A 57671-nucleotide genomic window follows, 5' to 3' on the forward strand; every position below is an offset into this window, starting at 1 on the left:
ACATTATCAACTTCTAAAACTATTTCTTTACCATTACGGCGGATATGCAGGCCGTCTGAATCGATTTTGACATACTCCACATTGTTCCACATATTGACGCCCTTATGCTTGAGTACGCTGCGGTGTATCCAGCCCGTAGTTTTGCCTAGATTGCGGCCTACCAAACCGTCTTTACGCTGTAGCAGCCAGATTTCACGTGGCGAGGGTGTGATCTTGGGTGTTGGTGATAATAGTGCGCCGCGCGCTTGCAGGCTGGTGTCGATTTGCCATTCTTTATGAAACAGCGGTGGTGAAAGAGCACTGTCGCCGCCTTCTTCGCTGAGATATTCGGCGGTGTCGAAACCGATACCGCCCGCACCGATAATAGCTACCCGACGACCAACCCCTTTTTTATCGCGCAACACGTCTAAGTAGCTTAATACCTCGGGACGGTCTGTGCCGGGAATATTGATAGTACGCGGAGTAATGCCGGTAGCCAGTACGATTTCATCAAAATCCTGTAAATCCGCGGCGGTAACGGTTTGTCCGAGTATGCGGACAACGCCCAAATCACCGAGAATCTGGTTGAAGTAGCGCAAGGTTTCGCGGAATTCGGGTTTGCCCGGAATCTGTTTGGCAATATTTAATTGGCCGCCGATTTGCTGTTGCGAGTCGAAAAGTGTAACGCGGTGGCCGCGGCCGGCAGCGGTTTTGGCAAACGCTATACCCGCGGGGCCCGCACCGACGACGGCAATATTTTTCAAAACCTTCGGCGTGGTTACTTCAAGTTGGAGTTCGTGGCAGGCAAAAGGGTTGACTAGGCAAGTGGTGAGTTTGCCGGCAAAAATATGGTCAAGGCAGGCTTGGTTGCAGGCGATGCAGGTATTAATACGGTGATCGTCTCCGGCCAGTGCTTTGGACGTCCAGGCCGCATCGGCTAAAAACGGACGCGCCAAACATACTGCATCGGCAAGCCCTTGTTCAAGCACCGCTTCTGCAATAGCGGGCATATTCAGGCGGTTGGTTGCGATAACCGGAATACTGCTGATTTGTTTCAGCTTGCCTGTGAATTCGGCAAAGGCGGCACGCGGTACAGAGGTGGCGATGGTGGGAATACGCGCCTCATGCCAGCCTATGCCGGTATTGAACATATCCGCTCCTGCTGCTTCGATTTCGGCAGCCAGAGCTTGGTTTTCCTCCCATGTACTGCCGTTTTCTACTAAATCGAGTAGGGAAATACGGAAAATAATCAGAAAGTCGTCGCCGCAGGCTGCACGGATACCGGAGACGATTTCACGGGCGAAACGGCGCCGGTTACTTGCGTTGCCGCCATAGTCGTCTTCACGGGTGTTGGTGCAGGGAGCCAGAAACTGGTTGATCAGATAGCCTTCGCTGCCCATGACCTCAACACCGTCATAACCTGCTTCCTGGGCCAATCGGGCGCAACGGATATAGTCGGCTACAGTTTGGCGCACCTCTTCGGTTGAAAGTGCACGGGGTTTTGCGGGATTAATCGGGGCTTGGATTGCGCTGGGGGCAACCGGTTGACGGCTCATCGCATAGCGGCCGGTATGCAGAATCTGCATGCAGATTTTTGTATCGTGAAGGTGAACGGCTTCGGTAACTGTACGATGCCATGCGACTTCTTCGGCAGTGGTCAGCTTGGCCCCGCCTTCGGTTACCGCACCTTCGGCATTCGGGCCGATCCCGCCGGTGATGATCAGTGCTACACCGTTACGGGCGCGTTCTACATAGAAAGCGGCAAGGTGTTCGGCACCTTCGGCATGTTCTTCAAAGCCCGTATGCATCGAGCCCATAATGATGCGGTTGCGCAAGGTGTGGTGTTTGAGAACCAAAGGTTCGGCCAGCTTTCTCATGTTCCTCTCCCGAATTATTGTTTTAACAGCTTTATTTGGGTTTATAGTAAATAAACTTTTGAGTTTTCCGGCGGTTTGTTGGTAACGGTATATTTATCCGCCGTAAAACGCTGAATGTAACACGCTTTTTTATTTGTTTGCCAAACTAAAGTAAAGCAAATGCTCCATGTGAAATAAAGCCGGCGTTAAAAATTCAGACGGCCTCTGCAAGTAAATAGAGGCCGTCTGAAAAATATAACCGAAGAGCCGATTATTCGATGTTTTGGACTTGTTCGCGCATTTGTTCGATTAATACTTTCAATTCTACGGAAGCTTGCGTACATTCTGCCGCTATGGCTTTACTGCCCAAAGTGTTGGCTTCGCGGTTAAGCTCCTGCATCAGGAAATCCAAACGCTTGCCGGCGGCATTTTTACTTTCGCGTACGATACGGCGGACTTCGGTAATATGGGTGCGTAGGCGGCTGAATTCTTCGTCTACGTCGGCTTTTTGCATGAATAGTGCAAATTCCTGTTGCAAACGGTTGTCATCGATATTGTCCACGGCTTCTTTCAGGCGGGTGCGCACTTTCTCCAGGTGGGCTTCTACCAGATTAGGAAACACTTCTTGCAATGAAGCTATAATTTTTTCCATTGCATCCAAGCGTTCAAGCAGGTGTTGTTGCAGCTTCTCGCCTTCGCGCGCACGGGCGGCCCCAAAATCTTGCAGGGCTTTACTGAGTAATTTTTGTACGGTTTGTGCAAAAGCCTCTTCATCTTCGCCTTGTGTGGTCAGTACGCCCGGAAATTTTAGTATATCGGCAACGGAGAGTTTGCCTAAATCGCTGTGCTGTTTGCGCCATTTTTTATTAAGGTAGGCCAGCTGGTGTACCAGTTCTTGATTGATGGAAAGCTTGCCGCCCGAACCTGCTTCCAGTGTTTGCACTTGGATACGGCACTCAACTTTACCTCGTGCGGCTTTGGCGGCTACGGCTTCACGCATAATGCTTTCCAAATGGCGGAGATCGTCCGGCATTTTGAACTGTACGTCTAAATAGCGGTGATTGACCGCCCGCAACTCCAGATTGATACGTTTGTTGCCGCATTCGCCTGAGGCGTTGGCAAAACCGGTCATGCTGTGAATGCTCATAATTAAAAGAACTCCGATTAATAAAGAATGAAAAACCGTCAGACCGCGTAATATTGCCGGTATCGTAAAGACGGTACCGGGCAGGCGGTTATTATGCCGTCAATATACCATAATGCGGCATGTTATAATTCCCGCTATTTTATTCAGCAGGAAAAATCATGAGCAACTATATCCGTACCTCCCGTCAACCCGATGAATTGCGTGAGATTAAAATCACGCCCCATTTTTTGCCGCATGCAGACGGTTCGTGCTTAATTGAAGCAGGCAATACCAAAGTGATTTGTACTGCATCGATTGAAGAGAGTGTGCCGCCGTTTTTACGCGGGCAGGGCAAAGGTTGGGTAACGGCGGAATACGGTATGCTGCCGGCCTCTACCGCCAGTCGTATGCGCCGAGAGGCGGCTGCCGGTAAACAAAGCGGGCGTACTCAAGAAATCCAGCGCCTGATCGGACGTTCGTTGCGTGCGGTGGTCGATTTGGAAAAACTCGGCGAGCGTCAGATTTTAATTGATTGTGATGTCATACAGGCCGACGGCGGTACGCGTACCGCAAGTATTACCGGTGCATTTGTCGCTTTGCAGTTTGCCATAAATAAGCTCACCGAAGCAGGATTGCTAACCGCCAATCCTATCCGTGAGGCAGTGGCCGCAGTATCGGCGGGTGTAGTGGGTGGCGTTCCCTTGCTGGATTTGGATTACCCGGAAGATTCAGGTTGCGATAGCGATGTAAACATTGTGATGACTGCTTCGGGGAAAATTATCGAAATACAGGGTACGGCCGAAGGCGCGCCTTTTTCAGTGGAAGAATTAGGCAGTCTGATAAGCTTGGCACAAAAGGGTATTTTCAGCTTGATCGCTCATCAACAAGTTGCATTTTCAAGTCGTTGATCCAAATGGGGTTTAGGCGAGCATTTCCGGTATGTAAAGGCCGTCTGAAAACATTTTGATGAAGATTCCCGAACTGCGGGCAATACCGCTTATTAGGCATATTGCCCGTAACACTCGTTATAACTTGGCGCAAACATAAAGAAGGTATTTTGTCTTTAAGTGAAAAAAATAGTAAAATGCCAAGCTTTACAAGCGTTTCACGGACAGCAACAACTTTCTTGTTGTATCCACTTCATCATCCCAGCTAAGTTAAAGAAAGCACGAATCAAATGGCGTTAATCGTACAAAAATACGGCGGTACTTCCGTAGGCTCCGCCGAACGCATTAAAAACGTCGCCAAACGTGTTGCCAAAACCCGCGCCGAAGGTCACGACGTGGTGGTAGTGGTTTCCGCCATGAGCGGCGAAACCAACCGTTTGGTGGCATTGGCGCATGAGATGCAAGAGTTCCCTGATCCGCGTGAACTCGATGTAGTATTGGCTACCGGCGAACAGGTGACGATCGGCCTGTTGGCGATGGCTTTGAAAAACATCGGTGTTGATGCGAAAAGTTATACCGGTTGGCAAGTAGCTGTGAAAACCGATGCCGCCCACACCAAAGCGCGTATTGAAGAAATAGATGACGAAGCTATGCGGGCCGATCTGAAGGCCGGCCGTGTCGTAATTGTCGCGGGTTTTCAGGGTATCAATCCCAATGGCGATATTTCTACACTGGGACGGGGCGGTTCGGATACTTCGGCCGTGGCACTGGCTGCGGCATTGAAGGCTGACGAATGCCAAATTTATACAGACGTAGACGGCGTATATACAACCGATCCGCGTGTCGTACCCGAAGCACGCCGCCTAGATACCGTTACATTTGAAGAAATGCTTGAGCTGGCCAGCTTGGGCTCTAAAGTTTTGCAAATCCGCTCGGTGGAATTCGCCGGCAAATATAAGGTGCGCCTACGCGTATTAAGCAGCCTGCAAGAGGGCGGCGAGGGCACTCTGATTACCTTTGAAGAGGACAATAATATGGAACGAGCAGCCGTTTCCGGTATCGCATTCGATAAAAACCAAGCCCGTGTCAACGTGCGCGGAGTACCCGACAAGCCGGGCGTGGCTTACCAGATTCTAGGTGCCGTTGCAGATGCCAATATCGAAGTGGATATGATTATCCAAAACGTGGGCGAAAACGGTACTACCGACTTTTCATTCACTGTGCCGCGTGCCGATTACAAGCCGACTTTGGCTTTGATGGAGCAGTTGAAAGATAGCTTGGGTGCAACCGATATTGATGGCGACGATGCCGTATGCAAAGTATCGATTGTAGGTTTGGGTATGCGTTCGCATGTAGGCGTGGCTTCAAAAATGTTCCGCACTTTGGCTGAAGAAAATATCAATATCGAGATGATTTCTACTTCTGAGATCAAAGTTTCCGTATTGATTAACGAAAAATATATGGAATTGGCTACACGCGTTTTGCATAAAGCGTTCGATTTGGCATAATCTTTATACATGATTTTATTGCTATAACCGAGGCCGTCTGAAAGGATAATCTTTCAGACGGCCTTTTGGCATGTTGAAAAGTGCTACAATAGCCCCTTTGTAACTGTTTCCGGCCAGGGGATTATGACTACGCAAACCACTATCGAACACGTTCAAGCCGTTGCTTTTGATTTAGACGGTACCCTCTGTGATTCTATTCCGGATTTGGCGGCAGCTGCTAATGCCATGCGCGTACATTTGGGACAGGCACCACTACCGCAAGAGGTAGTGGCCGGTTATGTGGGGGATGGGATAGCCAAGCTGGTGCATCGTGTTTTGACCGATAATGCGGATGGCGAGGCAGATGCATCGCGTTGGGAAGAAGGTTTTACGTTTTTTGTCCGCTACTACCGTGAGCATCTGAGCGATTTTACCCGCCCCTATCCTGAAACAGAAGCGGGTTTGGGGCTCTTGAAATCTTTGGGTATTCCTCTGATAGTGGTCACCAATAAAAATGAGGTATTCGCGGTAGAGCTTTTACAGCAGCTCGGATTGGCAGATTATTTCAGCTTGATTCTCGGCGGTGACAGCTTGCCGGAGAAGAAGCCCAGTCCGCTGCCGTTGCTACATGCCGCTGAAGTGTTGAATATCGATCCTGCGAATATGATGATGGTGGGCGACTCTAAAAACGATATTTTGGCAGCCAAAGCGGCAGGTTGCCTTTCTGTGGCTGTAACATTCGGTTACGGTGATATGCAGGAGTTGGTACAAAGTCCTGAAACCAAACCGGACTGGCTAATCGGCAGTCTGCCTGAAATTTATGAAAACCTGCGTCCCCAAAAAACGCAAAATACTGATTAAACGCCCTCAGCCCTGTTGTAGTCAAATATGAAATCCGAAAAATCACTGCGTAACCGTGCGATGGATATTCTTTCTCGCCGTGAAGTCAGCCGCCTTGAGTTGAAGCGAAAATTAATGCCGTATGCGCAAAGTGAGGAAGAATTGGAGGCTGTATTAAACGAATTTGCTGAGCGTCGCTGGCAGTCTGACGAACGTTATGCCGAAGCTTATGTGCATAGTAAGCGCAATCGTTATGGTAGTTTGCGGATAAAGCAGGCACTGTCGGCCAAAGGTGTGGATGAGGCAACCGTGCGGGAATTAATGCCGGATAAGGCGGGGGAGTTGGCTACGGCGGTCGATCTGTTACATAAAAAATTCAAGCGGTCCGGATTAGATTTGAAAGAGAAGCAAAAACAGGTGCGCTTTTTAGCTTATCGCGGATTTAGTATGGATACGATTCAGACTGCCATGAAAAATGCTTGGGATGAAAACAGTGAAATATTTGATTGGGAATAAGGGTTGAAGCCAAAATATTAGTATTTAAAATCTACTGATATATGAAGTAGTTGTAGACATGTAAGGTGAAATTTTATCAATTTAAGATGTCACTATATGTCTAAAAGAGGATGAAAGGCCGTCTGAAAATATTTTCAGACGGCCTTTACTGTTCGTATGCAGGCACAGGGCTCATCATAGCTGGAGATAGAGCAGGTTTTTGAGCATATTTTATTTTTTCAAATATACGTGAATTTGGCAGATGCCAATAATATGTCAATACAATATACGTATATTATGCTTTGACCGCTTCCAAATATCTTTCACGATTGCCGGTAGTGACGAATCAAAATAATAGCTGCCATCAGGTAAGTTAAGGGTTCCGTTTATACAACGTATAGTCACGGAACGCTTGGATAGCATATCTGTTTCAGTGATTTCCAATGCGTGGGCATTACCCCAGTCGGCAACGGGTAATAAGCGGCCGGATGCAGTAATAATTTCGTTTTGCCGCTCAATACCGTTTTGGTGCTGGCAACCGCCATTGCATTGGCCGGCTACTATTTTCGGGCAGGGCTGCCCGGCAGGGTAGGTGGTAGGAAGCAAACCTAGAGAGTCGGGGCATAATTGTTGTTGTTGTGCCCATTCCGACAGTATTTGCTTGGCCTTTTTTTTGTGTAGGAACAATCCATTGGGAGGGTTGTTGTAACTGCCGTTTTCTAAGTTTCGAATATGTGCCCTTAAACGCTGTTTCTCATCGTAGGCAAACTCTACACTAAAAAATGTTTGGGTGGTTTGTGAGGCAGGGAGTTGGTAATGTTTCTGAAGCTCTACTCTTTTTTGTAAAGCATGAAGGCTGCCGAGTGCTTCATGAAAAATGATCTTTTCGGCATTTCTGATCTCGGAAGGGTAACTGTTACGCCTTAGTAAAGCAGAAACTTCAGAAAATGCTTTTTTATGTACGGATAAGGAAATGGCGCGGTTTTCGGCATCTAGCCAGACAATCACTCCATGACTGTCCGATAGTTTGTAAATCTCATTTGCCAGCTGTTCGGAGAATAGGTGAGGTAACGGGTGAGGATTGGTAAGAGTGTGGACGTGTTTGAGCCATTCATCACAGCCTTTTTCTTTGAGGCTGATTTCTAGAAAATCTGCCAAAGCAGTTACGTCAGTCATAGCGCGGTGCCTGCTTTCGGTTTGGATACCGAATCGCTCAATAATACTATCTAAATTATGTTTGAAATACTGAGGGTAAAGTTTTCGGGATAGTTGCACACTGCATAATGCAGGAGAGGCAAAATGGATGCCTGCACGCTGGAACTCATGACGGAGAAAGGTATAGTCGAAGCGGCTGTTGTGTGCAATCAACAGAGTCCCCCTCAGTAACGGCAGTAAATCATGGACTAAGTCGGCAAAATGAGGAGCGTCGGCAACCATTTCATTGCTGATGCCGGTAAGTGAAGTAATAAAGGGAGGAATATTTTTTTGAGGATTTACCAACCACTCGTAACGACTGATTTTTCCTTTGTTGAAACGGAGGATGGCGATTTCGGTGATGCGGTCTTGATACATATCACCACCTGTAGACTCTAGGTCAATAATGGCAACAGGCAGCCCAATCTTTTTGGAAAAATCCCCTAATAGCGGCCATTTGCAGGCGGATAGCATATAAATAAATCCTAAGATTATTCAAATAATAAGTCGCTATTTTACATGGAAATCAAAAAAAATTCGATAAAGTGGTTGACAGATTTTCAAGTGATGCATATAATTCAAATCTTTCTCGCACCCGTAGCTCAGTTGGATAGAGTATCTGGCTACGAACCAGAGGGTCGGGCGTTCGAATCGCTCCGGGTGCGCCAAAAATACGCGCCTATCGTCTAGCGGTTAGGACATCGCCCTTTCACGGCGGTAACCGGGGTTCGATTCCCCGTAGGCGTGCCAAATTTTAAAACACCACCTGAGCTAGGTGGTGTTTTTTATTATGTGTGTATTTTATAGCATATACATAAGTTTTCCTGAATTTACATCAGTATATTTTTTTTAAATATTTTATAAATCATACTGTTGAGATTTTATTGGTGTTGGTTTTTCTTGTGATGTGACATAAGTACGCAGTTTGGTACAGACAAGGAACTTTTTCTTTGTTATGGTAACTCATAGTACAAATCACTTATTCAATACTGGGTGTTTTGAGAAGAAATAGTGTTTGTGTTTTGCTACTTTTGGCGGATGCCTCGAAAAAATTGAGGCGGTACGTTGTTATTTAGAAGCGACTCAGGCAGCCTACTAAACTAAATGATATTTTTACTAAATCTGTAAGAAACGGAGTGATAAAGATGAAACAATTAAAATTTGTTGTACCTGCTGCGATTGTGGCCTTATTGTCTGCTTGTAGTAGCATGGGTGGTTCATCGGCGGAAAAAGCCTCTGCCGCCCAACCTACTGCTACAGTTCAGGCTCCGGCTACGCAAACCCAGTCTGCTCCTGTGGCTACTAAAGTAGATTCGGTGAAAGAGGTAGCCTATGCGTGTGGCGCTAAAGGTGCCGATAAGCTGCGCGTAACCTATGGTATGAGTGGTAATGAGGTAGTGGTGGCTCAAGCCTTGTTCCAAGGCAAAGCTTCTCCGGTATTGCCACGTGTTGCTGATGAAACTGATAGTAATAGCAATGTATTTAGCAGTAATGGTATTACTTGGACTGCAGATCAGGCTACTGCTGCTAATGTAGATCAAGTAGATGGTAATATGCTGACTCAGCAAGCGGTACAAACTGTAAATGGCAAACAAGTTCAAGTATCACAAATTGTAGCCCGTTATTGCAAACTGGATAAGGTTGCTACTGCTAAATTAGCTGCGGCGAAAAAATAATAATTTATTGTATATTTTTTTCCACTACAGCCTAATTAAGCGGCATATCTTATTTTTTATGTTGTAAAGTCCTCCGAATGAAATCTATAGGGTTATTCGGGGGATTTTAGTTTTTAGAAAAAGCAGTAAAGAAATGAGGATTATCGTATTAAAGGTGTTTGGATTTATTTGGTTTTAATATTTAATTAATTCTTTTTGAGCTGTGATAGTAGTTGTTTGAAATAGTTTTTAAATTCAAACAGGCCGTCTGACAATGTTTTCAGACGGCCTGTTCTTTAAATTAAATTGAAAGTTTAAATGCGCATCGGCATCACGATATATTTAAAATTGGGGTTATTTGGAATGGTGAATAAGGTTGAGCGGTTTGCATCTCCAAAAGCCAACTGCATATCTTCGGTGTGTACATTACGTAATACGTCCATCAAGTAACCGATATTAAAGCCTACTTCGAGTTCGCCACCTTGGTAGGCGATTTCTAATTCTTCGCGGGCTTCTTCTTGTTCGTTATTGCTACATACTACACTGAGTAGGCCGGGTTTGATATGTAGGCGTGCACCGCGGAATTTTTCATTTGCCAAGATGGCGGCCCGTTCTAATGCGCCCAGTAGATGAGTACGTCCTACAAGGAATATTTTATCGTTATCCAAAGGGATAACTCGATTAAAATCCGGGAATTTGCCATCAACTACTTTGCTGACGATTACGGTATCGTTACAGCGGAAGCGAACCTGGTTGTTTAGGAGTTCTATCGTTACCGGCTCACTAGGTTGGTTGATCAGTTTAAACAGCTCTAATACCGTTTTGCGGGGCAAAATAACTTCTGTTTTGGGTAGGTTGGTATCAACTGTAGTGCTGGTGTAAGCAAGACGATGACCATCTGTGGCCACCAAACGGAGCTGATCACCCTCTACTTGCATTAGTAAGCCGTTTAGGTAATAGCGGATATCTTGTACTGCCATACTGTATTGCACTTGTGACAGCATGTTTTTCAAAGCTTCTTGAGGCAGTGAAAAGGCAGCGGTAACTTCCTCGCCTACGCTCATCAGCGGAAAATCTTCTGCAGGCAGGGTTTGCAGGTTGAAGCGTGACTTGCCGGCTTTTAAGGTCAGGCGGTTTTGCGCCCAATCTAATGCAACCATGGAACCCTCGGGGAGAGCGCGTAAGATGTCTTGTAACTTTTTAGCATTGGTTGTAACACGGAAATCTTCCGCTTCGCTGTGCGGGCCTGCGGTATTTACTTGGATTTCTAAATCTGTTGCCAAAATGTTAGTTTGGCCGTGTACATTTTCCAGCAATACGTTGCTTAGAATGGGTAATGTGTGGCGGCGTTCGACAATGCCTGTAACGGCTTGCAGGGGTTTTAACAAAGCATCGCGTTCTGCTTGTAAAATCAACATAAAAAATTCCCTTCGGGCTAATCAGTTTTGAATAATCAGCAGTAGTTTTTCATAATCTTGGGCAAGTTCCGGATCTTCTGCCCGAAGCTTGGCAACAGCTTTTACACCGTGCATTACCGTGGTGTGGTCACGACCACCGAACGCATCACCTATGGAAGGCAGGCTTAAGTTGGTTAACTCTTTGGTAAGACTCATGGCTATCTGACGTGGCCGAGCAATATTGCGTGTGCGTTTTTTGCCGAGTATATCACTGTTTTTTATGCGGTAATATTTGGCAGTTTCGGTAATAATCAATTCGGCGGTAATAACTTTATAGGCGCTGGCTACAATATCCTGTAAGGCTTCGCTGGCCAAGTCTATATCAATCGGTTTTTTCTGAAAGCGGCTAAGGGCTTCTACACGTTTGAATGCGCCTTCAAGCTCTCTGACGTTGGAGCGGATGTGTTTTGCAATAAAGAATGCAGCTTGTTCGTCTAGCTCCACATTTGCCGATTCTGCTTTTTGCTGCAAAATAGCCACACGCATCTCTAATTCGGGCGGTTCCAGCTCCAGTGTGAGGCCCCAGGAAAAGCGCGATTTCAAACGCTCGTCCATGTCTTCAATTTTGGCAGGTAACACATCACAGGTAAGGATCAGTTGCTTTTTCTCGTTATGGAAGTGATTGTATAGGTAGAAAAACTCTTCCATTGTACGGTCTTTGCCTTTGATAAATTGTACGTCATCAATAATCAGTAGATCGTATTGTTTGTATTGTTGTTTGAATACATCATATGACTGGTTGCGTACGGCATGCATGAAGCTGCGGATATAGTCATCGGCATGCATATAACGTACCCGTGCGTTTGGGCGTTGCTTCAATAATTCATTGCCTATAGCTTGCACTAGATGGGTTTTGCCCAAGCCCGTGCTGCCATATAAGAAAAACGGGTTGTAGTTACCCCCGGGGTTTTCAGCAATGGATTTGGCTGCAGTGGCAGCCATACGGTTGCCTTTTCCTTCTACCAATGTTTCGAAAGTATAGTCTCGAGATAGGTTGGTTTGGTTATAGCGCAAGGCTTCTTTGCCGGTAGTGTCGGCTATTTCATCGGTTGCTGGACTTTTTACAGTTTTGGTACTGCCGGCGGAGCGTTTGGATTCTTCCGGAAGTTGTTTCATGCGCTCGGCCAAAATATCTTGGGCACTTTTTTTACCCACGCTTTGGGGTGAGGGAGTCGGTATATGGGTATTGGTTTGGGTGTCGGTATTTAGGTCGGTTATATTTTCGGAAAGAGTTGTTTTTCTGCTGTTTGTTACAGGTTGTTCGGTTGGGGTATTTTCTTCTGTAGTGCCGGCGGCTTGTTCGGAGGAGGGCTCTTTTGCCATAGGATATGCTTGCCCCCTACCCGGTTTGAACGTGATGGCAGATTGTTGCGGAGCATATTCGGCCCGTGCAGCTTCGATATATTTGGCAAATTGGTTTCGCAACATATTGCAAGCAAATTGGCTCTTGCCATATATCACCCATACGCCATCCTCTTCGCCTACAGTTAGTGGCGAAATCCAAGTATCGTATTGTTGGGGGGACAATGTCTCGTGAAGCCGACGGAGGCATTGTGGCCAAAATTCTGCTAGCGTCATAGTGTGGCAGCCATTTTCCAAATAAATTAACGGCTATAGCCGTTATATTTTTTAAATCAATATGATGAGGAATACTCCGCCGCCCTGTGGAGATCGGGTTGCAGATTTTCTGTAAATATTAGGTGATTATACAGAATTTAATCTTTTACGACTATCTGCACTTTGGAGCGGATTATTGATTGGCGAATCGTTGGGCTGTATCGGTAACCGAACGTAATCCGCTTATTTTGATTGACAAAACTGGTAAATTGAGGTGTAATTCTCGGTTTGATTTTCAGATAATTTTAGGACATAACATGAAACGCACTTATCAACCTTCAGTTACCCGCCGCAAACGCACCCACGGTTTCTTGGTTCGCTCTAAAACCCGCGGTGGCCGTGCTGTTTTGGCTGCACGTCGCGCTAAAGGCCGTAAACGTTTGGCTGTGTAATGTGGGACAGTATTTCGGTAAGCAATACCGCCTTTTAAAAACGGATGATTTTTCATCCGTTTTTGCATTGAGAAGGCAGCGTAGCTTGAGTTTTGTACAGGTTTTGCATTCTCCAGACAACCGCTTGGGACATGCCAGATTGGGTTTGGTGGTGAGCAAGAAAGTAGCCAAGCGCGCGCATGAGCGTAATTATATGAAGCGGGTGATTCGTGAATGGTTTCGTTTGAATTGCTGTGAATTGCAAAGTTATGATTTTATTGTACGGGTGCGCCAGCGGTTTGATCAATCAGAATCTGCACAAGTTCGTTTGCAGCTTAGCCAATTGATGCGAAGACTTTGAGAATGGTTGCTAAATTGCTGCTTGGATTGATTCGCTTCTATCAGTATGCGATTAGCCCGCTAATTCCTCCCCGTTGCCGTTATACGCCGACTTGTTCTCAATATGCGTTGGAGGCGGTAAAAAAATATGGCGCTTTCAAGGGTGGATGGTTGGCGTTAAAGCGTATTGCCCGGTGCCACCCGTTCGGTGGCTGTGGTTATGATCCCCTTCCATAGAATAAAAGGATATGGATAAAGCTTTAATTAAGGTTTCGTAACTTGTATTTATCTGTTATTTTGTTGCGGTTTAGCTTACTATAACGGTGCTTTGGCCTTTCAGGCGGCATCTAAAAAAATACCAGGAAAAAATATGGATTTCAAAAGATTAATGATCTTCTTCAGCGTGGCGCTGTTGATTTTGCTGGGGTGGGAGCAGATGTTTCCCACGCCCAAGCAGCCTGTTACGCAAAAGCAGGCGGGAACACAGCAACAAGCAGCCGGTACGCAACCTGCGCAAATTGCAGCCTTATCTCCTGCTGTGCCGGTAACGGTTATTACGGATACCGTTAAGGCGGTGATTGATGAAAAAAGTGGGGATCTGCGTCAGCTGACTCTGCTGAAATATAATTCGAGCAGTGATGAGAGCAAAGATTTTGTTTTATTCAACGACAGCAATGCGTATACCTATGTAGCTCAGTCTGAGCTTTTGGATGCGGCAGGTAGAAATGTTCTGCAAAATTTATCTTTCCAAGCTCCGCAAAAACAATATACGCTCAATGGTGATACGCTGGAAGTTCGTTTGAGTGCTCCGGAAACCAATGGTTTGAAAGTTGACAAGGTTTATACCTTTACAAAGGGTAGCTATCTTATTAATGTCCGTTTTGATGTTAATAACCAAAGCGGTCAGCCGGTTAAACTTGATGCTGCCTATCGTTTGTTGCGTGATAACAGCAAGCCGGAGGGGGAGGGTTACTTCAACCATACTTACACTGGTCCTGTGGTTTATACGCCCGAGGGTAAGTTTGAAAAAGTGGCTTTTGATACCTTGGATGATGATTTCAAGTCGGGTAAGGATCAGGCTGATTATGTGCGTCGAAGTACTTCAGGTTGGGTGGGTATGGTCCAACACTATTTTATGGCAACTTGGATTATGCAGCCTAAAGATGGTGCCAGTATTTGTGCCGAAGGCACCTGCCAGCTGGATATCCGCCGTACCGATAATCTTTATTCGGCGGGTGTGCGTGCGCCTTTGAAAGTAGTGGCTGCCGGTGCAACTGAAAGTTTCGCGGCCGGTTTGTATGCCGGCCCGCAAACGACCAGCGTTATCAGCCAAGTAGCGGACAATCTGCAATTGGCGAAAGACTATGGCAAAGTACATATTTTTGCGTCACCATTGTTCTGGTTGCTAAACAAATTGCATGATGTGGTCGGCAACTGGGGTTGGGCAATTGTTTTGCTAACGATTATTGTGAAAGCGATTCTCTATCCGTTAACTAATGCTTCTTACCGCTCGATGGCAAAGATGCGTGCTGTGGCTCCCCGCTTGCAGGCATTGAAGGAAAAATATGGTGATGACCGCATGGCAATGCAGCAGGCCATGATGAAGATGTATAAGGATGAAAAAATTAATCCTTTGGGCGGTTGTTTGCCGATGCTGTTGCAAATTCCGGTATTTATCGGCTTATATTGGGCGATTTTCTCATCAGTAGAATTGCGCCAGGCTCCTTGGTTCGGTTGGATTGCCGACTTGAGCCGTCCAGATCCTTGGTTTATTCTGCCGATTGTTATGGCAGTAACCATGTTTATCCAAACTTATTTGAACCCGCCGCCGACAGATCCTATGCAGGCAAAAATTATGAAGATTATGCCTTTGGTTTTCTCGGTAATGTTCTTCTTTTTCCCAGCAGGTTTAGTGTTGTATTGGGTAGTTAATAATATTTTGACTATTTTCCAACAATGGTATATCAATACCAGTATTGAGAAACAGCGTAAACAAGGTGAAGTTGTTTCATAAGTCTCTTGATTAAAAAAGGATGCCGTCTGAGTTTCAGACGGCATCCTTTTTTGCAGATGAGGGATAAAGTGATTTCTTGGGAATCATGTTGAAATGAGGTTGACTTTATCGAGCGTTTTTTATGTAGGGTTGTATTTCGCCTAATAAATAATAATGAAGGAAATCAGTTGAAAAAAGCGGTCAGTCGTGCATTATTGCGATTGCGATGTTTTTACCCAAATAAACGCTAGGCCTTGGGTTTTTGATCAATCTGATTAATTTAAGTTGGAGATCTCTTAAATAAAGTTAAATCTTTGTTGATTTCCATAGTGCTTGGAAGGAACGTACCACAGCTTCCGGATCTTTTGCTTCGGTGATGGCACGTACTACCGCTAAAGAGGCAGCTCCCGTTTCTAATACGGCTCTTGCATTGTTTAGGTCTATGCCGCCAATAGCAACAACCGGTGTGGGAGCTGCCCTTTGTACATAGTCACGCAGCTTTTCGAGACCTTGAGGCTGGGTGGGCATATTTTTGGTTGTAGTCGGAAAAATTGCCCCGCTCGCTACATAGCTTGGATTTACCGATAATGCCCGGTCAAGTTCTGAGATCGAGTGAGTGCTGATACCCAAACGCAGCCCGGCATTTGCAAGTACATGTAAATCTGCTTTGTCTATGTCTTCTTGCCCTAAATGAACGCCATAAGCGCCGGCTTCTATAGCTTCTTTCCAATAGTCATTGATAAACAATTGAATAGGGCGATTGTGGCAAGCTGCTACTGCACGCTCGATTTCTGAATATAGGGCGGATCCGTGTAAGTTTTTGTTTCGCAACTGAACTGTATCCGCACCTGCATCAACCATACGCTCAACCCATTCGGCGTCCGGTACTACGGCATAAAATTTTAAAGGGGCAGACAGTGCGGGAAATAATAATTTTTTCATGAATCTGCTTTCAGACGGCATCTAACCAATTTATAATATCAAAATTGTGTAAATTTTATTACACCTATTACAGTATTAATTCGTTTTAAGAAATCTTTTCGATTTTTGATTCAAGGCAATTTTATGACTTCTAACTCAACCTCAAGTGCAACTATCGCCAGGCTTAACTTGGTTTTTCTTGCATTATTGATTGGTATGGTAACCTACTTCATTTTCTGGGGGTTGGGCTATATCAATTATAACCATACGGTATTGTTTTTACTTGCCACGTTGTTTGGTGTGTTCATGGCATTCAATATCGGGGGTAACGATGTTGCAAACTCTTTCGGCACCAGTGTTGGTGCCGGTACACTCACGGTGCCCCAAGCATTGCTGATTGCAGCTATTTTTGAAGTGAGTGGGGCGGTTATCGCCGGTGGTGAGGTGACTAATACAATCCGTAAAGGCATTATTGATTTGAATCAGATGCATCTTGAGCCAATGCAGTTTGTTTATATCATGATGTCGGCTTTGTTGGCAGCGGCACTTTGGTTGTTATTCGCTACTAAAAAAGGCTTACCTGTTTCTACTACCCACGCCATTATCGGTGGTATTGTCGGCAGTGCTTTGTGCTTGGGCTATCTCAGTAGCGGTTCGAATACTTTCGCCTTGATCCAATGGGATAATGTAGGCCAGATTGCGGCCTCTTGGGTGCTATCGCCGGTATTGGGTGGTTTGGTATCTTATATTTTGTTTGCACAAGTTAAAAAACATGTCTTGGATTACAATACCCAAGCAGAAGCCCGTTTGAAAGCCATTAAGCAAGAGAAAAAAGCATTTAAAGAACAACACCGTCTGTATTTTGAGAGTTTGAGTGAGGCGGAAAAAATCGAGTGTGCTTCGGCCATGGCGCGCGACGCCCAAATCTATGGTGAATCAGATACAGATCCTAGTGAGTTGGAATCCGAGTACTATCGTGGCCTTTATGACATTGATCATCGTAAAAATAACATTGATGTCTACAAAGCATTGCAGTCCTGGGTGCCGTTGATTGCTTCTGTGGGCGGTATGATGATTGCCTCGATGTTGATCTTCAAAGGTTTGAAAAACTTACATTTAGGTATGAGTAACCTTAGTAGCTATCTAACTATTTTTATGGTTGGCGCAGGTATCTGGATGGCTACTTTCATTTATGCTAAAACCTTGAAGCGTAAAGACTTGGGCAAATCAACATTTTTAATGTTCAGCTGGATGCAGGTATTCACGGCGGCCGGCTTTGCATTTAGTCACGGAGCAAATGATATTGCCAATGCGATCGGTCCTTTTGCAGCAATTATGGATGTTTTGCGTACCGGCGATATCAATTCCCAATCTCCGGTGCCTCCGGTTGCCATGCTTACTTTTGGTATTGCCTTGATTGTTGGCTTGTGGTTTATCGGTAAAGAAGTTATTCAAACAGTAGGTACCAATTTGGCAAAAATGCACCCTTCTTCAGGGTTTACTGCTGAACTCGCGGCTGCATCAGTAGTAATGCTTGCTTCTTTAATGGGATTGCCAGTTTCTAGTACACATATTTTGGTTGGTGCGGTTTTGGGTATTGGCTTAGTAAACCGTAATGCGAATTGGGCGATGATGAAACCCATAGCACTGGCTTGGGTGATTACTTTGCCGGCAGCTGCAATTTTATCCGTACTCTGTTTCTTGGCGTTGCGAGCCGTTTTCTAAAGGCGGATACATTATTTGTACTATGCCCGACAGGCTTTGGCTGTCGGGCTTTTCTTTATTTGCCGGGTAGGTTTAAAAGCTGAAAAAATGGGTGGAATCAGGTATAATTCGAAAGGTTATACACTTGATTTTTTAAGGCTGTGAGTAATGCTTAAAATAGTATTCCATAGCTAAATAAATATTGGGTGCATGGGATTTTAATCAGCTAGAAAAGATATTTATGACCGATCAGAAAAAACACGAAGAATACGGTGCCGAGAGTATTCAGGTACTCGAAGGTCTGGAGGCAGTGCGCAAGCGTCCGGGTATGTATATCGGTGACACTCAAGACGGTTCAGGTTTGCACCATATGGTGTTTGAAGTGCTTGACAATGCGATTGATGAGGCATTGGCAGGACATTGTAATAAAATTGTTGTTACCATTCATTCGGATAATTCAGTTAGTATTAGTGATAATGGTCGTGGTATGCCTACGGGCATACATCCGAAGGAGGGGCGCTCAGCTGCAGAAGTTATTATGACCGTACTACATGCAGGCGGTAAGTTTGATAATAACAGCTATAAAATTTCAGGCGGCTTGCACGGTGTGGGCGTTTCGGTAGTAAATGCCTTGTCTGATTGGGTTAGCCTAACCATCTATCGTGATGGTAAAGAGCATTTTGTTCGCTTTGAAAACGGCGTAGCGGTTGAACCTTTAAAGGCAGTGGCCGACTCCGATAAAAAAGGTACTGTCGTACGCTTTTTAGCAAGTACAACCACCTTTGGCGAAATTGAATATAGTTTTGATATTTTGGCAAAACGTATCCGTGAGCTATCTTTCCTTAATAATGGTGTTGATATAGAGCTTTTTGATAAGCGTGACGGAAAGCATGAAAATTTTGCTTTTTCGGGCGGGGTAGCCGGTTTCGTCCAGTATATGAACCGTAAAAAAACACCACTTCACGAGAAAATTTTTCATGCTTTCGGTGAGAAAGATGGCATGAGCGTTGAAGTTGCCATGCAGTGGAATGATAGCTACCAAGAGTCTGTGCAGTGCTTTACTAATAATATCCCGCAAAGAGACGGTGGGACGCATTTAACCGCTTTACGGCAAGTGATGACGCGTACCATCAATAGTTATATTGAGGCCAACGAAGTTGCGAAAAAGGCCAAAGTAGATACTAGTGGTGACGATATGCGTGAAGGTCTGACATGCGTATTATCAGTTAAGCTGCCCGATCCGAAGTTTTCTTCTCAAACTAAAGACAAGCTGGTTTCCAGTGAAATAGGCCCCGTGGTGAATGAAGTAATCAGCCAAGCCTTGACTGATTTTTTGGAGGAAAATCCCAACGAAGCTAAAATTATTACCGGAAAAATCGTAGATGCGGCCCGTGCGCGAGAAGCTGCCCGTAAAGCGAGGGAAATTACTCGGCGAAAAGGTGTTATGGACGGCTTGGGGCTTCCAGGTAAATTAGCTGATTGCCAAGAAAAAGATCCTGCTCTTTCTGAGTTATATCTAGTGGAGGGTGATTCTGCCGGCGGTTCTGCGAAACAGGGAAGAGATCGAAAGTTCCAAGCGATTTTGCCGCTTAAGGGTAAGATCTTAAACGTAGAAAAAGCACGCTTTGAAAAAATGCTCGCCAGCCAAGAAGTAGCTACTTTGATTACAGCATTGGGTGCGGGTATCGGTAAGGAAGAATTTAACCCCGAAAAATTACGCTATCACCGTATCATCATCATGACTGATGCTGATGTGGATGGTGCACATATCCGTACTTTGTTATTGACTTTCTTCTATCGGCAAATGCCTGAATTAGTTGAGCGCGGTTATATTTATATTGCCCAACCGCCATTGTATAAAGCCAAATATGGTAAGCAGGAGCGCTATCTCAAAGACGAATTTGAAAAAGACCAATTCTTACTGGGCCTAGCTATTGATAAAGCACAAATTATTTCAGGTGATAGTGTTTTGCAAGGCGAAGAATTGGAGAAAGTGGCTAAGCAGTTTTTACAGGCCCGCAGTGTTATTGAGCAAGAAAGCAGAGTCATTGATGATTTGGTGCTAAACGCCATGCTTTATGCGGAAGAAATAGATTTAAGTAGTTCTGAATCTGCCGATGCCGCTATTGCTATGTTATCTATGCTTCTAGATGAAAAAGAAGTTGTTTTGGAGCGAATAGAGGGCAGTGACGGCAGCCACTTTATCAAGATTACCCGTAAGTTGCATGGCAATGTAATGGTTAGTTATATTGAGCCGAAATTCTTATCCGGTAAAGCTTATCAAACGTTATTGCAAACTTCTGTCGCCTTGAAAGGTTTGGTGGATGAGGGTGCGGAAGTAGTTAAAGGCGATCATCGATATCCTGTTAACAGCTTTGCACAGGCCTTAGGGATTTTGATGAGCGCTGCTCAAAAAGGTATGTCTATTCAACGCTATAAAGGTTTGGGTGAGATGAATCCCGAGCAGTTGTGGGAAACTACTATGGATCCGCAAGTACGCCGCTTGTTGAAAGTGCGTATTGAAGATGCGATTGCCGCTGATGAGGTTTTTGTAACTTTGATGGGAGACGAAGTAGAGCCGCGCCGTGCATTTATTGAGAATAATGCGTTGGTGGCACAAAATATTGATGTTTGATTGATGCATCAGACTCAAAAGCATTCAAATGCCTCTGTTTATATCAGGGGCATTTTTTCTAGTATACAAGCAGGTTTTAGTCTCAGATTCAGAGTTGTTAAGGACCAAATTAAAAGTTTAGACGGCCTGTATAAATTAAAAAAACAATGCCGTCTGAAATTTCAGACGGCATTGTTTATGGTTTAAATACTTGAAGATAAATATTACATTTGCTTTAGGCGTGCAATACGGTTATCCAAGCTCGGGTGGGTAGACAGCAAAGAATCTTTAGCTTCACTGGCGATACCCATTGCTGTCATTTCTTTAGGCAGATCACTTGGGTTGCCTTTCAGGCGTTGTAGGGCTGAAATCATTTTAGGAGCACCTACTAGCTTTGCAGCACCTGCATCCGCACGATATTCACGTTGGCGGCTAAACCACATAACAATGATACTGGCTAAGAAACCAAAAACGATTTGGAGAACCATACTCACCATAAAATATGTACCTTGAGATACTTCTCCATTGTCGTTTCGAGCAACCATGCTGGAAACAATGCGTGCTAAAAATACGACAAAAGTATTGACTACGCCTTGGATTAGGGTAAGCGTTACCATATCGCCGTTGCCGACGTGAGCCATTTCATGAGCTAGAACGGCCTCTACTTCATCTCGAGTCATACTGTCTAACAGGCCGGTACTTACTGCAACCAAGGAATTATTTTTACTGGGGCCGGTAGCAAATGCATTAGGCTCGGGTGAGTGGTAAATGGCTACCTCGGGAGTTTTTAAGTTCCATTGGCGAGCTTGGTTTTGAACAGTTTGTAAAAGCCAAGCTTCAACTTCGTTTTGAGGTTGCGTAATTACCTCTGCGCCTACGGAACGTTTCGCAACCATTTTAGAGGTCAGCAAAGAGATAATTGAGCCGGTAAAACCAATAACGGCGGAGTAGACGAGCAGGCTTCCTAATTGATCCGGGTTACTGCTAACACCGAGAACACTCAGAATGATGCTGATAACGACAAGAACAGCGATATTAGTGGCAAGAAACAGAAAAATACGTTTCACTGGTTTTCCTCTTTTACTAGTATGATATGGTTATTCTAGGATTTCAAACTTCATGTATTTTCGCAAAAATCAGGTGGCTAGCATAGTCTGATTTCAGAAAAGGTATGCAAAATTACGCGTATTTTTAGATGGATTTATGCTCTTGTATTTATTGTTTATTCGCTAAATGCCGTCTGAAAAAGTCGATTTCTGCACAATTGCTTTGCAGAGGCTTGCTAATTTAGGTTCTGATTTGCCCAGTACCTAAAACAATCCATTTTTGGCTTGTTAAGCCGTGTAACCCGACAGGCCCTCGTACATGGATTTTATCAGTGGAAATGCCGATTTCTGCACCTAGGCCGTATTCAAAGCCATCGGCAAAACGGGTTGATGCGTTTACTATTACACTGGAGCTGTCTACCATACGCAAGAATAGTTGGGCATCAGTATAGTTTTCGGTAACGATGCTATCGGTATGATGGCTGCCATGCGTGTTTATATGTTGTATTGCTTCATATATATTGTCAACAATTTTAATAGATAAAATGGGTGCGAGGTATTCGGTGTTCCAATCTTCTTCGGTGGCGGCCACTGCATTGGGCAGAATCTCTAATGTACGGGGGCAGGCACGTAATTCTACTTGTTTTTCTTTATATTTTTTTGCTAGTAGAGGCAAGATTTCAGCAGCACGGCTTTGGTGTATCAAAAGGGTTTCCATCGTATTACAGGTGCCGTAACGAGAGGTTTTCGCATTGAAGGCTATATTGACTGCTTTTTCCGTGTCGGCTGCTTGGTCAATATAAGTGTGGCATATGCCGTCTAGGTGTTTAATGACTGGAACGCGTGCTTCCGCACTAATACGCGCTACCAATGCTTTTCCTCCGCGAGGAATAATAACATCAATCAAATCGGGGCTCTGCAGCATGGCGCCGACACTTTCTCTATTCGTATTTTCGATTAGGCGGACGGCATCTTCGGGCAGTGCGCTTTCACGTAATGCCTGTCGGATAATCCGGTAGATTTCCAGATTGCAGTTAAAGGCTTCACTGCCTCCGCGCAATATGCAGGCATTGCCCGACTTTAGGCATAATGCGGCAGCGTCGACAGTTACATTAGGGCGCGATTCGTAAATTATTCCGATAACTCCAAGAGGTACGCGCATTTTGCCAATTTGTAGGCCATTGGGCCGGGTGCGAAATTCATCCATTTCACCGACTGGATCGGGTAGCGCTGCAATTTGTCGTAAGCCTTCGCACATGCTCTCTACGGTTTTTTCTGTGAGCCTTAGCCTTTCTAATAGTGGGGTATCGAGACCTTTTTCAGTTGCTGCTGCCATATCTTTGGCATTTGCAGCTAAGATATTTGCTTGATTTATCTGAATCAATTCGGCTATGCGTAAAAGTGCGTAATTTTTTTCGGCTGATGAGCAGGACGCCAATCGGTAAAATGCGGTTTTGGCTGCTGTCGCGGTATTGCGTACATAGTCGGTAATATTTTGCATGTTTTAGGCAACCCATTTGTTAATATGATTTATATTCTTTTGATAATAAATGTTGTCGGTTGTTTGAGCAACATGGCAATGATAAAAGAAGGCCGTCTGAAACTTTTCAGACGGCCTTTCATTTTTTATGGTTATTGCTGTATGCTTGGTTTAGAAGCTATAACGCAAACCTGCGAGTGCGCCGTATTGATGTACTTTTGTAGGATATTTATCACCATCCAGCTTGCCTAGATAGTTATACTCTGTGCCAACATTGAATGCCAGTTGATCATTAATTTGATATTGTACGCCCGCCAGCAAACCAATCCCCAAACGGGTATTGGTCTCTGAATAGCTGTAAGAGCTATTATTGGTACGGTTTTCAATATTGCCGCTTAGACGATTGGCGCCTGCACGAATACCCACATAAGGTGTTAAGGCAGTTTGATTGTGCGCATCATAAATTGCCGAGATGCCAATACCTTGTACGCTTAAATCCCCTTGAGTGGATGAATAAGCATTAGAGGTGGAATTTTACTTTCCCAAAATGGATGTAATCGAGTGCGTAACGGGCATTGCCGAAGCTTTTACCTACAGAAATACGCGTATTAGTGACAGTATCTTTATGATTTTGATTGTCTGCTTTTAACACCAACCGAGATGTGCCAAGTTCACCTTGGATATACAGTCCCTCTGCTGCGGCCATGGTTGAGAAGCCGCTTAATAATGTAATCAGTAAGAATTTTTTCATTTTAAAGTCTAACCGGATAATAATGCTAGATAAATATATCAAAAAACAAACAGGCTAACATAATAAAATGCTGTTCTCCGTTAGCTTATATTTTATATCTTTGTAAAATTATTGATTTATTTTTAAGTGGTTATTTTTTATTAAGTTAATTCTTATGTATTTATATTTTTTAGGTGGGTTGATTGGAAAACCTGTATTTATAAATAAAAAGGCTGTCCATCATGAAGGCAGCCTTTTTATTTATGTGGTTAAACCGTCTGTGAATATTTTGCAGCTGTTTCTTTATAGCGCAGATGATAATCGAAAACCATGGCGATATTGCGGATCACAAAGCGGCCTTTGGGCGTGACGGTCAAACCTTGAGGTTTGAGTATTATTAGGCCGCGTTCGGCCAAGTTTAGTAAATCGGACAATTCTTCTGAGAAATATTGTTTGAACGGAATACCGAACAAACTTTCATATGTTTGAAAATCAAGTGAGAATCGGCACATTAGATCTTGAATAATATTTCGACGCAGAATGTCGTCACGGTTGAGGCGGTAACCGCGCATAACGGGTAAACGACCATTGTCGATAGCGTTGTAATAGGCATCAATATCACGTTCGTTTTGAACATAAGTATTGCCGATTTTACCGATACTGGAAACGCCAATGGCAATTAAGTCGCAATCCGCATAGGTAGAATAACCTTGGAAATTGCGTTGAAGCCAGCCTTCACGCAGGGCGATAGCCAATTCGTCATCGGGTTTGGCAAAATGATCCATACCGATAAAGGTATAACCTTTCCGAGTAAGGGTTTGTACGGCGTATTGAAGTATATCAAGCTTCTCTTCGCTGCCTGGTACGCTCTCAGTGTCGATACGGCGTTGAGGTTTAAAAATATGAGGTAGGTGTGCGTAGTGGTAAAGTGCCAGTCGGTCCGGATCAAGTGTTAAAACCGTATCGACAGTGGGTTTGATGCTTTCAAGCGATTGATATGGCAAACCATATATTAAATCAACACTAACAGATTTGAATCCTGCTTCGCGCGCTGCTTCGATGACTTCACGGGTTTCCTCAACAGTTTGGATGCGGTTGACGGCTTGTTGTACTTTGGGATCGAAATCCTGAATACCGACACTCATACGGTTGAAACCGAGGCGTCCCAGATGAAAGACGGTTTCCCGGCTGACCTTCCTTGGGTCTATTTCGATTGAATACTCACCGTTCGGCAGTAATTGAAAGTGGCGCCGTATCATGTCGAAAACACGTTCCAGCTGGTCATCGTCTAAGAAGGTGGGTGTGCCGCCGCCAAAATGGAGCTGTGCCAGTGGAAGCTTCCCATTGAGATGCGGGGACAATAGAGCCATTTCTTTTTCTAGGTATTCTATATATGCGTCGGCACGTGTTTTATCTTTTGTGATAATTTTGTTACAACCGCAGTAATAGCAAATGGTATTGCAAAAAGGTATGTGTATATATAGGGATAAAGGTTTATTGAGTGCTCCGGTATTGCGCTGCTGTAACGCTTGTAGGTAATCAGACTCGCCGAATCCGCTATGGAAGCGGTCTGCCGTAGGATAAGAGGTGTAGCGGGGGCCGCTGGCAGGTAGGCTGGCAATTAGTTCGCGGTTAAACTCCGGTTCTTGGCTGGTGTGTATAGGTATGGTTTTCATGTGGCGGCTTTTATAAAAGGGTGTGTTACAATAATCGGACGCCGTGATAGCGGATTGGGCAATTTTACGGATGTTTGGTAGAATGTGCCAACCAAGATGATGATGTCTTGATTTGAGTCAATCACTCTAATTTTAAAGGGTTTAAAGGCTATAAAGCCTAGAAGAAATTATGTCTGCACACACCACTCAAAATCAAATGAAAGCATTGTGTTCGACCTGTTCTCTGCGTGAACTGTGTCTGCCTGTGGGGTTGATGCCGACTGAATTTGAGCAGCTTGATGCCGTGATCAAACAAAGCCGCCGCTTGAAAAAAGGCGAGTTTTTATTTCGGGCAGGCGAGCCTTTTGCTTCTTTGTTTGCTATACGTACCGGCTTTTTTAAAACAACGGTAGCCAGCCAAGATGGCCGCGATCAAGTAACCGGTTTTTTTATGTCGGGTGAGTTGATCGGTATGGACGGTATTTGTTCGCATGTACATAGTTGTGATGCCGTCGCATTAGAAGATAGCGAAGTATGCGAGCTCCCGTTTGCCCATATGGAAATGTTAGGTCAAAGAATCCCCAGCTTGCAGACTCATTTTTTCCGTTTGATGAGCCGTGAAATTGTACGTGATCAAGGAGTAATGCTATTGCTTGGGAATATGCGTGCTGAAGAGCGGTTGGCTGCTTTTTTATTAAATTTGTCAAGCAGGCTTTACTCCCGAGGTTTTGCGGCCAATGATTTTATTTTGCGGATGTCGCGTGAGGAAATTGGTAGTTATCTGGGATTAAAATTAGAAACAGTGAGCAGAACTTTATCGAAATTTCATCATGAAGGCTGGATTTTGGTTGAGCATAAACATATTCAAATTTTAAAACCCCAAGTACTCAAGCAAATGGTATATGGTGCGGAACATGCGGTTTGACAGGGTTAAATAAAGTGGTGCTCAAGTAAAAATCCAAAAGCTTTCTGACAAAAATAAATATAGCTTAAATATCAAACAGGCCGTCTGAACTTTCAGACGGCCTGTTTGATATATTTGTAAGGTTTCGTATCCTAATATCATTAATTAATCAGTTTTGATGCTTGTTTGAAACTAAATGGAGAAGTCTTCTTCTATCGGAGCATAGAGAATTTGGTCAATTTTTTGGCGAGTTAGCGGGGAAGAAAATATATTAATAAAATCGTAAGTATAACCGCGCAAATATGTATCAGGACGCAGTGCTATGTAAGTTGAAGATGGTTCGAACAAATGATCTACGGGAATCATACGTAGAGTGTGGTCATGCTCGGGATCAAATGCTATTTTCGCCATTAAGCCGATACCGAGTCCCAAGTTAACATAAGTTTTTAAAACATCTGTGTCTGCGGAAGAAAGAGCAACCTTAGGCGGTTCAATATATGCTTTTTGGAAAGCACGGGCTATGCTGCTACCGTTATTAAAGGCAAATTCATAAGTAATTAGAGGATATGTCGAAAGGTCTTCGAGAGTTAAAGGGCGTTGTAGGTCAAGTAGGGCATGCTCTTTAGGTACAATCACTGCGTGGGTCCATTCTGAGCAAGGAAGTGTACGTAAATCGGTATGTTCCTCAAGGGACTCGGTTGCAATGGCAAAGTCCGCCTCTCCGCTCGCAACCATTTGCGATATTGAGTGAGGGTTACCTTGGCGGATACTGAGCTGTACTTTGGGATAGCGTTCGACAAATTTCGCTACGATCGGCGGCAGTACATAGCGTGCTTGCGTATGTGTAGTGGCTATTGTTAAAGAACCCGTATTTTGATCTGTAAATTCATTTCCGATATTTTTAATATTCTGTACATCATGCAATATTTTTTCTGCCAGCTCCAATACGGCTTTTCCCGGTTGGGAAACCGAAACTACCCGTTTCCCACTGCGGATAAATATTTGGATACCGAGTTCGTCCTCTAATAAGCGTATTTGTTTGGAAATACCTGGCTGTGAAGTAAAAAGAGCTTCGGCAGCTTCGGAAACATTCAAATTATGTTTATAAACTTCCAAAACATAGCGTAATTGTTGTAATTTCATGGCAATAAATAAATAGAGTGGTCGGCGGGAAATATGTAGGATTTGTACGACAAATACTAAGATAAATGTAACATATTTCTATCTGTAAGCGGGAGTATACTCTCTGTACTTTGAAGTGAATTGTTTTTAAAAGTTAAATTAAACTGCACTAAGTATAGATTCATACCAATATATTGTTTTGTTGTTGCTTTTGCGCAACTTGTCTATGAAAGGGGTAGTGTTTTGGTTGTAAATAAATGACACGGGTTTGATTTTTCGGCATGATTGATAGGTAGGAAGCAGGCCGTTTGTCGGTTGTTTTCAGTTAGCGCGCTATTGACAGTTTGCTTTGACCTTTTTATAGTGCAAACCTGATATATCCGATTTGCCGCCGTTTGTAATTGATACAGCGGCCTGTATTGGTGATTTGTAGCGGCAGCACCTAAGTTTCCGTTGCATAACAATTTTTGATGAGGGAATAAAATGACCAAACAGCTTAAATTAAGCGCCTTGTTCGTTGCTCTGGTTGCTTCAGGCACTGCAATGGCTAGCGAAGCGCATACTAAACACGGTTACACCGTTGACCGCGAGCAAACTATTGTACGCAACAGCTACGGTGAATGCTGGCAAAACACCTACTTGGACAAAGCAAGTCAAGGCCGTATTGAGTGTGGTGACGCTACCCCGGTTAATGTCGCCCCCGAGTATGCTGATGAGACTGTAGCTCTGTCTGCACAAACATTATTTGGTTTTGACCGCGATACTCTGCGTCCGGAAGCTACTGAAACCTTGAATGCATTGGCTCAACGCTTGAGCAATACTAACGTAGAAGCCGTACGTGTTGAAGGCCATACCGACTTCATGGGTTCTGATGCTTACAACCAAGCTCTGTCTGAGCGTCGTGCTAACGTTGTAGCCAACTACTTGGTTAACCGTGGTGTTGCTTCTACTAAAGTAACTGCTGTTGGTTTGGGTGAATCTCAAGCACGTATGACTGCTACTTGTGAAGCTGAAGTAGCTAAATTGGGTGCTAAAGTTTCTCGTGCTAAGAAACGTGCTGCTCTGATCGCTTGTATCGAGCCTGATCGCCGTGTAGACGTTAAGATCCGTACCTTGGTTACTCGCCAAGTAGCTCCGGGTCAAGTTGAAGGTGAGCGTCCCGCTACTGAAGAAGGTTGGATTCCCGGCCCAGCATCTTCAATTCACGGTTACACCCGTCCGTAATTGATAAAGGTTTTACCTGATTCAGAAAGCCCCGCGTTTAACGGGGCTTTTTTATTACCTAATTAACTACAATTGTAGTGAGGTGAATAAAATTGCTGGTTTTAATAAAAGCGGAGTAATTAATATTTCATTTTGAGTTCTTTGCTTAAAATTTATGCCATCATATAATCCTGTTGCACCCATATTATTTTTTAAGAAATTCGGCTTTTAAATAAGATATGACAGAAAATAATATTTTCCCCATTTAAATTTTGAGATGGATCCTTATGGAATATTTAGTATTATTGGTCAAAGGGTAAGAGGTATATTTTATAGTATATAAACTGGCAGTTAGTTAGCCACGAAAGGTATATGGCTATGGCGGATTTATTTTCTTGGCTATAATAAAACCTATTATTTAATCCGGCATAGCAGATGAAAGAGTTCGATTTTATCCGGCAGTATTTACTCAGGCGAGCAAATAACCCCGAGGTTTTATTGGGTATAGGTGATGATGCTGCTATTGTTCGTCCGCGACCAGGGTTTGATTTATGTTTTAGTAGCGATATGCTGTTGGCTGGCAGGCACTTTTTTGAAGATGTAGATCCAGCGGATTTAGCGTATAAAATTTTGGCCGTTAATATTTCTGATATGGCTGCGATGGGGGCTAAACCAAGGTGGATGCTTTTAAGTGCGGCTTTGCCGGTTTTGGATGAGAATTGGCTAGGTGCTTTCTGTAACAGCCTATTTCACTTGGCAGAGGAATTTAATATCACATTGATTGGCGGTGATACAACCAAAGGTAGTTATGTCTTTAATGTTAGTATCATTGGAGAGTTGCCTCAAAATCAGGCTTTAAAACGTAGCGGTGCAAAAGTAGGTGACGATATTTGGGTATCTGGGCATTTAGGCTTGGCTGCTGCAGCATTAAATCATCATTGGGAAAAAATAGTATTACCGCCTGAAGTATTTAAAGTTTGCGAACAAGTACGTTTGCGGCCGATACCTAGAGTGGCTTTAGGGCAATCTTTATTATCAGTAGCCAGTGCAGCACAAGATGTTTCAGACGGCTTGGCTCAAGATATTGGTCATATTTTGAAGGCCTCCGGTGTAGGGGCGCATATTTTTGCCGATGCAATTCCAACTTTTTCTTTGTTGAAAGATAGTGTGCTACCTGCTGTTTTATATGAATATATATTGGCTGGTGGAGATGATTATGAATTGGTATTTTGTGCTCCGCAAAATAAAAGGGATGATGTCATGGCTGCCGCCCGTAAAAGCAACACACAAGTAACATGTATCGGTAAAATTACAGAAGGTTGTAATTTGCTGATAACTGATGCAAATGGGCAGGTAGTAGTTTTAGACTCTTTGGGATTTGATCATTTTGGATAAAATTAAACCTTCTTTCACATGGTTGAAATCTAGGCCAATTTGTTTGTTGGGCTTTGGTTTTGGTAGCGGTTTGGCTCCGGTTGCACCGGGTACGTTTGGTACATTACCTGCATTGCCAATGGCTTTCTTACTTCACCTTATAGGTGTTTCGGGTTGGTGGATGGCAATATTTTGCGCCATATTATTTGTTTGGGGAATTTATATATGCCGACAGACTGAAGCCGAGCTGGGGATACAGGATTATGGCGGTATTGTTTGGGATGAAATCGTCGGTATGATGCTGGTACTGGCATTCATTCCTTTTTATTGGGGATGGTGGCTGGCAGCATTTATTTTGTTCAGAGTATTCGATGCGCTCAAGCCATGGCCGATTAAATGGTTTGATGCCCGCGTGCATGGCGGCCTCGGTATTATGTTGGATGATTTTATTGCTGCTTTATTGACTTTGTTGGTGTTGAATGTGGCGCAAATATGGTTTTAAAGCTGCGGGGTGAATAAATGCGGGATAGTCATGCAATACAAATTAATGTAACACCTGATTATATGGCTGATCATAGTAGTGTGATGAATGATAAATATGTTTTCAGCTATCATATTGTCATTCAAAATTTTGGGGAAGGGGTGGTTACCTTACGTAAGCGCTATTGGGAAATAACTGATGCGCACGGGGATGTTGAAAAGGTTTCTGGTGTCGGTGTTGTAGGAGAGCAGCCCGTACTCTATCCGGGCGATACTTTTGAATATAGTAGTGGTGCCCATCTGAGAACACCTTGGGGAAGTATGCAGGGTTATTATGAATTTGAAGATGATAAAGGTGATTATTTTTCTGTCCCCATTCCGAAATTTGATTTAAAAGCAGAATTTATTTTGCATTAAATCATTTGATTAGCTATTAAAAGCCGTCTGAAAAAACCGAGTAAAGGTTAGGTTTCAGACGGCTTTTTTAATTTATAGAATGGTTTTGTTTTGGTGTGAAAAAACTATGGTATTCCATATTTCAGGGTAGCAGAAATAGATAGGGTATTAATATCCATATGAATAGATACTGGCTGCTTTGGGGTGGCTGTAAAAATCGTTTAGTAGTGAATGTTTTATCATAAGTTGTATTGTTTCCTTAACTTAAGCTTGTATTTCTTAACTTGGTATGGTGAAATGCTACCTTATTGAGGTGTTATTGTCGACAATTTATCAAGAAATATTGAGGAGCATATGGAAGCATTAAAAGAATTTTTTGATACTTTAGGAGGCTGGGTATGGGGACCTGCCATGCTGGTTTTGCTGGTAGGTACGGGCGTATTGCTGACCGCTATGCTGAAAGGTTTGCAATTCAGCATGCTCGGATATGCGTTGAAGCAAGCTTTTATGCCGCACAAAAAGAAAGCGGACGGCAGCGACCATGAAGGTGACGTTTCGCATTTTGGTGCATTGATGACTGCGCTTTCGGCGACTATCGGTACAGGTAATATCGCAGGTGTGGCTACGGCTGTTGTATTAGGAGGGCCGGGGGCAGTATTTTGGATGTGGATTACAGCTATCTTTGGTATGGCTACAAAATATGGCGAAGGTGTGCTGGCAGTTAAATACCGTACAGTTAACCGAAAAGGTGAAATGTCCGGTGGTCCGATGTATTACATAGAGCGTGGTTTGAATATGAAGTGGATGGCCCTGCTGTTTGCTTTATTCGGTACGATTGCTTCATTTGGTATTGGTAGCTCGGTTCAATCGAACTCAGTCGCCCAATCTATCCAAAGCAGCTTTCACATTGAACCGTGGATCAGTGGCATCTTTCTGACGGCATTAACTGCTATCGTGATTTTGGGTGGTATTAAAAGTATTGCCAAAGTGGCTTCGGTAATTGTACCGTTTATGGCTATTTTCTATGTATTGGGCGGATTGCTGATTATTTTCCTGCATGCGGATATGCTGGTTCCGGCAATTGAAAAGATTTTAACCGAAGCATTTAATTTTAGCGCCGCCGCTGGCGGTATGGCCGGTGCGGCGATTCGTTACGGTGTGGCCCGCGGTGTATTCTCCAATGAAGCAGGTATGGGCTCGGCACCAATTGCTGCAGCAGCTGCTAAAACCGACCACCCTGTCCGCCAAGCTTTAGTATCAATGACGGGTACTTTTTTGGATACTATCATTGTATGTTCGATTACCGGTATCGTATTGGTTATGGGGCAAATGGGCAGCTTTAGCCCGGCTGATCAAACCGGTGCGGCTTTGACTACCCATACTTTTAACAATATGCTACCCGGTCCGGGTGGTTGGATTGTTACGATCGGCTTGATTTTCTTTGCATATTCTACCATTCTCGGCTGGTGTTACTATGGCGAGAAATGTGCGGCTTATGTTTTTGGAGACGGCTTCATCGGCATTTACCGGGTAATTTATGTAGCATCGGTTATGTTGGGAACAGTTGTCAGCCTTGATTTGGTATGGTCGGCAGCTGATACGTTCAATGGTTTGATGGCGATTCCCAACTTGGTTGCCTTACTCTTGCTCTCTAAAGTTATTGTAAATGAAACCAAGGATTTCAAAGCCAAGCGGGCAAGCGGGCAATTGCAGTAACAATATTTTATAAATTTCAGACGGCCTGAGTTATGTCTCAGGCCGTTTTGACATTGTGGCGACGATATACTAAAAATGAAGTATTAATTTTGAAAAGGCCGTCTGAACATGAACTCAGCTTATTTTGTTACCGGTACAGATACCGAGGTGGGTAAAACTTTTTGTACAGAAGCAATGTTGTATTTGGCTCGGAACAGTGGGTTAAAGGCCGTTGGTTATAAACCGATTGCTTCAGGTGTGGAAAAAAACGGATTGAATACGGATGTTTTGGCCTTGCAGCGGGCATCATATCCGTTGTTCGACTATAGCCGGCACAATATTTATACATTTGCCGAAGCAACTGCGCCACATTTGGCAGCGGCAGATAGTGGAGTAGAAATCGATATGCAGCGTATCAGCTCTGGACTATACAGCCTAAAAGAGCAGGCCGACATGGTGTTGGTAGAGGGCGCAGGCGGTTGGCATACGCCTTTAAGTATGCAGGCGGATTTTTCTGACTGGGTGGTTTGCGAGCAGTTGCCAGTGATCTTAGTGGTAGGTATGAAGCTCGGGTGCATCAATCATGCACTATTGACGGCAGAGTCTGTTTGCCGCTCAGGTTTACCATTGGTCGGGTGGGTGGGCAATTGCATTAATGAGCAGCCGCACCGGTTGGCAGACTATATAAAAACTTTACAAAGTAAAATTGCCGCACCTTTATTAGGTGTCGTACCTTACCGCATAGATGGCCGGGTACAAGACATAGCCTGCAATTTACAGCCTTGGTGGTAAATAATATTTCATAAATCAAATGTTTGTATGTAATTAAGCAACACTTGTAATGCTTGAAAAGCAAAGCGATTCGGTCTAGACTGAAATTACACCGTATATTTCAACGGTTGGATAGCCGCAGCGGTTTTGAACGTTGGTAAGCGGATTTTCCCTTGTTTTATCAAAGTGTCAAATATAGAAGTACTACCGGCCTTAAGCACGGGTTCATCAACAGAATGGAAGGAGTAGTATCGTGGCAAAAGATTTGAACGTATTCGACAAAGCATACGGTTTGCTGATTAACGGCGAGTGGACGAACGGCAGCAAAGGAGAGACGCTGACTTCGTATAACCCTGCCAATAATGAGCCTTTGGCAACTTTTATCGATGCCAGTAATGAAGATGTTGACGCGGCAGTGGCAGCTGCCCAAGAAGCTTTAAAGAGCTGGCGGCATACTACGGTTTACGAACGCAGTGCGATTTTGAACAAAATTGCTGATGTGATTGAAGAGCATGCGGAAGAATTTGCTTTACAGGAAACTTTGGATAACGGTAAGCCGATTCGTGAGACCCGTGCAGCGGATATTCCTTTGGCTGCCGAACATTTCCGCTATTTTGCAGGAGTCATCTTGGCCGAAGAAGGTAGTGTTAACGAAATCGGTAGCGAAGATATTTCCATTGTATTGCGTGAGCCTATCGGTGTTGTCGGCCAAATTATTCCGTGGAACTTCCCCTTCTTGATGGCGGCTTGGAAAATTGCCCCCGCATTGGCGGCCGGCTGTACCATTGTGATTCATCCTTCTTCGAGCACCTCACTGAGCTTGTTGTCTTTTGCCCAAAAAATTAATCACCTGTTGCCCAAAGGCGTATTGAACATCATCACCGGCAAAGGCTCTAAGTCGGGCGAATATATGCTGCATCACCCCGGATTTAATAAGCTGGCATTTACCGGTTCTACCGAAATTGGCCGGCATATCGGTATCGCCGCTGCTGAAATGCTGATTCCCGCAACTTTGGAGCTAGGCGGTAAGTCAGCAAATATTTTCTTTGACGATATGCCTTTTGACAAAGCTCTGGAAGGTGCCCAAAAAGGTATTTTGTTTAACCAAGGGCAAGTATGCTGTGCGGGGTCGCGTATTTTCGTACAGGAAGGCATTTACGATAAATTTGTTGCCGCTTTGGCAGAAGAATTTAAAAAAGTGAAAGTTGGCCTGCCTTGGGAAGATGATACCCAAATGGGGGCGCAAGTGAGTGTCGGTCAACTGGAAACGATTTTGAAATATGTGAAAATCGGCGAGCAAGAAGGCGCGCGTATCATTACCGGTGGCAAGAAAATCGAAGATGGTGCTTTAGGGCAAGGTGCGTTTGTCGAACCGACTTTGATTGCCGCCGACAGTAATGATAATCGTATTGCTCAAGAAGAAATTTTCGGACCGGTGGCAACCGTGATTAAATTCAAAACCGAAGAAGAAGTGATTGCCTTGGCCAACGACAGTGAATATGGTTTGGGCGGAGCAGTATGGTCGTTGAATATCAACCGTGCGTTGCGGGTGGCAAAAGCGGTTCAAACCGGCCGTATGTGGGTGAATTGCTATAACCGTTTGCCTGCGGGCGCACCGTTTGGCGGCTATAAAACTTCGGGTATCGGGCGTGAAAACCATAAAATGATGTTGGCTGCGTATACCCAAGTGAAAAATATTTATATCAGCATGCGTGAAGAGCGCGAAGGTATGTATTAAATATTCATTTGCTTGAAAATCAAATGCCGTCTGAAAAGTTTCAGACGGCATTTTTATAATAAAGGTAAACTTTATTTGATACGGGTAGCCATTAAGGTGTGAAGCCGGCGTTTGTCGGCTCGGGCCACTGTAAATTGCAAATTGCCGATTGCAACTTTCTCACCGCGCACGGGCAAGTGGCCGAGCTCTTGGATAACCAAGCCGCCTATGGTATCTACCTCTTCGTTACTGTATTGGGTGCCGAAGTATTCATTGATATCTTCGATTTCGGTAACGGCATTGATACGCCAGCGTTCGGCCGATACCGGGAAAATATTATCGGCGCTATCATCTTCGTCAAACTCATCTTCGATATCACCGATAATTTGTTCGATTACATCTTCAAAGGTTACCAAACCTGAAGTGCCGCCATATTCGTCTACTACGAGAGCCATGTGGTTGCGTTGTTCACGAAATTCTTTCAGAAGTAAATTCAATGACTTACTTTCAGGTACAAATACGGCCGGGCGTAAAATAGCCTGTAAATTGAACTGCTCTTGGTTAAGGGTATATTTGAGTAGGTCTTTGGCATGTAGGATACCGAGGATTTCATCTTTATCTTCACCGATAACAGGGAAGCGGGAATGGGCGGTTTCTACAGCATAGGCGATGATTCGCTCGATACTGTCTTCCGCCTTAATTACGTCCATTTGGCTGCGCGTAATCATGGCGTCACGCACTTCTAAGCCTGTAAAATCCAGAACTTTTTCCAACCTTAGGAGCGTATCAGTATCGAAAACCGATTGTGCGTGCGCCTGGCGAAGAATATCCAGTACTTCGGCTGAGGTTTCAGGTGCATCGCCTGAAAGGCGGCTAATCAAGCGTTCAAAAAAATTGGGCTTCGACGGGCTGTCGTCCATATTCAAATTCCATCTTGTGCGTAAGGGTTAGGGTATGCTAACTGATTCATGAGTCGGATTTCAAGCCCCTCCATGATTTCGGCTTCTTCATCTTCGATATGGTCGTATCCCATTAGATGTAGCGTACCGTGTAGTGCAAGGTGGGCAAAATGTTGCTCAGGTGTTTTGTTTTGTTCGGCGGCTTCTTTTAATACCACTTGCGGGCAGATAACTAAGTCACCTTGGAGGCTGCTTTCGTGCTGTCCGAACAGTTGCTCGCCTTCGTTCAGCGCAAAGCTAAGGATATTGGTTGCATAGTCTTTCCCGCGATAGTCTCGGTTGTAGGCGCGCGCCTCTTCTTCATCAAGAAAAATCAGGCTGATTTCGGCTTGTCTGTACTCGTTTTTCAATGCTTGCCAGATCCATCGGTAGAAGCTGCGTTCGCTTGGAATGTTGGTAATACTGGAATGGTTGGCAAAGTGTAGTTGCAGACGTTGCTGTTGTAAGGCTAAAAAAGGGTAACGCTTGGCTGTTTTCATGATTTTCAGACGGCTTATTTCTATTTTTTTATTTAACGGTGTGGGTTATACGTTAGGAAGAGCAGGTTGTTTGCCCCGTTGGTAATTGCGGTATTTTCGCCATGCCCAAAATACAATCAATAAGCTGAGTGCAACGGCTAGAAACGGCAAAAACAAGCTGAGTATAGTGAGAAATAGTGCGGTACCGGTTTCAGCTACCGATACGATAGGGTTGGCAATGCCGCCGGTGGTAACGGTGCTTGCCGCCCGCCCCGTCGCAGCCGTACCTTTAATTGCGGCTGCGGCCCCGCCTCCTGCAATAATGGCAAGAGTCCAAGTAACGGCAGGACTCAGATCGGCAGTAGTGGAAGCCATCACGGCCGTACCGGCCAGACCGGCGAGAGGAACGGCTAAAGTATCAAGTAGATTGTCGATAAAGGGAATGAGGTAGGCGGCTATTTCCGCAATGGTAGCTACGCCTAAAATAATCAGTGCTGGGGTGGAGGCTAACCATTGCCAGTTTTCATTAACCGGCCATAGGCCGAAATAGGCGGAAAGGCTTAGAGCAAATAGAGGGAGGAATACGCGAAAGCCGGAACTTGCGGCCAAACCTATGCCGAGGGCGATACTGATAATGGTAGTGAAAGTCATGACATTTTTCTATCGGAATAATATTCAAATCATACTGAAAGCCGGGAAAATTACATAATATATTTGCCTGATTTTTCAGCAGTATTGATTTAGATGTTGCACTATGGTTTTCATTGGAGTAGCCAAACCAAGATGGCCGAAAGGGCAGGCAAGCCTTGTACAAGCAGGATTTTTTTACTCGACGTTAATGCACCGAATATGGCGGCAATCAATACACAACCGAGAAAGAAGAGCTGTAGTGGCCGTGCCAGTTCGGGCGGAGCGAGCAGGCTCCATATAAGTCCAGCCGCCAAAAATCCGTTGTAGAGTCCTTGATTAGCGAATAGTGTACGGATTTCGCGCTGCTTTTGTTTTTCCAAGCTGATGCCGAAAGCACGCTCGGCACGGCGAGAAGGCAGGCTCATCTCAAGCCACATGATCAGCAGATGTTCTACGGCAACGAGTAAAACCAATATCTGCAGCAAAACCTCCATATTTTATTCCTTTTCAGACGGCTTGTTCTGCTTCATCGGCAGCATCGTAAGCTTCGACAATTTTCTGTACCAACGGATGACGCACAACATCTTCACTGGTGAATGTATGGAAATATAATCCTTCAACATCATACAGTTTCTCTTTGGCATCTTTTAAGCCGGATTTGATATGCTTAGGCAAATCGATTTGGCTGAGGTCGCCTGTAATTACGGCTTTGGCACCGAAACCGATGCGGGTAAGAAACATTTTCATTTGCTCGGGCGTGGTGTTTTGCGCTTCGTCTAGAATCACATAAGCACCATTGAGAGTACGTCCGCGCATATAAGCTAACGGGGCGATTTCAATCAACCCTTTTTCCATCAGCTTGGTAACACGGTCAAATCCCATCAGATCGTAAAGGGCATCGTAAAGCGGCCGCAGATAGGGATCGACTTTTTGTGCCAAATCGCCGGGGAGGAATCCCAGTTTTTCTCCGGCCTCTACGGCAGGGCGCACCAAAACAATCCGTTCGACTTGGTGTTTTTCCATCGCATCCACGGCAGCGGCTACGGCCAGATAGGTTTTCCCCGTGCCTGCGGGGCCAAGGCCGAAAACAACATCATGATTCAGCAGAGCACGGATGTATCCGTTTTGGCGTGGCGTACGGCCTCCGATGCTGCCGCGTTTGGTACGGAAGTAATATTGATGGTCGTATTTTTTCGGTTCGAAATCGGAATCACGCGTTTTGGCTTCTACCGCAGCCAGACGGATATCATTTTCGCTCAATTCGCCTTTTTCAGCGACATCAGCCAGAGCCAAAAGGGCTTCTCTTCCCGCATGAGCCAGTTCGCCCAGAAAGGTGAAATCACTGAAGCGTCGGCTGATTTGGATATCCAAAGCCTTGCCTAATGTTTGAAGATGGCTGTCGAGAGGGCCGCAGAGACGCTGTAAAACAGTATTGTCGATATCATCGAATTTCAAATGAACGGTATGGCTCATAGTAGAGGTCGAACTTTCCTATATTGATTGGGATAGATTACCACTTAGTGTGGCCGGGCATATTAAAAATCAATAGTAGTATGTAGATATTACAGTTAGTGCTGAGATTGGTTGCGGTAAATTTTTTTGTCTACCACATAAACCAACAGCAATACCGGCAGACCGATTAGAGCTGTAAACATAAAAAAGCCCGGATAGCCTATTTTATCAACCATTGCGCCCGAATATCCGCCCAGTGTTTTGGGCAGTAATGTCATTAAAGAACTGAAAATGGCATATTGCACGGCGGTAAAGCGGATATTGGTAAGGGCTGACAAAAAAGCGATAAAAACCGCACCGGCCAAGCCAGCCGCTAAGTTATCGAAACCGACGGCCAGATACATAAAGGCGACATCATGTCCGCGATAGGCCAATGCGATAAACAACAGATTGGTTGCAGCAGCCAATATGGCTCCCAGCATCATCATTTTCATTAATGAAAATTTTTGTGAGAGCAAACCACCCAAAAAGCCACCGCCGATAGCCATCAATACACCGAATGTTTTTACCGCAGCAGCGATTTCTTCTTTGCTAAATCCCATGTCTTGATAAAACACATTGGAAATCACGCCGGCCACAATATCCGAAATACGGTATATCCCGATTAAGGCCAGCAACCATAATGCCGAAGAACCATAGCGGCGGAAAAAGTCGGCCACAGGTTCTATCCAAGTTGCAACAGCCAGCGACTTCGGAACCAAACCGCTTTTCACAATGGTTGTTCCCACCGCTACTGCCGCAGCCGTAGATAATAATAGGCGTACCGCTTCAAGCAAAAAACTGGTGAAAATGCCGTCTGAAGAAGGTAATACACTGCCGATTGTAGAAAATACGGCCACAAAAGCAGCAATCGATACGGTAAACAATAGCATCAAGCGTAGATTCTCGCCCGCAGGGCGGGCAGGCGTAATCTTTTGCGAACTTTCCGGCTCCCGTGTGAGCAATGTAGTGAAAATACCCACCCCCATCACGGCTGCCATAATGAAATAAGTTTGCTGCCAAGCTTCATAAACATAAGCTTTTTCGTGAGAGCCTAATTTTGCCGCTAAAAATAAAGCTCCTGCGCCGGCGACAACCATGCCGAGGCGGTAACCCGCATTATAAGTAGCCGCCGTTACCGACTGCATGGCGACATTGTCTGCCGAGGCTTCGATACGGTAAGCGTCAATCACAATATCTTGGGTAGCAGATGAAAAGCCGAGCAATACGGCAGCAGCAGCCATATAAATTAGTGCCGTTTCATTGACAGGGTTTACTAAAGCCATACAGCAAATCGCTGCGACAATCGCACACTGAGAAGCCAGCAGCCAACCGCGACGCCGCCCTAATAATTTGGTCAGAAGCGGTAGTGGTAAAGAATCAATCAGCGGAGCCCACACAAACTTGAAAGAATATGCCAAAGCCGCCCAGCTGAACATGGTTACCGTACTACGGTCCACTCCGGCCTCTCTCAACCAAAGAGACAGGCTGGAAAAAATCAGCAGAATCGGGATGCCGGCAGAGAAACCGAGAAAAAACAAAGTTACTGCACGGCGGTCAGTATAGGCAGCCGCGGCAGTCAGCCAGCTTTTATTCGAGGAAGGGTTTGAAGTCATGCGTATAATCCGGAGCCTTGTTTTCAGACGGCTTTAAAAATAATCAAAATAACTTTCTATTGTAGCAATAAGCCGACAGGCCGTCTGAAAAGATTTTTGATATTTCGGCATGAGATGGCCGACCTGTAAGGCTTTATTTTCCTTGTTGGCAATCATAATGCATATGTCGGATGTTTTATTGTTGAATAAAAAGATAAAGTATCTATAATTACGTTATATTTTGTAATGATTAGCTAGAAAAGCTTTTGCTCTGCATTGAGTTTTTAATATTTAAAGAGGATATTATGGGATCGAAAACGCCTATCAGAAATATAGTCATGACAGCAATTTGTGCAGCCGTATTTGACCGCTTGCGGAGGCGGTGGTGGAGGTAGTGGCGCAAGTGGGACATCTTTAAATACAGAGTTGCTTGCAAATGCTCGGGAAGTACGTCAAGTGATGGATCAAATTGAGGCTTTACCGAGTGCTGAGGATCTAACTGTAGAGCATACGGAAGCATTGAAAGCCGTATTAAATAACTATACAAATCTTAGTAATGCTCAAAAGAGCCTGGTTCCTAAGGCCAGTAGAGACAAATTGTTAGAATTGCTTAAAGCGGCGGAATCATTAGCTCAAAATAATAATGTAGGCGGTAATACTGCCGATACTAATTTGGATAGCATTGAAGATAATAATAGTTTGCCAGCTTTGAATTTACCTGTACCGTTGCATACTCACTTTATTAAATCGGAAAGTGCCCAGCAACATAACCCTCATATGCAGTTGAGAAAAGTGGATGGCAAGCCTGCATTGGTTGATACGCAAATTGGTTTAATTCGTAGTTTGATATTGGATTTGGATGAGACGGGCCGTAAAAATAAAAATGAGCTAGTTATTGTTGATGGCGTGGTTTTTTTCACTGATAAACAACATCAACAATTAACATACTCTACGCCCAATGTTGGTATTATTAAGAGTTCCTCAGTTGGTTCTTCTGATTATAATGGGGATATAAGCTTAAAAGCTGAAGTAGATACTTTATTAAATAATCTTAATTACATTAAGAAAGATCACAATGGTTTGATGTTTGATAAAGCTGTTGATGGTGTTTATGTATTAAAATTCGCAAACGGTGTGAGTATGGTTATTCATGATCCAGCGGCTGCAGGTTGGACATACCAAACATTTACGCACTATATTGATGCGAAAAACGGCATTACTCATGGTTATCAGAGCTTAGGTGATGAAACAGGTACGGGAGCTATGCCTACCAGTGGTACTGCTACCTACAAAGGTATTTCAACGGCGTACTTAGTTAATAAAGAAGGCAATCACCAACTGACTTCTAAGGTAACCGCTGTAGCGGACTTTGCGAAAAAAGGTATTCGCTTTGCAACCAGCGATTCCCAAATTCATAAGGCTCAAAACGGTATACGTGTTTCCACACCTGCAGATAAATATAACTTAACGGGAACTGCCAAATGGGGAAATAATGAAAACTCATTTAAAGGTACGGTCAATACAGCTGACAATACTTTGAGCGGTACATTGAATGGTAAGTTTTACGGAGGTGCTTCTGTTGCGGAGATCGGCGGTACTTACGGTCTGAGCGGTAAGGAGCAGCAGCTGATCGGCGGCTATGGTGCCAAGCGTCAATAATAATGGTTGATTTAGAAAACCGCTTGATTTCAAGCGGTTTTTCTTGTTTTCGTGTGTTTTTATCTTTAAGGGGGGATATCATTTTTGAATAAGTCAATATTCAAATCGGTATTGTTTTTAGGGCTGACTTATATTGTTAGTAGCGGAGTTGTAATAGCGGAGACTATTCCGAAGGCAAATAATGTGGGGCTTCCCCAGAATACGCCTGAACTCAAACTGAATATACCTGAGCCTCAACTAGGCAAGTATCGCCATGTGGAGGCTGTTACAAAAGATATGCCAGTAATTGAAGTGAATGAGGCAGATTTAGTGAATAATCCTGCTTTACTGGAGCGAGCTATGCAATCTGCCGTTGCATCCGGAAACTTTCCTGGGATTAAGGTGTTATTGCCTGTTTACCGTATGTGGCCGCAGCATAATGAAGGTTTGGCAAAATTTGCCCAAGCCGTATTGGCTCAGTCTGAGGGTAGGGTAAATGAAGCAGTAGGGCTATATCGTGAATTGGTTGCAGCAGAACCTGACGCTCCTATGTTGCGCTTCAGAATGGCACAGGCCTTATTTGAAGATCAGCAAAATGAGGCCGCGGCGGATCAATTTGATCGTTTGCAGGCGGAAAGCCTGCCTGAAGTTGTGCGTGAAGGCATTGAACATTATCGGCAAGCGTTGCGTGAGCGTGATGCTTGGCAGACATATGCCGGTATCAGTGTGATACGTGAAAGTAATATAAATCAGGCTCCGCAACAGCAATATTTAGGTAAATATTTGGAGCAGAATCAATGCGCGGATGCCAAAGCAGAGGATCCGAATGATGATTGTTATCGTGGGTGGCGTTTTGATCAGCCTATTGATGCATTGGCTTTAAGTTATCAGGCGGGTGCAGATAAAAAGTTTTCTTTAAGTAACGGTTACTATTTTAAATTTACTGCAGATTTATCCGGTAAGGATTATCCTTCTTATAGCCGTTATAATGATTTGACAATGCGTATCGGTGCGGGAATAGGCTGGGCAGATAGCCGTAACGATCTGGGTGTGATACCTTTTCATGAGCGGCGTATGTATGGAAATGATGCTTATAGTTACACCAATGGGATCAGAAGCTATTGGAATCATTGGTTGTTATCAAATCTTCAGCTAGCCACGGTAGGAGAGATGAGTCGTTTGAAAAACCAACAACGGGAAAGATCCGATAGTAAGTCACATCTGATAGGAATATCTTGGATGTATTATCCGTCTGCTAAACAATATTGGCTATTAGGCGGAGATCATTATCAGGAGCGTAATCCGGAAGATAAAAGTGATAGTTTTAACCGCTATGGGGTACGAGCCGGTTTAGGATATGAGTGGGCTTCAGGGTTGTCTGGGCGTGCTCAAGTGGGGTATGCAAAACGCCGCTATCAAGCACCAAGTTTCTTTAGTGAAAATGATAGGCGACAAGATTCTGAGTTGGCGGCTTCTATTTCGATATGGCATCGGGCAGTTTACTTTAGAGGTATTACTCCGAGATTGACATTTTCTCATCAGCGCAATAACAGCAACGATCCTTTTTATACTTATCAAAAGAATCGTTTATTTGTTGAATTCAATAAGACTTTTTAGTAGCCGCGCATCATGTCGATATGCGGTATAATCAACCGTTCGTATCCTTTTTGCTTCACGGTTGTTTCAACTGTGGAGATTCAGACGGCCTGAGGAGATTATGTCAACGGAAAATTCTAATTCCCCCGATTTCAGCCGCCGCGCCAAGCTTCGGCAAAACAGCATTTATCTGTTACCAAATGCTTTTACGATAGCGGCGTTGTTTTCGGCATTTTTCGCCATTACCCAAGCTATGCACGGTCATTATGAAACGGCAGCAGTTGCAGTGTTTATCGCCATGCTGCTTGACGGGATGGATGGCCGTGTGGCACGTTGGACCAATAGTCAAAGTGCGTTTGGTGAGCAGCTTGACAGCTTGGCCGATATGGTGAGTTTCGGATTGGCTCCGGCGTTGATTGCTTATAAATGGCAACTTTGGCAGTTTGGTAAAATCGGTTATTCGGTTGCGTTTATTTATTGCGCATGTGCAGCTTTGCGTCTGGCATTATTTAATACGCTGATTGGTAAGGTGGACAAGCGTTGGTTTATTGGTATTCCCAGCCCGACTGCCGCGGCATTGGTGGTGGGGTTGATATGGGTTAACCATAGTTATGAAAGTTTGCCCGGCGTTAAGTGGTTCTGTTTATTGATTACATTGTTTGCCGGTTTGTCGATGGTGGTGCAGATTCCGTTTTGGAGTTTCAAAGAAATCAATGTACGCCGGAAAGTTCCCTTTGTAGCGATGATTTTGGCCATGTTGTTGCTGTTGGTAGTGGCAATGGAGCCTTCTTTGGTGCTGTTTCTGTTTTTCTTGGGCTATAGTTTGTCGGGCTATGCGATGTTCGGCTACAAATGGTGGAAGCAGCGCCAATAAGTGCAAGGCTGGCAGCCGGTGGAAATGGTTTTAACCGGCTGTTTTTTGGGTTTTGTACGGGATTTGTAGGGCCGCTTCATTTTGATGGAGCGGCTTTTTTCAGACGGCCTGAGTGGTTGTCTGTTAAGTTGCGGTGAGGAGCCGCCTGAAAATATATGTGGACCATTGAAATTATTTTAGCCATGTTGGCCGTAGGTGCTTTCGCAGGTTTTATTGCAGGCTTGCTGGGTATCGGCGGAGGTATGATTATTGTGCCGGTGGTGTTGTGGGTGTTGCAGCTTCAAGGATTGCAGGGGTTATCGCATGCCCAGCATATTGCCGTTGGTACTTCTTTTGCTGTGATGGTGTTTACGACTTTCTCCAGTGTGTTGGCACAAAACCGTAAAGGGGCAGTAGATTGGCATATTGTGCGTAATATGGCTCCGGGCATGGTGGCGGGGGTGGTATTGGGTGCGATATTAGCTCAGTTTATTTCTAACCGTGCGTTACAAATCTTTTTTGTTGTATTTACCGTAGTGATTGCTTTGCGTACGCTGGCCAATGTAAAACCTAAACCCAGTCGGCATTTGCCTGAGCGTATGGGATTGAGCGGCGTAGGGGCGCTCTTTGGCTTAATATCCAGCTGGGTAGGGATTGGCGGCGGTTCGTTGTCGGTGCCCTTCATGTTGTACTGTAATGTGCCCGTACATCGTGCCGTGGGCACTTCTGCTGGTTTGGCTTGGCCGATTGCCGTAGCCGGTGCATTGGGGTATTTGATTTCCGGATGGGGTGTAGCGGGATTGCCGGCCGGCAGTTTGGGATTTTGGTATTTGCCTGCAGTAGTAGTTTTAAGTGTGGCCACGGTATTGTTTGCTCCTTTGGGTGTGAAGGTGTCGCATAAGCTGCCGTCTGAAAAGTTGAAATTGGCTTTTGGTCTATTACTTTTGGTTATTGCTGCGCAAATGCTTTGGAAAATGTGGGGCTGAGTAAAGGAAAGGTATTTACATCGTGCCGCCTTAATTAGGCGGCTTTTTATTGGATGAGTTGGTTTTTAAATACGTTATGACGTCTTGAAAAAGAGAGTATTGGAGCCATGTTTAATTGTACATTAAGTGATTTATAAGGAAATTTGTAATGTTGAAAACCACCACGCCCACTATTGAAGGCCGCGAGATTGCCGAATATTTGGATATTGTTGTCGGAGAAGCTATTTTAGGCAGCAATATTTTCAAAGATATTTTGGGGTCTATTAGAGATGTTGTCGGTGGCCGCTCCGGTGCTTATGAACGTGAAATGCGTAATGCGCGTGAAACTGCTTTTGCGGAGATGGAGGAGTATGCCCGTAAGCTGGGTGCGGATGCCGTGGTCGGAGTGGATATTGATTATGAAGTTATCGGCCAAAGTGGTTCGATGATGATGATGGTGAGCGTGAGTGGCACGGCAGTGAAGCTCAAGTAAAATACTAAGCCGATTGTGATTGTGTAGGAAGTGAAAAGGCCGTCTGAATATTTTTTCAGACGGCCTTTTTTCTATGGTGTTTTTATTTGCTTAGAACCATTGGAAAACAAAGAAAATAAAAGTGTGCAAAATGAATATGGGTACCAGAATGCCGAAGGACCAAACCATATAGCCAAAAAAGCTCGGCATTTTGACTTTGCGCTGTTCGGCAATTGATTTCACCATAAAGTTCGGTGCGTTACCGATATAGCTTAGAGCCCCCATAAATACCGAACCCATAGAAATAGCCAGTAATGAATGGAACAGCGGGCCGGTCATTAGTGACTGGGCATCTCCACCTGCCATATTGAAAAACACCAAATAAGTAGGAGCATTGTCCAAGAAAGCTGAAAGTAGGCCGCTCATCCAGAAATACATGGTGTTGACGGGGTTGCCGTCTGCATCGTGTACCATTGAAATCAAGCCGCGGAACGCACCGGCCTCGCCGGCTTTAAGGATTGCCAATACAGGGGCGATGGTGATGAAAATACCAAGGAAGAGTTTACCTACTTCTAAAATAGGATCCCAGTTGAACTCATTGCCCGCGCGAACTTGCTTGGGCGTAATTGCTAAGGAAATACCGGCGAGAGCAAGTAAAATCAGGTCGCGTACTAGGTTTTGCAATTGGTAGGTGCTGCCGAGAATTTCAAAACCGGGATGGTCGGGCTTCCACAAGCCTGACATCAGTACCGAACCAACTACGCCCAAAAGCAGTAGGAAATTCCATTTGCCGAAGATTTTCAACGGGCTGTCGGGAGTCGGATCCGTATCGCTGACTTCATCTTCTTTTTTATACAGATAGCTGTCTAGCAAGTAGAACACAACCAGCAAAATGGCAGCGCTGATAAATACGGGAGGGAGCATGTGTTGCACCGTCCACATAAAGTCTACGCCTTTTAAAAAGCCTAAAAACAGAGGTGGGTCACCCAGAGGAGTGAGGCCACCGCCGATATTGGCAACTAAGAAAATGAAGAAAACCACCACGTGTACACGGTGTTTGCGGTTATCGTTGGCTTTCAGTAACGGACGGATTAAGAGCATGGCAGCTCCTGTAGTGCCCATTAATGATGCCAAAACGGTTCCGATAGCCAAAATAGTAGTGTTGGTTTTAGGACTGCCGTGTAAATTACCCCAAACCAAAATACCGCCCGATATGGTATAGAGTGCCAATAAAAGCAGGATAAAAGGAATATATTCTTCGATCAATGCATGTGCAATGGTATGCACGGCGGCACCGAAGCCATAAAAAATAATAAGCGGAATCAAAAAGAGTATGGTCCAAAAGGCCGTCACTTTACCAAAATGATGATGCCAAAAGTGTGGCGCCAATAATGGAAATAAGGCGATTGAAAGCAAAATGAGGGCAAAGGGCAGACCCCAAATCAGGCTTAGGCTGGCGCCGTCAAAAGAGGCGGCTTGTGCAAACAGCGGCATGAGCAGCATGGGGATAAGAGCGTTGTGAAGGCGCATCGGCTATCCTTTTCCGTTAAGGGTAATCGAAATTGATGTGTTAACCTCTGTAAAAGTTAACTTGTTGATTTTAATTTATCCCGGAAATTGTAAAGGGAAAGGCCGCATTATACTGCACTTGCCCGTTTTTGCCGACAATTTTGCAGTTTTATTTAATTGGTTGGCTAAAAAAACTTATAAAAATAAATTGGATAGCTGATTTGGTGCTTTTGAAAGGATAGGGACTGACTAAGCGTCCGGTAATCGCCACATCCAAAAAGCTACCGAAATGCAAACCATTGTAGCGATTGCTATCCACCATTGCATAGGAAATCGTACCCATAGCAGCAAACATGAAAAAGCCATCATGCTGAAGGCCAAATATTTGGCTTTTTTAGGAATGGCCCGACGGGTTTCCCAATTTTTAATGATAGGGCCGAAGTAACGATGTCTGCTTAGCCAATGATGAAAGTGAGGGGAAGACTTCGCCCAACAGCCGGCAGCAAGGAGAACAAAAGGAGTAGTGGGTAGTATGGGTAGAAAAATTCCGATAATGCCCAGAGTCAGGGCAATTATGCCGCAGCCCGCAAATAGCCAGCGTATCATGTGGTTTCCGTTTGTTTGGAATGTAACGGACAAGTGGGAATCTCAAGTTTACGCCATCCTTCATGCCCCATATTTTCTAAAAGGGCGATATTGCGTTCGAAAATATCCGCAGCATTGGGAAAAGCTTCGGTTGCCTTAGCAATGCTGTCTTCGCGAATAAGATGAAGGGTAGGATAGGGCGAACGGTTGGTATAGTTGCTGATATCGTCGGGAGAAGTCCCTTCGAATTGGAAGCGGGGATGAAACGGTGCGATCTGTATGATGCCTTCGAGTCCGTTATCGGTAATGGCTGCATCGGCCAAATCCAGCATATCATTAAAAATCAAAAAGTCGGCAAATAGAGTTGGGTGTACCAGTAAGGTAGTTTCGGTTTCTTCAGCTGGAGTTTCTGCGAGAAATTGTAATTCACGGTCAAGATCTTCTAAAAAACCGTCTAAATGCTTGGCGTGGCTTACGCTGATGCGGATACGGCCTTTGGCATGGGGTGCTTTGGCAAATGGGCAGAGATTTAATCCGATTACGGCTTTTTCAAGCCAAACTAAGGTATGTCGGATTATGGTTTGGTCGTCGGCATTCATCGGTATCTTAATGTGTTTGAAGTGCTTGAATATGGGCTGGTTATTTTAACAAAGCTAGGATTTATTACCAAATGATTGCGTGAGCTGTAGCAATCAAAAAAGGAATGCTATTAAAGGTGGGAAAAGACGTTAAAAGTTAATGTATGTATTTTATAGAGAATCTGGAGGCCGTCTGAAAATAAAATGATCTAGCGGTTGTCATGATTTATAAGGAATAAGAAAACACGACGGTTCACGCCGTCGTGTTATACATGGTAAGAATAAGGCTTTAATCTTGTTGGTTTAAGTGCCCCAAGGGCAGAGCAGTTGTATTTTTGATTTCTTTTAAGACAAAGCTGGACTTTGCGTCTTGCACACCCGGGTGTGATAAGAGTGTTTCTAATACGAAATGAGAGAATGCGTTCATATCTGTGAAAAACGCATGTAAGAGATAATCGGTTTCTCCGGTTAGGGCAAAGCAGCTTAGTACCTCGGGCCATGTTTGTATAGCAGAGGCAAATTGGTCGCGTGACTCACTGGCTTTATCAATAGACACGCGGATAAAAGCCTGTAAGCCGAGTTGTACGGCAACCGGAGAAAGCAGGGCAGCATATTGACGGATAATACCCGCATCTTCCAATTGTTTCAGACGGCGTAGGCAGGGGGAGGGAGAGAGTGCCACACGTTCAGAGAGTTCGACATTAGTCAGACGACCGTTTTCCTGTAAGACTTGGAGGATCTTGAGATCGGTTTTATCTAAAGTGATTTGTGCCATTTTCGATTCCTTATTTCTTCTTCTATTTTGGCATACATGCCAGTATGTATGTGTCCTTAAATATATTCTAATTTAATTTAACATACAATAGTTTAAAAAAATTAATTTTTTAAAATAATGTATGATTAAGGTAGTGTTATCCGGCGGCATGTTGTGATTTTGAGTAATAACGGTTTAAAAGTAATTTTTGTAAAATTATTTTGTAAAGTTTTGGAAATCAGGCCTTGCGGCGTTGCCAAAATACAGCCATAATCCGAAAGCATATGCAGGAGAGTGTACGTCTGAGAGCGTACCACCGAAGGCGCAGACACCCTTAAATCGCTCAGGTAAAAGGACTGCATATTGTCAACAAAAATCTGGAGAGTGGCGCGGCTGCGCCCACCGAAGGGGAGAAAGCCGTTTTCGCGGCTGAAAATCTCAGGTATCAGGACAGATAGGGGCGCGTGTAATCAAACGCAGCGGCCTGCTATGCTGTTTTCATTCTTTCAGTTACGGAATTTTCTAATTAAGGGCAAATTAAAGGCAGCAATGGATCCGATGTGTGCCGCTTTTGCTTCTAATCCGAATTGTGTTCCGGCAATTGTGGAATGACCGAAAATATGGAGAAACTTGAGATGACTACCCTGAAAACCACCCCTTTTTACTCTGCCCACCAAGAGGCTGGCGGTAAGCTGGTTGATTTTGCCGGCTGGCAGCTGCCTGTAAACTATGGTTCCCAAATTGTCGAACATGAAGCCGTGCGCACAGATGCCGGTATGTTCGATGTTTCCCATATGCTGGTTTCCGATATTCGTGGTGAGCAAGCCAAAGCGTGGCTGCAAAAACTGCTCGCTAATGATGTGGCTAAACTGGGTTTTGTCGGAAAAGCCCTGTATTCGGCCATGCTGAATGAAAGCGGCGGTGTGATGGATGATTTGATTGTGTACCGCGCTAACGAAGCCGAAACTGCCTACCGTATCGTATCCAATGCCGCAACCCGAGAAAAAGACTTGGCACAATTTGCCAAAGTGGGCGAGGAATTCGGTATCGAAATCACTCCACGTTACGATTTGGCCATGCTGGCCGTGCAAGGTCCTAAAGCCATTGAAAAACTGCTGACAGTTAAACCAGAATGGTCAGATACCGTTAACAACCTCAAAGTATTCCAAGGTGCTGATTTGGGTAACGATTGGTTTGTCGCCCGCACCGGTTATACGGGAGAAGACGGCGTGGAAGTGATTTTGCCCGGCAGCGAAGCCCCTGCATTTTTCAATGCCTTGCGCGAAGCAGGCGTACAGCCTTGCGGTTTGGGTGCGCGCGATACATTGCGTATGGAGGCGGGTATGAATCTCTACGGCCACGACATGGACGACGACACCAGCCCGCTACAAGCAGGTATGGGTTGGACGGTTGACCTGAAGGACGAAACCCGCGATTTCATCGGTAAATCCGCATTGGTGGCTTTGAAAGAAAAAGGCGTGGATGTAAAACAAGTTGGCCTGCTGCTGGAAAAAGGCGGCGTATTGCGCGAAGGTATGGAAGTCGTTACCGAGTTTGGCAAAGGGATTACCACCAGCGGTGTATTCTCGCCCAGTCTGAAACAATCTATCGCCATTGCCCGCGTGCCGAAAGATACGGGCGACACCGCCAAAGTAATTTTGCGAGGCAAAGAAGTGGATGTGCGCGTTTTGAAACTGCCGTTCGTGCGTAACGGGCAGAAGCAGTTTGATTAAGCCGACATCCGTTTGAAATATTATTGACCTGATAAAGCCGTATTCTCTAGGTAAAGCAGCTTTATCTCAACCCTTTTAAAGAAAACAATGGAGAACACACCATGAGCAATATCCCAGCAGAATTGAAATATGTATCTAGCCACGAATGGTTGCGTGCGGAAGCCGACGGTTCGGTAACTGTGGGCATTACTCATCACGCACAGGAGTTGTTGGGCGATATCGTATTTGTAGAACTGCCCGAAGTGGGTGCCAATTTGGCAGCCGAAGACCAAGCCGGTGTGGTGGAGTCGGTGAAAGCCGCATCTGATGTTTATGCGCCGATTGCCGGTGAAGTTGTTGCAGTCAATCAAGAGTTGGTAGACAGCCCCGAAACGGCCAACAGCGATCCTTACGGCGCGGGCTGGTTCTTCAAAATCAAACCGGCCGATGCTACAGCTTTAGACGGCCTGTTGACTGCCGAACAATATGCGGCTGAGATTGGCTAAGTATTGAAAAAGCCGTCTGAAAACGATAACCGGTTTTCAGACGGCTTTTTATTTTTAGGGCTGTTATCTTTATAAAAACGGTACTGGGCTGCCAACCAGACGGACAGAGTGCTTTCACGCTATTGCTGGCAGTGCGGTTTTTGTATAGGTTTCAGAATCTGATATGAAGGCGGGGCGGAATTATACCGTGAGCCGTTTGGAATGAAGGCAGTTAAGATGAAAACTATCGGTATTATCGGCGGCATGAGCCCTGAAAGTACGGTATTGTATTATCAAATCATCAACCGTGAAATTAATCGTCTTTTGGGCGGCAATCACAATGCTGAAATCGTGATGCACAGTGTTGATTTCGAGCGTATTGCCGCTATGCAGCGCAGCGGTGATTGGGTCGGAGCCGGGCAGGCGTTGGCTGACAGTGCGCGCAAATTACAAAATATTGGTGCCGATGTGCTGTTGTTGGCTACCAATACCATGCACAAAGTGGCTGATGATATTCAGGCGGCGGTTGATATTCCGTTGTTGCACCTGATTGATGCTACTGCCAGTGCGCTAAAAGCCGAAAATATGCGAACTGTCGGTCTGCTGGGTACGCGCTTTACCATGAGTGACGGTTTTTATAGTCGGCGGATGCAGAGTTTGGGTATTGAAACTTTGGTGCCGTCTGAAACCCAACAAGGTGAAATCCACCGTATTATTTTTGAAGAATTGTGCCGTAACCGCATTTTGCCCGAAGCTAAAGCTTATTATGTGGAAGCGATAGAGGCTCTGAAGGCTCAAGGCGCACAGGCTGTCATATTGGGATGTACGGAAATCGGCTTACTGATACAGCCCGAGGACAGCCCGCTTCCGGTGTTCGACAGCGCTGAGATTCATGCCCGGGCAGCCGTGGATTTTGCTTTGCAGAATTAAGCCTATAAGAGTGATTGTGCGGCGAAGGCAATAGCCAAACCGTAAAAAAGGTGGGAAATGAGTTATTGCGATTATGCCAATGCCTTGCCGGCGGATACCGATAATCCGAACAAGCATTATCATGACCATGCCTATGGTTTTCCGATTGAGGATGACAATGAGTTGTTTGAACGGTTGGTGTTGGAAATTAATCAAGCAGGCTTGAGTTGGACTTTGATCCTGAAAAAACAGGTGGCTTTTCAGACGGCTTATTCGGGCTTTGATATTGCAGCCGTAGCGGCTTACGGCGAGACGGATCGTGAGCGTCTCTTGGCCGATGCGGGTATTGTGCGTAACCGTTTGAAAGTGGATGCGGCTATTTACAATGCGCGCCAGATTTTGTTGCTGCAACAGCAATACGGCTCTTTCAAGCAATGGCTGGATGCTCATCATCCACGAAGTAAAGAAGCTTGGGTGAAACTGTTTAAAAAGCAATTTAAATTTGTGGGCGGCGAGATTGTGAATGAATTTTTAATGAGTACAGGCTATCTACCCGGGGCACATGAGCCCGGTTGTCCGGTTTATGAAAAAACCTTGGCGGCGAAACCGAAATGGTCGGAAGCCAAACTTGAAGCCTAGGTAATGCGGGCCGTCTGAAACATATAACTGTTAACGAAGAAACACTATGTCTTTACCCAAGCAAGACGATAATCCGAAATTACTGCTGATGCTCGCCATCGCATTAATCGGCGTGTTTGCTTTTTTACAAGTATATTCGATCCAGGCAATTTTGCCCGTTTTGGTGCGTGATTTACATGCCAGTGAAGTACAGGCAGGATTGGCAGTAGGGGCGACGGTGTTGGGTGTGGCTTTAATGTCGCCCTTTATGGGTATGCTTTCCGATGCGCTCGGGCGCAAGGTATTTATTGTCGGTTCGTTACTGTTTTTAGCGGTACCGACAGCTTTGCTGGCAGGAGTCCGGTCAATAGAGGCTATGATGGCTTACCGCTTTTTGCAGGGATTGGCGGTTCCAGGCATAACCGTGGTGCTGATTGCCTATGTGGGTGAAGAGTTCGGCGGTAGGGTGATGGCCAGGTTGATGTCGCTATATGTGTCGGGTACGGTATTGGGTGGTTTTTCAGGGCGTTTTATGCTCGGTCATTTAAACGAATGGATAGGTTGGCGGCCGGCCTTTTACGTGATGGCGGCGTTAAGCTTGGTTAGTGCGTTTTTTGTTTGGATGCAATTACCGCCTTCGCAACGCTTTGTACCGAAACCGAATATTCAGATGGCCTTACAAACGTTGGCAGGGCATTTGCATAACCGCTACGTGATAACGTCCTGTACTTTGGGTGCTTGCGTACTGTTTTCGCTGGTAGGCTGTTTTACTTATATCAACCTTTATTTGGCTGACGAACCCTATGCGCTTAACAGTGGTCAGTTGGCCAATCTGTTTGCCGTGTATTTGATCGGTATGGTGATTACGCCGCTTTCTGCCAAGCTGATCAACCGCTTTGGCAGCGCACGCACCGTAATGATGGCGGTGGGGCTGTCGGTATTGGGCGTGGCGGCGACTTTGTTGCCGCCGCTGCCGGCCGTAATTGTTGCATTGGCTTTGATGTCGTCGGGGGTATTTATTACCCAAGCGGCAACCATCAGTTACATTGCTGCTAATGTAACCGAAGGACGCTCGCTGGCCTCGGGGCTTTACTACATGGCTTATTACAGCGGCGGTACCGTGGGTGCATGGCTATGCGGTTTGGCTTACCGCTACAGCGGTTGGCATGGTGTGGTGGCAGCTTTGTTTACCGTGCAGGTATTAGCGCTATTGATTGCGGGCAAAGGCATGGTGAGAACCATGATGGCAAAGCAGCACAGTTAACATGGTAATGAATAAATGCCGTCTGAAAGTTTCAGACGGCTTATACTGCAGTATTGTGAAACAACAGAGGAAAAACAAATGAATTTCAAAGATTTATTCAACTCAACAGAATTTATCGGCCGCCATATCAGCCTGAAGGATCAGCCGGCACTACTGGCGGCTTTGGGTGAGCAGAATATGGCTTCATTTATTGACAATACTGTACCCGAGAGTATCCGTATGCCGTCCGAACTTGACTTGCCCGAGGCGGTCAGCGAGGCAGACGCTTTGTCAAAATTAAAGGCCATTGCATCTAAAAATAAAATCAATAAAAGTTATATCGGTTTAGGCTATTATCCGACCCGACTGCCGAATGTGATTTTACGCAATGTGTTGGAAAATCCCGGCTGGTACACCGCCTATACTCCGTATCAAGCAGAAATCGCCCAAGGGCGTTTGGAAGCATTATTGAATTTCCAACAAGTATGTATCGATTTAACCGGCCATGAAATGGCGGGTGCATCATTGCTGGACGAAGCTACTGCTGCCGCTGAGGCAATGGCGATGGCCAAGCGTGTGGGCAAATCAAAATCCAACCGCTTTTTTGTAGACGAGCGTGTGTATCCGCAAACTTTGGACGTGATGCAAACCCGCGCCGGCTATTTTGGTTTTGAATTGGTGGTGGGCAGCTTGGATAGTGCTGCCGAAGGCGATTATTTCGGTGCTTTGTTCCAGTATGTCGGTAAAGACGGTGATGTGGCCGATTTATCCGGTGTGATTGCCGATTTGAAACAAAAAGGCACGGTAGTGGCAGTGGCTGCCGATGTAATGAGTTTGGTTTTGCTGAAGTCGCCTGCCTCTTTAGGAGCGGATATCGCCTTGGGCAATACCCAGCGTTTCGGTGTACCCATGGGCTTCGGCGGTCCGCACGCGGCTTATTTTACATTTAAAGACGCCGACAAACGTTCCGCGCCCGGCCGTATTATTGGCGTATCGGTAGATGCTTCGGGCAAGCCCGCCCTGCGTATGGCGTTGCAAACCCGTGAGCAGCATATCCGTCGTGAAAAAGCCAATTCCAATATCTGTACTTCTCAAGTATTGCTGGCTAATTTGGCCGGTATGTATGCCGTTTATCACGGCCCGGAAGGTTTGAAGCGTATCGCCACCCGTATCCATGCTATGGCCAATGCCTTTGCGGCTGCGGTTTCCGGCAACCTGCAAGTTGTTCACCAAAGTTTCTTTGACACCGTGTTGGTTGAATGTGGCGGCAAGGCTGACGAAATTTACCAAAATGCTTTAAAAGCAGGCTTTAACCTGCGCCGTGTTGGTGACAGCCGGTTGGCAGTTGCTTTCCATGAAGAGTCTTGTGCGGGTGATTTTGCTGTGTTAACCGAGCTGTTTACCGGTAAAGCCGCTACTTTGCCTCAAGAGGTTACTGTCGGTTTGGCTCAAAACTTATTGCGTGAAGATAAGATCCTGCAGCATCCGGTATTCAACAGCTACCATACCGAACATGAAATGCTGCGTTACCTGAAAAAACTGGAAGAACGCGATTTGGCCATGAACCGCAGTATGATTTCTCTTGGTTCATGTACCATGAAATTGAATGCAACCGCAGAAATGCTGCCGATTACTTGGCCGGAATTCTCACATTTGCATCCGTTTGCCCCGAAAGATCAGGCTGAAGGCTATTTGGAAATGATCGAGGGTTTGCAAAACCAATTGAAGGCGATTACCGGTTTCGACGCTATTGCGATTCAGCCCAATTCAGGTGCGCAAGGCGAGTATACGGGTTTGCTGGCGATTCGCCGCTATCATGCCGACCGTGGAGAGGAGGGGCGTGATGTGTGTTTGATTCCGCGCTCCGCCCACGGTACCAACCCGGCCACTGCACAAATGCTGGGTATGAAGGTTGTTGTGGTCAATACGGATGAAGCGGGCAATGTGGATGTTGCAGATTTGCAAGCCAAGGCCGAGCAGTATAAAGATACGTTAGGCGCGCTGATGATTACTTATCCGTCTACCCACGGTGTGTACGAAGAGGGTATCCGCGATATTTGTCGTATCATTCATGAAAACGGCGGGCAGGTATATATGGATGGTGCGAATATGAATGCGCAAGTCGGCATTATGCAGCCGGCGGAAGTGGGGGCAGACGTGTTGCACATGAATCTGCATAAAACCTTCTGTATTCCGCACGGCGGTGGCGGCCCCGGTATGGGCCCTATCGGTTTGAAAGCACACTTGGCGCCTTTTGCTCCGAGCCATAGTGTCGCACCGGTTCCGGGTGCGACCGAAGGCATGGGTGCGGTTTCTGCCGCTCCGTTCGGTTCGGCCAGCATTTTGCCGATTACGTGGATGTATATCACCATGATGGGTAAGTACGGATTGCGTTTAGCAACCGAGTCGGCTCTTTTGAATGCCAACTATGTCGCCCATGAATTAAGCAGCGATTACCCCGTACTCTACACGGGTAAAAACGGACGGGTAGCGCATGAGTGCATCATCGATTTGCGTCCTTTGAAAGCAGAAAGCGGCATTACCGAAGTTGATATCGCCAAACGCTTGATGGATTACGGTTTCCATGCGCCGACCATGTCATTCCCTGTGCCGGGTACATTGATGATCGAACCGACCGAGTCGGAAAGCAAAGCCGAACTTGACCGCTTTATTGCCGCTATGAAGCAGATTAAGGCCGAGGCGTTGAAAGTACAAAACGGCGAGTGGCCGAAGGATGACAACCCTCTGGTTAATGCGCCGCATACCGCTTTCAATGTTACCGGCGAATGGAACCGCGCATATAGCCGTGACGAAGCCGTTTTCCCGTTATCTTATGTGCGTGAAAACAAATTCTGGCCGAGTGTGAACCGCGTGGACGATGTGTATGGTGACCGTAATTTGGTTTGTTCTTGCCCGAGTATTGAGAATTACGAAGATTAATTCTTGAGTGCTGAATAAAAGGCCGTCTGAAATATTTTCAGACGGCCTTTTTTAAACTTTTAAATAAATGTGTGTTCGGAATTGAGATAAAACATTTTATTGTAATTTTATCTTATTTTGGTTGGTCTAGCTTCATTACAAAATGATGTGCGCTGATTTCAAAACCATTTTCAAAATATAGACGGTGTGCGGAAGCGCGCTCCGTACCTACATTAGAATCGATATGGATTTGCGGAATACCTTCCGATTCGGCAATTTTGCGCACGGCTTCGAGCAGGCGAGCGGCGTAGCCTTTGCCGCGGCTTTGGGGTACGGTAACCACATCGTCGATATGAATATGTCGGCCGCTCACTAAATTGATTTCTTCTCGGAAACCGCAAACCGCTACGGCATTGGTTTTGCCTTCTTCAAAAACACCCAACAGGCGGTAACCTTGATTCCGTTGCAGATTATTGACTTGTTCTACAAAACGGTTGACATCGGTGAGCATTGGGCGCAACACGCTTAATGCGGCAAATGCCACGGCGGTTTCATTCGCACCAATTTCTCGCAAAGTACTGGATACGTCTCCAA

At 45.1% G+C, this 57671-nt stretch carries 52 protein-coding genes, 2 tRNA genes, 1 pseudogene and 1 riboswitch (2 of these 56 cut by a window edge); of the genes and pseudogenes, 32 read left to right on the forward strand and 23 right to left on the reverse strand.

The genetic code is table 11. The features are described from left to right. A protein-coding gene (locus tag ACEPPX_RS03320; RefSeq protein WP_416622930.1) for an FAD-dependent oxidoreductase crosses the window boundary here: on the reverse strand, positions 1–1856 show its 5' portion. Its footprint begins 157 nt before the window's first position; only the first 1856 of its 2013 coding nucleotides appear in the window; the start codon lies at positions 1854–1856; its stop codon lies beyond the left edge, outside the window. A 250-nt stretch (positions 1857–2106) separates the two neighbouring features. Continuing rightward, positions 2107–2982, reverse strand: a complete 876-nt coding sequence (locus ACEPPX_RS03325; RefSeq protein WP_416622931.1) for a YicC/YloC family endoribonuclease — start codon at positions 2980–2982, stop codon at positions 2107–2109. A 158-nt stretch (positions 2983–3140) separates the two neighbouring features. On the opposite strand from ACEPPX_RS03325, the gene rph reads away from it, so the two are divergent. The 4 genes from rph to recX all read left to right on the forward strand — a co-directional run bounded on the left by rph (position 3141) and on the right by recX (position 6691). Next, on the forward strand, positions 3141–3869 hold the full coding sequence (gene rph / locus ACEPPX_RS03330; RefSeq protein WP_416622932.1) for a ribonuclease PH: 729 nt from the start codon (positions 3141–3143) through the stop codon (positions 3867–3869). A gap of 269 nt (positions 3870–4138) precedes the next feature. Next, positions 4139–5356, forward strand: a complete 1218-nt coding sequence (locus ACEPPX_RS03335) for an aspartate kinase (protein ID WP_047761435.1) — start codon at positions 4139–4141, stop codon at positions 5354–5356. Between the two features lie 123 nt (positions 5357–5479). Continuing rightward, on the forward strand, positions 5480–6196 hold the full coding sequence (locus tag ACEPPX_RS03340) for a phosphoglycolate phosphatase (RefSeq protein ID WP_416622933.1): 717 nt from the start codon (positions 5480–5482) through the stop codon (positions 6194–6196). 27 nt (positions 6197–6223) lie between these two features. After that, positions 6224–6691, forward strand: coding sequence for a recombination regulator RecX (gene recX / locus ACEPPX_RS03345; protein WP_416622934.1), 468 nt, complete (start codon positions 6224–6226; stop codon positions 6689–6691). Between the two features lie 255 nt (positions 6692–6946). Here the strand turns inward: recX and ACEPPX_RS03350 are convergent, their stop codons facing one another. Continuing rightward, positions 6947–8338 (reverse strand): exonuclease domain-containing protein, encoded by a 1392-nt coding sequence (locus ACEPPX_RS03350; RefSeq protein ID WP_416622935.1) that lies wholly within the window; start codon positions 8336–8338, stop codon positions 6947–6949. 117 nt (positions 8339–8455) lie between these two features. On the opposite strand from ACEPPX_RS03350, the gene ACEPPX_RS03355 reads away from it, so the two are divergent. The 3 genes from ACEPPX_RS03355 (at position 8456) to ACEPPX_RS03365 (ending at position 9540) form a co-directional block, all read left to right on the forward strand. Beyond that, a tRNA-Arg gene (locus tag ACEPPX_RS03355) sits at positions 8456–8532 on the forward strand. A 7-nt stretch (positions 8533–8539) separates the two neighbouring features. Further along, positions 8540–8614, forward strand: a tRNA-Glu gene (locus ACEPPX_RS03360). Between the two features lie 395 nt (positions 8615–9009). Then, positions 9010–9540, forward strand: a complete 531-nt coding sequence (locus ACEPPX_RS03365; RefSeq protein ID WP_047761431.1) for a hypothetical protein — start codon at positions 9010–9012, stop codon at positions 9538–9540. A gap of 293 nt (positions 9541–9833) precedes the next feature. Here the strand turns inward: ACEPPX_RS03365 and dnaN are convergent, their stop codons facing one another. Continuing rightward, positions 9834–10937 carry a DNA polymerase III subunit beta gene (dnaN, locus tag ACEPPX_RS03370; protein ID WP_416622936.1) on the reverse strand — a complete coding sequence of 368 codons (1104 nt, stop codon included), beginning with the start codon at positions 10935–10937 and terminating at the stop codon, positions 9834–9836. Between the two features lie 21 nt (positions 10938–10958). After that, entirely contained in the window at positions 10959–12554 is a 1596-nt protein-coding gene (gene dnaA / locus ACEPPX_RS03375; RefSeq protein WP_416622937.1) for a chromosomal replication initiator protein DnaA, read from the reverse strand. Between the two features lie 296 nt (positions 12555–12850). Here dnaA and rpmH point away from each other — a divergent pair, with 296 nt between their 5' ends. From rpmH to yidC, 4 genes are all read left to right on the forward strand, one after another. Then, entirely contained in the window at positions 12851–12985 is a 135-nt protein-coding gene (gene rpmH / locus ACEPPX_RS03380; protein WP_004283944.1) for a 50S ribosomal protein L34, read from the forward strand. Position 12986: 1 nt separating this feature from the next. After that, positions 12987–13325 (forward strand): ribonuclease P protein component, encoded by a 339-nt coding sequence (gene rnpA, locus ACEPPX_RS03385; protein WP_416622938.1) that lies wholly within the window; start codon positions 12987–12989, stop codon positions 13323–13325. A gap of 2 nt (positions 13326–13327) precedes the next feature. Then, complete coding sequence (yidD, locus tag ACEPPX_RS03390) at positions 13328–13540, forward strand: membrane protein insertion efficiency factor YidD (RefSeq protein WP_075968088.1); 213 nt, start codon at positions 13328–13330, stop codon at positions 13538–13540. A 133-nt stretch (positions 13541–13673) separates the two neighbouring features. Further along, positions 13674–15317, forward strand: coding sequence for a membrane protein insertase YidC (gene yidC / locus ACEPPX_RS03395; protein WP_416622939.1), 1644 nt, complete (start codon positions 13674–13676; stop codon positions 15315–15317). A 285-nt stretch (positions 15318–15602) separates the two neighbouring features. Here yidC and thiE read toward each other — a convergent pair whose 3' ends face one another. Next, positions 15603–16238, reverse strand: a complete 636-nt coding sequence (gene thiE / locus ACEPPX_RS03400; protein ID WP_416622940.1) for a thiamine phosphate synthase — start codon at positions 16236–16238, stop codon at positions 15603–15605. Between the two features lie 123 nt (positions 16239–16361). Here thiE and ACEPPX_RS03405 point away from each other — a divergent pair, with 123 nt between their 5' ends. Further along, positions 16362–17942 carry an inorganic phosphate transporter gene (locus ACEPPX_RS03405; protein ID WP_416622941.1) on the forward strand — a complete coding sequence of 527 codons (1581 nt, stop codon included), beginning with the start codon at positions 16362–16364 and terminating at the stop codon, positions 17940–17942. A 220-nt stretch (positions 17943–18162) separates the two neighbouring features. After that, a complete protein-coding gene (gene gyrB, locus ACEPPX_RS03410) occupies positions 18163–20556 on the forward strand; it encodes a DNA topoisomerase (ATP-hydrolyzing) subunit B (protein ID WP_047761425.1) in 2394 nt (797 codons plus the stop codon). A 203-nt stretch (positions 20557–20759) separates the two neighbouring features. Here gyrB and htpX read toward each other — a convergent pair whose 3' ends face one another. From htpX to hemN, 5 genes and pseudogenes are all read right to left on the reverse strand, one after another. Beyond that, positions 20760–21602, reverse strand: a complete 843-nt coding sequence (htpX, locus tag ACEPPX_RS03415) for a protease HtpX (RefSeq protein WP_416622942.1) — start codon at positions 21600–21602, stop codon at positions 20760–20762. Positions 21603–21822: 220 nt separating this feature from the next. Beyond that, positions 21823–23082, reverse strand: a complete 1260-nt coding sequence (locus tag ACEPPX_RS03420) for a glutamate-5-semialdehyde dehydrogenase (RefSeq protein WP_416622943.1) — start codon at positions 23080–23082, stop codon at positions 21823–21825. Positions 23083–23232: 150 nt separating this feature from the next. After that, positions 23233–23571 (reverse strand): annotated as a pseudogene (locus ACEPPX_RS03425) (opacity family porin); the annotation flags it as partial. 10 nt (positions 23572–23581) lie between these two features. Then, positions 23582–23812: a hypothetical protein gene (locus tag ACEPPX_RS03430; RefSeq protein ID WP_416622944.1), complete on the reverse strand. Its 231-nt coding sequence runs from the start codon at positions 23810–23812 to the stop codon at positions 23582–23584. Between the two features lie 248 nt (positions 23813–24060). Next, positions 24061–25467 carry an oxygen-independent coproporphyrinogen III oxidase gene (hemN, locus tag ACEPPX_RS03435; RefSeq protein ID WP_416622945.1) on the reverse strand — a complete coding sequence of 469 codons (1407 nt, stop codon included), beginning with the start codon at positions 25465–25467 and terminating at the stop codon, positions 24061–24063. Between the two features lie 169 nt (positions 25468–25636). Here hemN and fnr point away from each other — a divergent pair, with 169 nt between their 5' ends. Then, a complete protein-coding gene (fnr, locus tag ACEPPX_RS03440; RefSeq protein ID WP_047761420.1) occupies positions 25637–26371 on the forward strand; it encodes a fumarate/nitrate reduction transcriptional regulator Fnr in 735 nt (244 codons plus the stop codon). A gap of 171 nt (positions 26372–26542) precedes the next feature. On the opposite strand, the gene ACEPPX_RS03445 is transcribed toward fnr, so the two are convergent. Next, entirely contained in the window at positions 26543–27493 is a 951-nt protein-coding gene (locus tag ACEPPX_RS03445) for a CysB family HTH-type transcriptional regulator (protein ID WP_416622946.1), read from the reverse strand. Between the two features lie 462 nt (positions 27494–27955). Between ACEPPX_RS03445 and ACEPPX_RS03450 the strand changes: the two genes are divergently transcribed. From ACEPPX_RS03450 to ACEPPX_RS03480, 7 genes are all read left to right on the forward strand, one after another. Next, positions 27956–28696, forward strand: a complete 741-nt coding sequence (locus ACEPPX_RS03450) for an OmpA family protein (RefSeq protein WP_047761418.1) — start codon at positions 27956–27958, stop codon at positions 28694–28696. Positions 28697–29110: 414 nt separating this feature from the next. Next, a complete protein-coding gene (gene thiL / locus ACEPPX_RS03455) occupies positions 29111–30070 on the forward strand; it encodes a thiamine-phosphate kinase (protein ID WP_416622947.1) in 960 nt (319 codons plus the stop codon). Then, positions 30063–30551 carry a phosphatidylglycerophosphatase A gene (locus ACEPPX_RS03460; RefSeq protein WP_416622948.1) on the forward strand — a complete coding sequence of 163 codons (489 nt, stop codon included), beginning with the start codon at positions 30063–30065 and terminating at the stop codon, positions 30549–30551. Before thiL ends, ACEPPX_RS03460 begins: the two co-directional genes overlap by 8 nt. A gap of 17 nt (positions 30552–30568) precedes the next feature. After that, positions 30569–30946, forward strand: a complete 378-nt coding sequence (apaG, locus tag ACEPPX_RS03465; protein ID WP_416622949.1) for a Co2+/Mg2+ efflux protein ApaG — start codon at positions 30569–30571, stop codon at positions 30944–30946. 333 nt (positions 30947–31279) lie between these two features. Next, positions 31280–32641: an alanine/glycine:cation symporter family protein gene (locus tag ACEPPX_RS03470; protein ID WP_416622950.1), complete on the forward strand. Its 1362-nt coding sequence runs from the start codon at positions 31280–31282 to the stop codon at positions 32639–32641. A 108-nt stretch (positions 32642–32749) separates the two neighbouring features. After that, entirely contained in the window at positions 32750–33412 is a 663-nt protein-coding gene (bioD, locus tag ACEPPX_RS03475; RefSeq protein ID WP_416622951.1) for a dethiobiotin synthase, read from the forward strand. Between the two features lie 232 nt (positions 33413–33644). Further along, on the forward strand, positions 33645–35129 hold the full coding sequence (locus ACEPPX_RS03480) for an aldehyde dehydrogenase family protein (protein WP_047761413.1): 1485 nt from the start codon (positions 33645–33647) through the stop codon (positions 35127–35129). 71 nt (positions 35130–35200) lie between these two features. On the opposite strand, the gene ACEPPX_RS03485 is transcribed toward ACEPPX_RS03480, so the two are convergent. The 6 genes from ACEPPX_RS03485 to ACEPPX_RS03510 form a co-directional block, all read right to left on the reverse strand. Further along, on the reverse strand, positions 35201–36028 hold the full coding sequence (locus ACEPPX_RS03485) for an HlyC/CorC family transporter (protein ID WP_416622952.1): 828 nt from the start codon (positions 36026–36028) through the stop codon (positions 35201–35203). Between the two features lie 2 nt (positions 36029–36030). Continuing rightward, complete coding sequence (gene ybeY / locus ACEPPX_RS03490; RefSeq protein WP_416622953.1) at positions 36031–36546, reverse strand: rRNA maturation RNase YbeY; 516 nt, start codon at positions 36544–36546, stop codon at positions 36031–36033. Between the two features lie 45 nt (positions 36547–36591). Then, a complete protein-coding gene (locus ACEPPX_RS03495; RefSeq protein ID WP_416622954.1) occupies positions 36592–37176 on the reverse strand; it encodes a DUF4126 domain-containing protein in 585 nt (194 codons plus the stop codon). A gap of 110 nt (positions 37177–37286) precedes the next feature. Further along, a complete protein-coding gene (locus ACEPPX_RS03500; RefSeq protein WP_416622955.1) occupies positions 37287–37649 on the reverse strand; it encodes a DUF1304 domain-containing protein in 363 nt (120 codons plus the stop codon). A 13-nt stretch (positions 37650–37662) separates the two neighbouring features. Further along, complete coding sequence (locus ACEPPX_RS03505; protein ID WP_416622956.1) at positions 37663–38628, reverse strand: PhoH family protein; 966 nt, start codon at positions 38626–38628, stop codon at positions 37663–37665. Between the two features lie 95 nt (positions 38629–38723). Further along, positions 38724–40262 carry an AmpG family muropeptide MFS transporter gene (locus tag ACEPPX_RS03510; protein ID WP_416622957.1) on the reverse strand — a complete coding sequence of 513 codons (1539 nt, stop codon included), beginning with the start codon at positions 40260–40262 and terminating at the stop codon, positions 38724–38726. A 330-nt stretch (positions 40263–40592) separates the two neighbouring features. Here ACEPPX_RS03510 and ACEPPX_RS03515 point away from each other — a divergent pair, with 330 nt between their 5' ends. The 5 genes from ACEPPX_RS03515 (at position 40593) to ACEPPX_RS03535 (ending at position 45786) form a co-directional block, all read left to right on the forward strand. Beyond that, on the forward strand, positions 40593–41900 hold the full coding sequence (locus ACEPPX_RS03515) for a transferrin-binding protein-like solute binding protein (protein WP_416622958.1): 1308 nt from the start codon (positions 40593–40595) through the stop codon (positions 41898–41900). 84 nt (positions 41901–41984) lie between these two features. Further along, positions 41985–43496, forward strand: coding sequence for a surface lipoprotein assembly modifier (locus tag ACEPPX_RS03520; RefSeq protein ID WP_416622959.1), 1512 nt, complete (start codon positions 41985–41987; stop codon positions 43494–43496). 100 nt (positions 43497–43596) lie between these two features. After that, the gene (pssA, locus tag ACEPPX_RS03525; RefSeq protein ID WP_416622960.1) at positions 43597–44349 is read left to right on the forward strand and encodes a CDP-diacylglycerol--serine O-phosphatidyltransferase; all 753 of its coding nucleotides are present in this window, start codon (positions 43597–43599) and stop codon (positions 44347–44349) included. A 155-nt stretch (positions 44350–44504) separates the two neighbouring features. After that, positions 44505–45314 (forward strand): sulfite exporter TauE/SafE family protein, encoded by an 810-nt coding sequence (locus ACEPPX_RS03530; RefSeq protein ID WP_047761404.1) that lies wholly within the window; start codon positions 44505–44507, stop codon positions 45312–45314. Positions 45315–45462: 148 nt separating this feature from the next. Beyond that, the gene (locus tag ACEPPX_RS03535; RefSeq protein ID WP_047761403.1) at positions 45463–45786 is read left to right on the forward strand and encodes a heavy metal-binding domain-containing protein; all 324 of its coding nucleotides are present in this window, start codon (positions 45463–45465) and stop codon (positions 45784–45786) included. 90 nt (positions 45787–45876) lie between these two features. On the opposite strand, the gene ACEPPX_RS03540 is transcribed toward ACEPPX_RS03535, so the two are convergent. The 4 genes from ACEPPX_RS03540 to ACEPPX_RS03555 form a co-directional block, all read right to left on the reverse strand. Continuing rightward, positions 45877–47295 (reverse strand): sodium:proton antiporter, encoded by a 1419-nt coding sequence (locus ACEPPX_RS03540; protein WP_416622961.1) that lies wholly within the window; start codon positions 47293–47295, stop codon positions 45877–45879. 228 nt (positions 47296–47523) lie between these two features. After that, on the reverse strand, positions 47524–47880 hold the full coding sequence (locus tag ACEPPX_RS03545; RefSeq protein WP_047761401.1) for a YbaN family protein: 357 nt from the start codon (positions 47878–47880) through the stop codon (positions 47524–47526). After that, the gene (locus tag ACEPPX_RS03550) at positions 47877–48458 is read right to left on the reverse strand and encodes a DUF1415 domain-containing protein (protein WP_416622962.1); all 582 of its coding nucleotides are present in this window, start codon (positions 48456–48458) and stop codon (positions 47877–47879) included. The genes ACEPPX_RS03545 and ACEPPX_RS03550 overlap by 4 nt, the downstream gene beginning before the upstream one ends. A gap of 268 nt (positions 48459–48726) precedes the next feature. After that, entirely contained in the window at positions 48727–49212 is a 486-nt protein-coding gene (locus ACEPPX_RS03555; protein WP_047761399.1) for an Lrp/AsnC family transcriptional regulator, read from the reverse strand. A gap of 256 nt (positions 49213–49468) precedes the next feature. Then, positions 49469–49560: riboswitch (glycine riboswitch) on the forward strand. A 266-nt stretch (positions 49561–49826) separates the two neighbouring features. On the opposite strand from ACEPPX_RS03555, the gene gcvT reads away from it, so the two are divergent. From gcvT to gcvP, 6 genes are all read left to right on the forward strand, one after another. Next, complete coding sequence (gene gcvT, locus ACEPPX_RS03560) at positions 49827–50924, forward strand: glycine cleavage system aminomethyltransferase GcvT (RefSeq protein WP_416623013.1); 1098 nt, start codon at positions 49827–49829, stop codon at positions 50922–50924. A 101-nt stretch (positions 50925–51025) separates the two neighbouring features. Next, positions 51026–51409: a glycine cleavage system protein GcvH gene (gene gcvH, locus ACEPPX_RS03565; RefSeq protein WP_047761396.1), complete on the forward strand. Its 384-nt coding sequence runs from the start codon at positions 51026–51028 to the stop codon at positions 51407–51409. 216 nt (positions 51410–51625) lie between these two features. Beyond that, complete coding sequence (locus ACEPPX_RS03570) at positions 51626–52318, forward strand: aspartate/glutamate racemase family protein (RefSeq protein ID WP_416622963.1); 693 nt, start codon at positions 51626–51628, stop codon at positions 52316–52318. 57 nt (positions 52319–52375) lie between these two features. Then, the gene (locus ACEPPX_RS03575) at positions 52376–52936 is read left to right on the forward strand and encodes a DNA-3-methyladenine glycosylase I (protein ID WP_416622964.1); all 561 of its coding nucleotides are present in this window, start codon (positions 52376–52378) and stop codon (positions 52934–52936) included. Between the two features lie 46 nt (positions 52937–52982). Continuing rightward, positions 52983–54179, forward strand: a complete 1197-nt coding sequence (locus ACEPPX_RS03580) for an MFS transporter (protein WP_416622965.1) — start codon at positions 52983–52985, stop codon at positions 54177–54179. Positions 54180–54257: 78 nt separating this feature from the next. Then, entirely contained in the window at positions 54258–57098 is a 2841-nt protein-coding gene (gcvP, locus tag ACEPPX_RS03585; RefSeq protein WP_416622966.1) for an aminomethyl-transferring glycine dehydrogenase, read from the forward strand. A gap of 112 nt (positions 57099–57210) precedes the next feature. On the opposite strand, the gene ACEPPX_RS03590 is transcribed toward gcvP, so the two are convergent. Continuing rightward, a protein-coding gene (locus ACEPPX_RS03590) for a GNAT family N-acetyltransferase (protein ID WP_416622967.1) crosses the window boundary here: on the reverse strand, positions 57211–57671 show its 3' portion. 385 nt of this gene lie beyond the right edge of the window; the window shows 461 of its 846 coding nt (coding positions 386–846); its start codon lies off the right edge, out of view — the gene reads right to left on this strand; its stop codon occupies positions 57211–57213.

Source organism: Neisseria sp. S1 (assembly GCF_048060015.1).
GTDB classification, from domain to species: domain Bacteria; phylum Pseudomonadota; class Gammaproteobacteria; order Burkholderiales; family Neisseriaceae; genus Neisseria; species Neisseria arctica.

Bases quoted from the DNA above. Each gene is read 5' to 3' on its own strand.
- gcvT (WP_416623013.1), top strand. From the start codon at position 49,827: ATGACTACCCTGAAAACCACCCCTTTTTACTCTGCCCACCAAGAGGCT.
- ACEPPX_RS03340 (WP_416622933.1), top strand. From the start codon at position 5,480: ATGACTACGCAAACCACTATCGAACACGTTCAAGCCGTTGCTTTTGAT.
- recX (WP_416622934.1), top strand. From the start codon at position 6,224: ATGAAATCCGAAAAATCACTGCGTAACCGTGCGATGGATATTCTTTCT.
- yidD (WP_075968088.1), top strand. From the start codon at position 13,328: ATGGTTGCTAAATTGCTGCTTGGATTGATTCGCTTCTATCAGTATGCG.
- ACEPPX_RS03535 (WP_047761403.1), top strand. From the start codon at position 45,463: ATGTTGAAAACCACCACGCCCACTATTGAAGGCCGCGAGATTGCCGAA.
- ACEPPX_RS03485 (WP_416622952.1), bottom strand. From the start codon at position 36,028: ATGGACGACAGCCCGTCGAAGCCCAATTTTTTTGAACGCTTGATTAGC.
- thiL (WP_416622947.1), top strand. From the start codon at position 29,111: ATGAAAGAGTTCGATTTTATCCGGCAGTATTTACTCAGGCGAGCAAAT.
- ACEPPX_RS03350 (WP_416622935.1), bottom strand. From the start codon at position 8,338: ATGCTATCCGCCTGCAAATGGCCGCTATTAGGGGATTTTTCCAAAAAG.
- ACEPPX_RS03530 (WP_047761404.1), top strand. From the start codon at position 44,505: ATGTGGACCATTGAAATTATTTTAGCCATGTTGGCCGTAGGTGCTTTC.
- ACEPPX_RS03510 (WP_416622957.1), bottom strand. From the start codon at position 40,262: ATGACTTCAAACCCTTCCTCGAATAAAAGCTGGCTGACTGCCGCGGCT.
- ACEPPX_RS03555 (WP_047761399.1), bottom strand. From the start codon at position 49,212: ATGGCACAAATCACTTTAGATAAAACCGATCTCAAGATCCTCCAAGTC.
- apaG (WP_416622949.1), top strand. From the start codon at position 30,569: ATGCGGGATAGTCATGCAATACAAATTAATGTAACACCTGATTATATG.
- ACEPPX_RS03405 (WP_416622941.1), top strand. From the start codon at position 16,362: ATGACTTCTAACTCAACCTCAAGTGCAACTATCGCCAGGCTTAACTTG.
- ACEPPX_RS03540 (WP_416622961.1), bottom strand. From the start codon at position 47,295: ATGCGCCTTCACAACGCTCTTATCCCCATGCTGCTCATGCCGCTGTTT.
- rph (WP_416622932.1), top strand. From the start codon at position 3,141: ATGAGCAACTATATCCGTACCTCCCGTCAACCCGATGAATTGCGTGAG.
- ACEPPX_RS03365 (WP_047761431.1), top strand. From the start codon at position 9,010: ATGAAACAATTAAAATTTGTTGTACCTGCTGCGATTGTGGCCTTATTG.
- dnaN (WP_416622936.1), bottom strand. From the start codon at position 10,937: ATGTTGATTTTACAAGCAGAACGCGATGCTTTGTTAAAACCCCTGCAA.
- gcvP (WP_416622966.1), top strand. From the start codon at position 54,258: ATGAATTTCAAAGATTTATTCAACTCAACAGAATTTATCGGCCGCCAT.
- hemN (WP_416622945.1), bottom strand. From the start codon at position 25,467: ATGAAAACCATACCTATACACACCAGCCAAGAACCGGAGTTTAACCGC.
- bioD (WP_416622951.1), top strand. From the start codon at position 32,750: ATGAACTCAGCTTATTTTGTTACCGGTACAGATACCGAGGTGGGTAAA.
- ACEPPX_RS03325 (WP_416622931.1), bottom strand. From the start codon at position 2,982: ATGAGCATTCACAGCATGACCGGTTTTGCCAACGCCTCAGGCGAATGC.
- ACEPPX_RS03450 (WP_047761418.1), top strand. From the start codon at position 27,956: ATGACCAAACAGCTTAAATTAAGCGCCTTGTTCGTTGCTCTGGTTGCT.
- ACEPPX_RS03445 (WP_416622946.1), bottom strand. From the start codon at position 27,493: ATGAAATTACAACAATTACGCTATGTTTTGGAAGTTTATAAACATAAT.
- ACEPPX_RS03575 (WP_416622964.1), top strand. From the start codon at position 52,376: ATGAGTTATTGCGATTATGCCAATGCCTTGCCGGCGGATACCGATAAT.
- thiE (WP_416622940.1), bottom strand. From the start codon at position 16,238: ATGAAAAAATTATTATTTCCCGCACTGTCTGCCCCTTTAAAATTTTAT.
- ACEPPX_RS03545 (WP_047761401.1), bottom strand. From the start codon at position 47,880: ATGATACGCTGGCTATTTGCGGGCTGCGGCATAATTGCCCTGACTCTG.
- ACEPPX_RS03470 (WP_416622950.1), top strand. From the start codon at position 31,280: ATGGAAGCATTAAAAGAATTTTTTGATACTTTAGGAGGCTGGGTATGG.
- gcvH (WP_047761396.1), top strand. From the start codon at position 51,026: ATGAGCAATATCCCAGCAGAATTGAAATATGTATCTAGCCACGAATGG.
- ACEPPX_RS03505 (WP_416622956.1), bottom strand. From the start codon at position 38,628: ATGAGCCATACCGTTCATTTGAAATTCGATGATATCGACAATACTGTT.
- fnr (WP_047761420.1), top strand. From the start codon at position 25,637: ATGTCTGCACACACCACTCAAAATCAAATGAAAGCATTGTGTTCGACC.
- ACEPPX_RS03550 (WP_416622962.1), bottom strand. From the start codon at position 48,458: ATGAATGCCGACGACCAAACCATAATCCGACATACCTTAGTTTGGCTT.
- ACEPPX_RS03430 (WP_416622944.1), bottom strand. From the start codon at position 23,812: ATGAAAAAATTCTTACTGATTACATTATTAAGCGGCTTCTCAACCATG.
- rpmH (WP_004283944.1), top strand. From the start codon at position 12,851: ATGAAACGCACTTATCAACCTTCAGTTACCCGCCGCAAACGCACCCAC.
- ACEPPX_RS03335 (WP_047761435.1), top strand. From the start codon at position 4,139: ATGGCGTTAATCGTACAAAAATACGGCGGTACTTCCGTAGGCTCCGCC.
- ACEPPX_RS03570 (WP_416622963.1), top strand. From the start codon at position 51,626: ATGAAAACTATCGGTATTATCGGCGGCATGAGCCCTGAAAGTACGGTA.
- ACEPPX_RS03500 (WP_416622955.1), bottom strand. From the start codon at position 37,649: ATGGAGGTTTTGCTGCAGATATTGGTTTTACTCGTTGCCGTAGAACAT.
- ACEPPX_RS03580 (WP_416622965.1), top strand. From the start codon at position 52,983: ATGTCTTTACCCAAGCAAGACGATAATCCGAAATTACTGCTGATGCTC.
- yidC (WP_416622939.1), top strand. From the start codon at position 13,674: ATGGATTTCAAAAGATTAATGATCTTCTTCAGCGTGGCGCTGTTGATT.
- pssA (WP_416622960.1), top strand. From the start codon at position 43,597: ATGTCAACGGAAAATTCTAATTCCCCCGATTTCAGCCGCCGCGCCAAG.
- gyrB (WP_047761425.1), top strand. From the start codon at position 18,163: ATGACCGATCAGAAAAAACACGAAGAATACGGTGCCGAGAGTATTCAG.
- ACEPPX_RS03420 (WP_416622943.1), bottom strand. From the start codon at position 23,082: ATGCAAAATATTACCGACTATGTACGCAATACCGCGACAGCAGCCAAA.
- ACEPPX_RS03495 (WP_416622954.1), bottom strand. From the start codon at position 37,176: ATGACTTTCACTACCATTATCAGTATCGCCCTCGGCATAGGTTTGGCC.
- ybeY (WP_416622953.1), bottom strand. From the start codon at position 36,546: ATGAAAACAGCCAAGCGTTACCCTTTTTTAGCCTTACAACAGCAACGT.
- dnaA (WP_416622937.1), bottom strand. From the start codon at position 12,554: ATGACGCTAGCAGAATTTTGGCCACAATGCCTCCGTCGGCTTCACGAG.